General features: G+C 60.7%; 53 protein-coding genes, 2 pseudogenes and 1 riboswitch (2 of these 56 cut by a window edge). Of the genes and pseudogenes, 30 read left to right on the forward strand and 25 right to left on the reverse strand.

From position 1 onward, the window contains the following. Positions 1 to 877, forward strand: the 3' portion of a protein-coding gene (locus tag XH85_RS22640; RefSeq protein ID WP_128933546.1) for a threonine synthase. Its footprint begins 365 nt before the window's first position; 877 of the gene's 1,242 nt are visible here — the last part of the coding sequence; its start codon lies off the left edge, out of view; the stop codon is at positions 875 to 877. A 193-nt stretch (positions 878 to 1,070) separates the two neighbouring features. After that, positions 1,071 to 2,039 (forward strand): tripartite tricarboxylate transporter substrate binding protein BugD, encoded by a 969-nt coding sequence (locus XH85_RS22645; RefSeq protein ID WP_164940611.1) that lies wholly within the window; start codon positions 1,071 to 1,073, stop codon positions 2,037 to 2,039. Positions 2,040 to 2,087: 48 nt separating this feature from the next. On the opposite strand, the gene XH85_RS22650 is transcribed toward XH85_RS22645, so the two are convergent. The 3 genes from XH85_RS22650 to XH85_RS22660 form a co-directional block, all read right to left on the reverse strand. Continuing rightward, on the reverse strand, positions 2,088 to 2,474 hold the full coding sequence (locus XH85_RS22650) for a response regulator transcription factor (protein WP_164940613.1): 387 nt from the start codon (positions 2,472 to 2,474) through the stop codon (positions 2,088 to 2,090). A gap of 95 nt (positions 2,475 to 2,569) precedes the next feature. Beyond that, entirely contained in the window at positions 2,570 to 3,238 is a 669-nt protein-coding gene (locus tag XH85_RS22655; RefSeq protein WP_128933549.1) for a response regulator transcription factor, read from the reverse strand. After that, a complete protein-coding gene (locus XH85_RS22660; protein ID WP_128933550.1) occupies positions 3,235 to 5,220 on the reverse strand; it encodes a PAS domain S-box protein in 1,986 nt (661 codons plus the stop codon). The genes XH85_RS22655 and XH85_RS22660 overlap by 4 nt, the downstream gene beginning before the upstream one ends. 808 nt (positions 5,221 to 6,028) lie before the next feature. On the opposite strand from XH85_RS22660, the gene XH85_RS22670 reads away from it, so the two are divergent. The 3 genes from XH85_RS22670 to XH85_RS22680 are packed head-to-tail and all read left to right on the forward strand — an operon-like array spanning position 6,029 to position 6,956. Continuing rightward, on the forward strand, positions 6,029 to 6,421 hold the full coding sequence (locus tag XH85_RS22670) for a hypothetical protein (protein ID WP_128933552.1): 393 nt from the start codon (positions 6,029 to 6,031) through the stop codon (positions 6,419 to 6,421). Further along, positions 6,418 to 6,606 (forward strand): hypothetical protein, encoded by a 189-nt coding sequence (locus XH85_RS22675; protein ID WP_128933553.1) that lies wholly within the window; start codon positions 6,418 to 6,420, stop codon positions 6,604 to 6,606. The genes XH85_RS22670 and XH85_RS22675 overlap by 4 nt, the downstream gene beginning before the upstream one ends. Next, positions 6,603 to 6,956 (forward strand): hypothetical protein, encoded by a 354-nt coding sequence (locus XH85_RS22680; RefSeq protein ID WP_128933554.1) that lies wholly within the window; start codon positions 6,603 to 6,605, stop codon positions 6,954 to 6,956. Before XH85_RS22675 ends, XH85_RS22680 begins: the two co-directional genes overlap by 4 nt. 82 nt (positions 6,957 to 7,038) lie before the next feature. On the opposite strand, the gene XH85_RS22685 is transcribed toward XH85_RS22680, so the two are convergent. Next, positions 7,039 to 9,228 (reverse strand): transglycosylase SLT domain-containing protein, encoded by a 2,190-nt coding sequence (locus XH85_RS22685; RefSeq protein WP_128933555.1) that lies wholly within the window; start codon positions 9,226 to 9,228, stop codon positions 7,039 to 7,041. A 324-nt stretch (positions 9,229 to 9,552) separates the two neighbouring features. Here XH85_RS22685 and XH85_RS22690 point away from each other — a divergent pair, with 324 nt between their 5' ends. From XH85_RS22690 to XH85_RS22710, 5 genes are all read left to right on the forward strand, one after another. Next, positions 9,553 to 11,289 carry an adenylate/guanylate cyclase domain-containing protein gene (locus XH85_RS22690; protein WP_128933556.1) on the forward strand — a complete coding sequence of 579 codons (1,737 nt, stop codon included), beginning with the start codon at positions 9,553 to 9,555 and terminating at the stop codon, positions 11,287 to 11,289. Between the two features lie 122 nt (positions 11,290 to 11,411). Further along, positions 11,412 to 11,588, forward strand: coding sequence for a hypothetical protein (locus tag XH85_RS45270; protein WP_164934897.1), 177 nt, complete (start codon positions 11,412 to 11,414; stop codon positions 11,586 to 11,588). Between the two features lie 150 nt (positions 11,589 to 11,738). Beyond that, entirely contained in the window at positions 11,739 to 11,948 is a 210-nt protein-coding gene (locus tag XH85_RS22695; protein ID WP_091885589.1) for a hypothetical protein, read from the forward strand. Positions 11,949 to 12,427: 479 nt separating this feature from the next. Continuing rightward, positions 12,428 to 12,642: riboswitch (cobalamin riboswitch) on the forward strand. Between the two features lie 200 nt (positions 12,643 to 12,842). Continuing rightward, entirely contained in the window at positions 12,843 to 14,993 is a 2,151-nt protein-coding gene (locus XH85_RS22705) for a TonB-dependent receptor (protein WP_420837915.1), read from the forward strand. A 61-nt stretch (positions 14,994 to 15,054) separates the two neighbouring features. Next, entirely contained in the window at positions 15,055 to 15,636 is a 582-nt protein-coding gene (locus tag XH85_RS22710) for a hypothetical protein (protein ID WP_128933559.1), read from the forward strand. Between the two features lie 651 nt (positions 15,637 to 16,287). Here XH85_RS22710 and XH85_RS22715 read toward each other — a convergent pair. Next, positions 16,288 to 16,539: a hypothetical protein gene (locus tag XH85_RS22715; RefSeq protein ID WP_245473784.1), complete on the reverse strand. Its 252-nt coding sequence runs from the start codon at positions 16,537 to 16,539 to the stop codon at positions 16,288 to 16,290. A 622-nt stretch (positions 16,540 to 17,161) separates the two neighbouring features. Continuing rightward, positions 17,162 to 17,446, reverse strand: coding sequence for a LuxR C-terminal-related transcriptional regulator (locus tag XH85_RS48080; protein ID WP_128933562.1), 285 nt, complete (start codon positions 17,444 to 17,446; stop codon positions 17,162 to 17,164). 270 nt (positions 17,447 to 17,716) lie between these two features. On the opposite strand from XH85_RS48080, the gene XH85_RS45950 reads away from it, so the two are divergent. Both XH85_RS45950 and XH85_RS22735 read left to right on the forward strand, forming a co-directional pair. Continuing rightward, entirely contained in the window at positions 17,717 to 18,280 is a 564-nt protein-coding gene (locus XH85_RS45950; RefSeq protein WP_128933563.1) for a thermonuclease family protein, read from the forward strand. Between the two features lie 386 nt (positions 18,281 to 18,666). Beyond that, positions 18,667 to 18,858: a CsbD family protein gene (locus XH85_RS22735; protein WP_128933564.1), complete on the forward strand. Its 192-nt coding sequence runs from the start codon at positions 18,667 to 18,669 to the stop codon at positions 18,856 to 18,858. A 96-nt stretch (positions 18,859 to 18,954) separates the two neighbouring features. On the opposite strand, the gene XH85_RS22740 is transcribed toward XH85_RS22735, so the two are convergent. Next, positions 18,955 to 19,314: a hypothetical protein gene (locus XH85_RS22740; protein ID WP_208758051.1), complete on the reverse strand. Its 360-nt coding sequence runs from the start codon at positions 19,312 to 19,314 to the stop codon at positions 18,955 to 18,957. 114 nt (positions 19,315 to 19,428) lie between these two features. Beyond that, positions 19,429 to 19,626, reverse strand: a complete 198-nt coding sequence (locus XH85_RS22745) for a hypothetical protein (RefSeq protein WP_080648101.1) — start codon at positions 19,624 to 19,626, stop codon at positions 19,429 to 19,431. A gap of 466 nt (positions 19,627 to 20,092) precedes the next feature. Between XH85_RS22745 and XH85_RS22750 the strand changes: the two genes are divergently transcribed. The 5 genes from XH85_RS22750 to XH85_RS22770 all read left to right on the forward strand — a co-directional run bounded on the left by XH85_RS22750 (position 20,093) and on the right by XH85_RS22770 (position 22,427). Then, positions 20,093 to 20,341, forward strand: coding sequence for a DUF3551 domain-containing protein (locus XH85_RS22750; protein ID WP_338025671.1), 249 nt, complete (start codon positions 20,093 to 20,095; stop codon positions 20,339 to 20,341). A 338-nt stretch (positions 20,342 to 20,679) separates the two neighbouring features. Further along, complete coding sequence (locus XH85_RS22755; RefSeq protein WP_128937385.1) at positions 20,680 to 21,093, forward strand: hypothetical protein; 414 nt, start codon at positions 20,680 to 20,682, stop codon at positions 21,091 to 21,093. A gap of 18 nt (positions 21,094 to 21,111) precedes the next feature. Then, positions 21,112 to 21,291, forward strand: coding sequence for a hypothetical protein (locus XH85_RS22760; protein ID WP_128933566.1), 180 nt, complete (start codon positions 21,112 to 21,114; stop codon positions 21,289 to 21,291). Between the two features lie 9 nt (positions 21,292 to 21,300). Further along, a complete protein-coding gene (locus XH85_RS22765) occupies positions 21,301 to 21,969 on the forward strand; it encodes an SOS response-associated peptidase (protein WP_128933567.1) in 669 nt (222 codons plus the stop codon). Continuing rightward, positions 21,966 to 22,427: a GNAT family N-acetyltransferase gene (locus tag XH85_RS22770; RefSeq protein WP_128933568.1), complete on the forward strand. Its 462-nt coding sequence runs from the start codon at positions 21,966 to 21,968 to the stop codon at positions 22,425 to 22,427. Before XH85_RS22765 ends, XH85_RS22770 begins: the two co-directional genes overlap by 4 nt. Positions 22,428 to 22,490: 63 nt before the next feature. On the opposite strand, the gene XH85_RS22775 is transcribed toward XH85_RS22770, so the two are convergent. Further along, complete coding sequence (locus XH85_RS22775) at positions 22,491 to 22,709, reverse strand: hypothetical protein (protein WP_128933569.1); 219 nt, start codon at positions 22,707 to 22,709, stop codon at positions 22,491 to 22,493. A 319-nt stretch (positions 22,710 to 23,028) separates the two neighbouring features. Between XH85_RS22775 and XH85_RS22780 the strand changes: the two genes are divergently transcribed. Next, entirely contained in the window at positions 23,029 to 23,241 is a 213-nt protein-coding gene (locus tag XH85_RS22780) for a DUF6894 family protein (RefSeq protein WP_128933570.1), read from the forward strand. A gap of 105 nt (positions 23,242 to 23,346) precedes the next feature. Here XH85_RS22780 and XH85_RS22785 read toward each other — a convergent pair whose 3' ends face one another. Then, positions 23,347 to 23,649, reverse strand: a complete 303-nt coding sequence (locus XH85_RS22785) for a hypothetical protein (protein WP_128933571.1) — start codon at positions 23,647 to 23,649, stop codon at positions 23,347 to 23,349. A 426-nt stretch (positions 23,650 to 24,075) separates the two neighbouring features. On the opposite strand from XH85_RS22785, the gene XH85_RS22790 reads away from it, so the two are divergent. Continuing rightward, on the forward strand, positions 24,076 to 24,273 hold the full coding sequence (locus XH85_RS22790; RefSeq protein ID WP_128933572.1) for a hypothetical protein: 198 nt from the start codon (positions 24,076 to 24,078) through the stop codon (positions 24,271 to 24,273). Positions 24,274 to 24,306: 33 nt separating this feature from the next. Then, positions 24,307 to 24,515, forward strand: a pseudogene (locus tag XH85_RS46795) (PRC-barrel domain containing protein). A 344-nt stretch (positions 24,516 to 24,859) separates the two neighbouring features. On the opposite strand, the gene XH85_RS22800 reads toward XH85_RS46795, so the two are convergent. Further along, positions 24,860 to 25,621 carry a hypothetical protein gene (locus XH85_RS22800; RefSeq protein ID WP_128933573.1) on the reverse strand — a complete coding sequence of 254 codons (762 nt, stop codon included), beginning with the start codon at positions 25,619 to 25,621 and terminating at the stop codon, positions 24,860 to 24,862. Positions 25,622 to 25,700: 79 nt separating this feature from the next. Here XH85_RS22800 and XH85_RS22805 point away from each other — a divergent pair, with 79 nt between their 5' ends. Together XH85_RS22805 and XH85_RS22810 are read left to right on the forward strand one after the other, a co-directional pair. Beyond that, a complete protein-coding gene (locus XH85_RS22805; protein WP_128933574.1) occupies positions 25,701 to 25,907 on the forward strand; it encodes a thermonuclease family protein in 207 nt (68 codons plus the stop codon). Positions 25,908 to 26,517: 610 nt separating this feature from the next. Continuing rightward, the gene (locus XH85_RS22810; protein WP_128933575.1) at positions 26,518 to 27,387 is read left to right on the forward strand and encodes an SDR family oxidoreductase; all 870 of its coding nucleotides are present in this window, start codon (positions 26,518 to 26,520) and stop codon (positions 27,385 to 27,387) included. A gap of 62 nt (positions 27,388 to 27,449) precedes the next feature. Here XH85_RS22810 and XH85_RS22815 read toward each other — a convergent pair whose 3' ends face one another. Both XH85_RS22815 and XH85_RS22820 read right to left on the reverse strand, forming a co-directional pair. After that, a complete protein-coding gene (locus XH85_RS22815; protein WP_128933576.1) occupies positions 27,450 to 27,761 on the reverse strand; it encodes a helix-turn-helix transcriptional regulator in 312 nt (103 codons plus the stop codon). A gap of 110 nt (positions 27,762 to 27,871) precedes the next feature. Beyond that, positions 27,872 to 28,360, reverse strand: coding sequence for a hypothetical protein (locus tag XH85_RS22820; protein ID WP_128933577.1), 489 nt, complete (start codon positions 28,358 to 28,360; stop codon positions 27,872 to 27,874). A gap of 73 nt (positions 28,361 to 28,433) precedes the next feature. Between XH85_RS22820 and XH85_RS48085 the strand changes: the two genes are divergently transcribed. The 6 genes from XH85_RS48085 to XH85_RS22850 all read left to right on the forward strand — a co-directional run bounded on the left by XH85_RS48085 (position 28,434) and on the right by XH85_RS22850 (position 33,212). Beyond that, on the forward strand, positions 28,434 to 28,649 hold the full coding sequence (locus tag XH85_RS48085) for a helix-turn-helix domain-containing protein (RefSeq protein WP_128933578.1): 216 nt from the start codon (positions 28,434 to 28,436) through the stop codon (positions 28,647 to 28,649). A 47-nt stretch (positions 28,650 to 28,696) separates the two neighbouring features. Continuing rightward, entirely contained in the window at positions 28,697 to 29,665 is a 969-nt protein-coding gene (locus XH85_RS22830; protein WP_245473785.1) for a DUF7146 domain-containing protein, read from the forward strand. Beyond that, complete coding sequence (locus XH85_RS22835; protein WP_245473786.1) at positions 29,662 to 31,737, forward strand: hypothetical protein; 2,076 nt, start codon at positions 29,662 to 29,664, stop codon at positions 31,735 to 31,737. Before XH85_RS22830 ends, XH85_RS22835 begins: the two co-directional genes overlap by 4 nt. After that, the gene (locus tag XH85_RS22840; protein WP_164940819.1) at positions 31,734 to 32,219 is read left to right on the forward strand and encodes a hypothetical protein; all 486 of its coding nucleotides are present in this window, start codon (positions 31,734 to 31,736) and stop codon (positions 32,217 to 32,219) included. The genes XH85_RS22835 and XH85_RS22840 overlap by 4 nt, the downstream gene beginning before the upstream one ends. Before the next feature lie 18 nt (positions 32,220 to 32,237). Then, positions 32,238 to 32,765, forward strand: coding sequence for a hypothetical protein (locus tag XH85_RS22845; RefSeq protein WP_128933579.1), 528 nt, complete (start codon positions 32,238 to 32,240; stop codon positions 32,763 to 32,765). Positions 32,766 to 32,990: 225 nt separating this feature from the next. Further along, positions 32,991 to 33,212, forward strand: a complete 222-nt coding sequence (locus XH85_RS22850) for a hypothetical protein (protein ID WP_128933580.1) — start codon at positions 32,991 to 32,993, stop codon at positions 33,210 to 33,212. Here the strand turns inward: XH85_RS22850 and XH85_RS22855 are convergent. From XH85_RS22855 to XH85_RS45275, 7 genes are all read right to left on the reverse strand, one after another. Continuing rightward, entirely contained in the window at positions 33,190 to 33,894 is a 705-nt protein-coding gene (locus XH85_RS22855) for a recombinase family protein (RefSeq protein ID WP_128933581.1), read from the reverse strand. The genes XH85_RS22850 and XH85_RS22855 overlap by 23 nt on opposite strands. Before the next feature lie 265 nt (positions 33,895 to 34,159). Further along, a complete protein-coding gene (locus XH85_RS22860) occupies positions 34,160 to 35,362 on the reverse strand; it encodes a HEPN domain-containing protein (protein WP_128933582.1) in 1,203 nt (400 codons plus the stop codon). Positions 35,363 to 35,387: 25 nt separating this feature from the next. After that, positions 35,388 to 41,282, reverse strand: a complete 5,895-nt coding sequence (locus tag XH85_RS22865; protein WP_128933583.1) for a DEAD/DEAH box helicase — start codon at positions 41,280 to 41,282, stop codon at positions 35,388 to 35,390. Between the two features lie 16 nt (positions 41,283 to 41,298). Then, positions 41,299 to 43,323: a hypothetical protein gene (locus XH85_RS22870; RefSeq protein ID WP_128933584.1), complete on the reverse strand. Its 2,025-nt coding sequence runs from the start codon at positions 43,321 to 43,323 to the stop codon at positions 41,299 to 41,301. Between the two features lie 258 nt (positions 43,324 to 43,581). Continuing rightward, positions 43,582 to 44,442 carry an IS21-like element helper ATPase IstB gene (istB, locus tag XH85_RS22875; RefSeq protein WP_276339393.1) on the reverse strand — a complete coding sequence of 287 codons (861 nt, stop codon included), beginning with the start codon at positions 44,440 to 44,442 and terminating at the stop codon, positions 43,582 to 43,584. Beyond that, complete coding sequence (gene istA, locus XH85_RS22880) at positions 44,442 to 45,746, reverse strand: IS21 family transposase (RefSeq protein WP_128931560.1); 1,305 nt, start codon at positions 45,744 to 45,746, stop codon at positions 44,442 to 44,444. Before istA ends, istB begins: the two co-directional genes overlap by 1 nt. A gap of 15 nt (positions 45,747 to 45,761) precedes the next feature. Next, complete coding sequence (locus XH85_RS45275) at positions 45,762 to 48,230, reverse strand: hypothetical protein (protein WP_164940820.1); 2,469 nt, start codon at positions 48,228 to 48,230, stop codon at positions 45,762 to 45,764. 355 nt (positions 48,231 to 48,585) lie between these two features. Here XH85_RS45275 and XH85_RS22890 point away from each other — a divergent pair, with 355 nt between their 5' ends. Both XH85_RS22890 and XH85_RS48090 read left to right on the forward strand, forming a co-directional pair. After that, a complete protein-coding gene (locus XH85_RS22890) occupies positions 48,586 to 49,806 on the forward strand; it encodes a DNA cytosine methyltransferase (RefSeq protein ID WP_208758052.1) in 1,221 nt (406 codons plus the stop codon). A gap of 47 nt (positions 49,807 to 49,853) precedes the next feature. Beyond that, entirely contained in the window at positions 49,854 to 50,264 is a 411-nt protein-coding gene (locus tag XH85_RS48090) for a very short patch repair endonuclease (protein WP_128933586.1), read from the forward strand. 347 nt (positions 50,265 to 50,611) lie between these two features. On the opposite strand, the gene XH85_RS22900 is transcribed toward XH85_RS48090, so the two are convergent. The 5 genes and pseudogenes from XH85_RS22900 to XH85_RS22925 form a co-directional block, all read right to left on the reverse strand. Continuing rightward, complete coding sequence (locus tag XH85_RS22900; protein ID WP_128933587.1) at positions 50,612 to 50,827, reverse strand: hypothetical protein; 216 nt, start codon at positions 50,825 to 50,827, stop codon at positions 50,612 to 50,614. 714 nt (positions 50,828 to 51,541) lie between these two features. Continuing rightward, positions 51,542 to 53,302: an adenylate/guanylate cyclase domain-containing protein gene (locus XH85_RS22905; RefSeq protein WP_128933588.1), complete on the reverse strand. Its 1,761-nt coding sequence runs from the start codon at positions 53,300 to 53,302 to the stop codon at positions 51,542 to 51,544. Between the two features lie 313 nt (positions 53,303 to 53,615). Then, positions 53,616 to 54,149: a hypothetical protein gene (locus tag XH85_RS22910; RefSeq protein WP_128933589.1), complete on the reverse strand. Its 534-nt coding sequence runs from the start codon at positions 54,147 to 54,149 to the stop codon at positions 53,616 to 53,618. A 404-nt stretch (positions 54,150 to 54,553) separates the two neighbouring features. After that, a complete protein-coding gene (locus XH85_RS22915) occupies positions 54,554 to 55,006 on the reverse strand; it encodes a cupin domain-containing protein (RefSeq protein ID WP_128933590.1) in 453 nt (150 codons plus the stop codon). 1,171 nt (positions 55,007 to 56,177) lie between these two features. Next, positions 56,178 to 56,823 (reverse strand): annotated as a pseudogene (locus tag XH85_RS22925) (outer membrane protein) (it continues 109 nt past the right edge of the window).

Here is a 56,823-nt window from a genome sequence, read left to right on the forward strand (position 1 = left end):
GCGCGGCCTCGTGATGGCGGTGTCGATGGGCAAGGCGCTCGGCATCAAGCACATGGCGATGCCGACCAACGGCAACGCCGGCGCGGCGCTCGCGGCCTATGCGACGTCGTGCGGCATCAAGACTACGATCTTCTGCCCAGCCGACACACCGGAAGTGAATGTCAGCGAGATCGAGCTCCAGGGCGCGACCGTCTATCGCGTCAACGGCTATATCGACGATTGCGGCAAGATCGTAGGCGAGGGGAAAGCAAAAGTCGGCTGGTTCGACACGTCGACGCTGAAGGAGCCGTACCGCATCGAGGGCAAGAAGACGATGGGCCTCGAGCTCGCCGAGCAGCTCGGCTGGGACGTGCCCGACGTGATCTTCTATCCGACCGGTGGCGGCACCGGCCTGATCGGCATGTGGAAGGCGTTCGACGAGCTCGAGAAGATCGGCTTCATCGGCTCGAAGCGTCCGCGCATGGTCGCGGTGCAGGCCTCGGGCTGCGCGCCGATGGTGCGGGCCTATGACGCCGGCACCGAGCATGCGACGCGCTGGGAGGATGCGCACACCATCGCTTCCGGCATTCGCGTTCCGCAGGCGATCGGCGATTTCCTGATCCTGCGCGCAGTGCGACAGAGCAAGGGTTTTGCCATCGCGGTCGACGACGACAAGATATCGTCGGCGCTGAGCGAGGTTGCGCGCGAGGAGGGGCTGCTGCTGTGCCCCGAGGGCGCCGCCACCTACGCCGCCTACAAACAGAGCCTCGCCGACGGCCGCGTCAGCAAGACCGACCGCGTGATGCTGTTCAACTGTGCGACCGGCCTGAAATATCCACTGCCGCCGGTCACCCGCACGCTCGATCGTCACAAGCCGATCGACTACACGCAGTTCTAGAGCATGGTCCGGAAAAGTGTGCTGCAACGGTTTTCCGAAAAGATCATGCTCAAGCGATAACCTAGAGCGCGATGACGATTCATCCTAATCTCATCGCGCTTTAGATTAGCGCGGCAATACGCCACGATTGATCCCTCTTCCCGTACGCGGGCAGAGCGCCAAAAATAATAAAGACATTGCTGGGGAGAGGACCATGAAGGCCGCTTGGGCTGCGCTGATTGCTATTCTCGCTGTTGCAGGCGCCGCGCGCGCCGACGATTTTCCCACGCGTCCCGTCACAATCATCGTGCCATTCGCGGCTGGCGGGCCGTCGGATGCAATGGCGCGGGTGCTTGCGGAACGCATGCGGGTGTCGCTTGGCCAGCCCGTGGTGATCGAGAATGTCACCGGCGCGGGCGGCTCGATCGGCGTCGGCCGCGCCGTGCAGTCACCGCCGGACGGCTACACCATCTCATTCGGCCATCTCGGCACGCACGTTGCCAACGGTGCCGTCTACAAGCTCAAATACGACCTCGTCGCCGACCTCGAGCCGGTGGTGCTGTTGCCGAGCAATCCGATGATCATTGTCAGCAAGAACGCGGTGCCCGCGGCCTCGCTGAAAGAGTTCATTGAGTGGCTAAAGTCACGGCCGTCGCCGCCCACCGCAGGCACCGCCGGCGCGGGCTCCGGCAGCCACATCGCCGGCGTCTATTTCGAGAGCGTCTCCGGCATCAAGCTGCAATACGTGCCGTATCGCGGCACCGCGCCCGCCCTCAACGATCTCATCGCCGGCCAGATCGACCTCATCGTCGACCAGACCTCGAACTCCATCAACCAAGTCCGCGCCGGCACCATTCGCGCCTACGCCATCACCGACGACAAACGCCTGCCGTCGGCGCCGGAGATTCCAACCGCGGCGGAGGCGGGTCTCAAGGGTTTCAACATGACGCTGTGGTCGGGCATGTGGGTGCCGAAAGGGACGCCGAAGGAGATCGTGACCAAGCTCAATGCGGCGGCCGTGGAAGCGCTGAGCGATCCCGGAGTGAAGAAGCAACTCGAAAGCCAGGGCCTGGAGATGACGCCCAAGGATCAGCTCACGCCAGAAGCGCTCGGCACCCGCCAGAAGGCCGAGATCGCAAAATGGTGGCCGATCATCAAGGCGGCCAACATCAAGGTGGATTGAGGCGGCGGTGCTGTTGTCAGCGTGTCGCCTTCGCTGACCGCCGGACAATCACTTCATGGTTTCGCCACCTGCTGCCAGCGCTACCTCCAGGCATTGCATCAGATCCGAGGCGGCGAACGGCTTACCGAGGAAACAACTTGCCCCCGCTTTAAGCGCACGCACACGCACGCTCTCATCCGGAAAAGCAGTGATGAAGATGAATGGCGTCGCCGACCCCTGCGCGCGCATCTGCGTCAGCAGATCGATTCCAGTGACCGACGGCATCTGCACGTCCGCGATCACGCACGAGGTGTCGGTCGAATCGGCCGACCGCAAAAATTCCTCGGCGGAGGCGAATGTGTGGACGATGTATCCGCGGGATTCCAGGAGATTGTTGATCGCGGCCCGCACGTAGGGATCATCATCAAGCACCGAAATGACCGAAGCCACTGACAAGACGTCCGCTCCTCGCTCGGGATTACGCTTGCCGTCGCCACGGCCACACCTAAACGTGCAAGGTGGACCTGCCAGCCACCATTGGAAACTCATACTTAGGTTTGTACGTCGGGCTTGCTGGGTCGAATCCCGAGCGCCTCGCTCATCCTCACGAGGTCGGCCAGCGACTTCGCGCCCATTTTCCGCATGATCTGGCCGCGATAGATCTTGACGGTGATTTCCGCCAAACCGAGCTGGGCGGCCACTTGCTTGTTCATCAGGCCCGACGTTACCAGTGACAAGACGTCCCGCTCCCGCGAGCTGAGTGACTCGAAGCGTGATCTGACGTTCGAGACCGTCTTGTTAAGATCGCGGCGCTTGCGGTCTCGCTCGATCGCGGCCTGGACCGCGTCCAGGATGTCCTGGTCGCGAACCGGCTTGGTCAGGAAGTCGATCGCGCCGCTCTTCATGGCCCGAACAGACATGGGAATATCACCATGACCGGTGATGAAGATGATGGGCGTATGGATATTTGCCTTGGCAAGATCGGTCTGCAGCTCGAGACCGCTTGTTCCGGGCAGGCGGATGTCGAGCACCAGGCAACTGGGGACTTCTGGCGGCTTGGCCTGCAGGAGTTGCGGCGCCGAGCCGAATGCTTCGACCTTGAGGCCGACCGACTCGAACAGATTGGTGAGCGCACGGCGCATGGACGCGTCGTCGTCGACGATGAAGACGATTGGCTGATCGCCGTCCTCCTTGGGCGAAGGCCCCGCGCGCTCGGTCACAATGCGTCCTCTCGATGGAGCGGCAGCGTGATCTGAAAGGTCGCGCCATGCTCCCGGTTCGGTATGGCGGAAAGTCGTCCGCCATGGGCCTCGATAATGGAGCGGCAGATCGACAGGCCCATGCCCATGCCGGAGGACTTCGTGGTAAAGAACGGCATGAACAGGCGGTCCATTGCCTGTTCGCAGATGCCGACGCCGCAGTCGGAGACGCTCACCAGCACCGCGCCATCCTCGTCTGCCGCTGAACGGATCGCCAGCTCGCGCGGGCGATCATGGATGCCTTCCATGGCCTCGATCCCGTTCTTGATCAGGTTGATCAGGACCTGCTGCAATTGAATGCGATCGCCAACGATCCTGGGCAGTGCCGACGACAGCTCCATTCGGACCGACACGGCATGGCTGGCCATCTCGCGCTGAACGAGCGCGACGGCCTCGCGCACGACCACGCTGACGTCGAGCGGAGCCATCTCGATTTCGGAACGCTTGGCGAGCGCCCGAACGTGACGGATCACATCGCTGGCACGCTTGCCGTCCTCGATGATCCACTCCACGGAGCGGCGCGCTGCCTTGAGGTCGGGCGGACTGCGTTGCAGCCAGGCGACGCAGGCGTCGGCGTTTGCGATCACGGCGGCGAGCGGCTGGTTGATTTCATGGGCGATTGAAGCGGTCAGCTCACCCAGTGTCGTGACGCGCGTGACATGGGCGAGCTCGGCTTGGGCCTTGCGCAGCGCGTCTTCGGCCTGATCGGCCCGGATGGCCGCGGTCACGTCGGTGCAGACGCCCCGATAACCCAGAAAGGCCCCGTTGGCGTCGAAAAATGGCTTGCCGCTGGTCCGGACATAGATCGGGTGTCCGTTGCGGTCCTTGCTGCGGTACACGAGATCGCGGAACGGAATGTGGGCGTCGAGCGCCGCCCGATGTTGTCGCCATTTTTCGGGCTCGAGATCAGAGTCCGGAGCAATGTCCCAACGCGTGAGCCCGATCAGGCCTGCGGGGGCGGCGACGGTATCTGAATGTTCCGATACTTGGGTGACGCGATGGTCTGGCCCCGTCTCCCAGAACCAGTCGGAGGCAGTTTCGGCATAGTCGCGAAAGCGCTGCTCGCTGTCACGAAGCCTGCGTTCTGCCTCCTTGGTCGCCGTGATGTCGGTCACCGATCCCACGAACTCCACGTGACCGCCGGCATCTCGCGTCGCCCGGGCGACGGCTCGGACGTACTTGATGGAACCGTCGGGCATCACCAGCCGGTATTCGTGATCATAGTCTTTCCCCTCGCGCGCCGCCCGGCCCGTGGTCTTCTGCACTGCGAGCCGGTCCTCCGGATGGATCCGCTGGAGCATGAACGGGATCTCTGGCTTGGTCCCTTCGTCGCATTGGAAGATGCGATAGGTCTCCTTGGACCAGGTGATCTCGCCGGTTGCGGCCCTCCAGCCGAAACTGCCGGTGTGGCTCAATTCCTGCGCCTGGGCGAGGTAAGCTTCGCTCTGTCGCAGCGCATTCTCCGCTTCTTTGCGCTCAGTGATGTTCTCGCAGGCGACCAGCACGATTGGCCCGCCATTGGCCCGCAGCATGGTCTTGGCGTTCTCGCGCACCCATAGCACCGAGCCATCCTTGCGAACCTTCCGAATCTCCCAGGTGTGTGACTGATCGATGGTCTCAAGGCACAGTGCGACACACGCGCGGACGAAGTCGCGGTCTTCCTCGAAAAAGACATCCAGCACCGATCGGCCGATCAACTCCGCGGCCGTATAGCCCAGCTGCGCCGCGCCGAACGTGTTCACGTTGATCACGGTTCCACTCGGGTCGACCATGAAGTACATGACCGGGTTGTGCTCGAAGACTTGCTGCCACTGCTTGACCGCCTCCAGCAGACCGGCGTCACCGGTCTCAGTGCGCGGCTTGGGGGTGACAACTTGCTTGACGCAGCCGGCGAGGAATTGCGCGGCTGACTTCCCGAACGTGGCTGCCCGGCCCGGCTTCATCGCAGACGCTCCCGGCGCTCTCTGCGTGAACGCAAGTAGAGCACGTTGCCGCCGGAGGAGCAATTCCGGCCAAAGTCGGATGGCGACTGCGACATTGGCCTTGGAATTGGCTGCTCGCCGCCCTGTTCGCCGCAGCGCATCAAGCACGTCGTGCTGGGCAAGTTTTTCACGGTTGCCGTGCAGCTTGTGCGTCGTTCGCCGTCTCGTTGAACATGGGCCATCGCGAGAGTCCCGGGCGACTACGGGACAAACCTAAGTATAGCTCCTCCATTCCTAGTCATGTCGGCCAATTACCTCCGTACAATTGAGCGTCTTGTTCTGGGGGGACTAGTCTCACGGCCAATCGGGAGTGTCGACCAGCCAATCGCAGTGTTCGCACGAGAACCGGGTCTGAAGCGTATAGCCCCGGGCGCTTTCACCGACACGGGCAGGCGACCAGCGACGAGGCAGCTGCATTTCTCGACACGCAGCCGCGATCTCCGCAACTCACGACCCGCGTGAATTCGAAGGAAACCAATAGGCAAGAGCGCAAGCAGCCGAAAGAGGGAGAGAACAATGTGCGATACGTCGCAACTTCCTGAGCGTCGCCTATCCGAGTCCGAACGTTGCCCTTCGATCAAGGGCTGTGCGGTGTGTGGCGGCAAGTTTGGTCTGATCCGCTACTATTCCTGGCGCACTGCGCTCTGCTCCAAGAAATGCGTTGATCGCTTCCGCACACGCCGCGAACGCGACCGCCGGTGGCTGTTTCGGGCGCAGGTCGCGTGAGGACTGAATTGGAGAGCTGACATCTAATCCGGGAGCCCGTGCGTTGAACCGTTCATGCAAGCTCTTGTGCGCGATGGTTCTCCTCGGCGCCGCCGCGACGGCCCAGGCGCAGGAGGCGGGACATGGCACCGTTCATCGCCAGCACCCACCCCAGGACCAGGCGCTGCACGAAAAATTCTATTCGACCTGGCACATGCCGGACAATCCGAGCCTCAGTTGCTGCAGCAACGCGGACTGCTATCCGACAGATATCAAGTACATCGACGGCCGGCTCTATGCACGGCGCAGGGAGGACGGGAGATTCATTCTGATCCCACCGCAAAAAGTGGAGCGAAACAGGGATAATCCGGACGGCCGAAACCATCTTTGCGCTCCACCGCCCGCACTGTCTCCGATGGACAGCGTTTACTGCTTCGCTTTGGGAGGTGCCACATGAGATTCGCGTTCGTCCTCGTGAACGGTCGGACCCCGTTCCGGCAAACCTGGTGCATGCAGTGCTGCGAGCCGATCGGCGGCAGCTATCTCCGCGAGATCGCGACCCGTCTGCCTTACTGCGACTATCAGTGTTACGCATTGTTCTGCGAGGCGCTCGCGAAAGATCGCGTGAGGGCGGCTTCATGAAATTCGTGGTGGTCAATCACGAGCCCCCGTTGCGCGCCGCCACGTGCAGCGCATGCTCGCGGTCAATCGGGACCGGCTATGTCCGGCATGTGCGGACACAACGCTGTTACTGTGACACCGATTGCTACCGTCGCGGCGAACTCGCCACGTTCTTCATGCAATGGTCGATGCCCGGGCGCACAGAACCGGCCGCGGGTAACGTCGAGCTCGCCGCTGGCAACATGATCGAGATGTTGGCGGTCCTGAGTGCCGTCTCGTGCTGGAGCTGCACGATACACGCCTGGACCTTCGCAAGAGCGTTGACCGGCGCATATTTGGGCGGTGGCGATCTGATCGATGGAAGGAGGTGACACCTGGCTGCGCGACTATACGCGCGTGGAAGCCGCAGCACCGTGACCCCGCAGGCGCCGCGTCCAGCCCCGGCGGCGTTGACTAGGGAGCGGGTGCTGCGGCCGCCACGGGTGCAGTTGCGCTGACCTCGTGCCTGACGACGCGCTGGTCGCTCTTGCCGGCGATCATGCTGCTGTCTTCGAACCGCGCACGGTAGACGAGGACGTTCTCGATCACCCGCTGGACGTAGTTGCGCGTCTCCGACAGCGGGATGCGCTCCACCCAGTCGACCGGATCGACCTTGGGATCTCTGGGATCGCCACGCGCCTGCACCCATTCGCGCACACGGCCGCGGCCGGCATTGTAGCCGGCGAAGGTCATGATCTGGTTGCCGCGATATTCCGACAAGAGCGCGCTGAGCTCGGCCGCGCCCATCTGGGTATTGTAGACGGGATCGGAGACCATCCTGTCCCAGTCATAGGTCAGGCCGAAGCGTTTGGCGGTGTCGCGGCCCGCTTCCGGCGTCACCTGCATCAGCCCGACCGCATTGGCAGGCGACTTGTCGCGCTGGTCGAACGAGCTTTCGGTGCGCGCCACCGAATAGATCACGCTGGTCTCGATCGCGGGTGCGACCTGCTTGTGCTCGGGAATGCCGATGGTGGGAAAGGCATAATGGTCGAGTGCAAGCCCGCGCGCCAGGGCCGACTTGCCGACCTCCAGCATCACGCGTGCGTCATTGCGCTGTCCGGCGAGCGCGGCGAGCGCTTCGAGCGCCGCGGCGTCGGTGCTCTCCTTGGCAAAATCCTCGGCATAATAGAACACGACGTCGCGCTCGCCGATATCGTATAGCATGTTGGCTGCGCGCACGCGCTCGTCCGCCAACTGCGTGTCGGCGGCGGCCAGCACGGGCGAGGGCGCGCGCAGCTCGATCCGGTCCAGGCCGAGCTTTGCGCGGGCGAGCTGACCGTAATAGGCGGTCTGATAGCGCGCCGCCGCCCGATAGCTCATGCGCGCGTCGGCTGTAGCACCCATCGCCTCGGCGGCGCGGCCGCGCCAGTAATGGGCGCGCGACAGCGCGATCGGATTGGCCGATCCCTCGTCGATCGCGGCGAAGTGCACCATCGCCGTCCTGGGATCGTCGAGATAGCGCAGCGCGATCCAGCCGCACATGAAGTGGTAGTCGACGCGGTAGACTTCTTTCTCCGGCACCGCGGCCGTGCGCACTACGTCATAGGCGGTCTTGAACTTGCCCTGGTCGAGCAGCTTGCGCGCCAGCAGGCGGCGCTCGCGCCACCAGGCATCGGTGTCCTGCGCGGCCATCGTGTCGGGTCGGGCGGCGAGGATCACCTCGGCTGCGTCGTCGATGCGGTCGTTCTGAAGATGCCACTGGGCGCGGCACAGCACATAGCCGAGATCGCGCCGCGCCTCGGTCGAGACGTCCTCGAGATAGTCCTTGGCCTTGCTCGCTTTGCCGGTGACGGCGGCGCAGGCCTTCACGATCGCGAGCGCATCCTCGCCGAGACGTTTGGCCGCGCGCCTTGCGCCTGCATAGTCCTTGGCGCCGAGGCGCTTGTCCATGCGCGCGCGGTGATCGTCAGCGGACAGAAGATCGCTGAACGCCGCGTAGGAGTCTTCTTCGCTCCGCTCGGACAATTCGTCCGTGCGCCAGGCCTCGCGCACGAGACGCGCGGCCCTGTCGGCCTCGCCTTCAGAGAGCAGTACGCGGGCCAGCGCGAACTTGCCCTTGGCGCTGGTCGGCCGGTCCATGGTGAATTTGTGCACAATGGCCGCGTCACTCTTCTCCTGCCACAGCCGCGCCTCGGCGCGGCGGCGGAGCAGAGCGCTGCTCGGCCAGTCCGGATTGGCGGCGAGGAAGGCGGCGTAGCGCTTGAAATTCGCCGTGCTCTCGGAGTGGCGCAGCATGAACCAGTCCGCAAGCCTCTGTCCGGCGGGGTCAGTGATGCGGTCGCGCGCGGCGCCCGCATCTTCGGTCTTGCCCTTGCGCGCGAGGTCGATCGCATCCTTCAGCGCGGCGAGATCGCCTGTCAGCGGCGGCGGTGCCGGCTTGTCCGAGGGCTCGTCGACCGCTTTCTTCGGCTTGCGCTTGGCCTCGGCGTGCTTGCCGTGCCGCGCTTTGCCGGCCGAGGCATGGCGCTGCTTGCCGGCTTTCGCCTCATGCGTCTTCTTCGGCGCGGATGATTTATGATTGCTCTTCGCCGCCAACTCGGTGGGAAGGAGGGCCATCGTGGCCACGGCAACGACACACGCGAGCGAGCGTAGGCACTGGTTCATTCCATGGTCCCCCTGCGAAACCACTACAAACCAAGGTCCGCGACGACATGCGGCTTGAGAATCAAGAGACGACACCAAACGATGTCATGACATCGTTTCGCATTCCTCACGCTCTCGCAACAATGCGGCAAAATACGGATGGGAACTCGGGAACTTCCGAAATAGCGGAAAAGGCAGCATGTTTAACCTTTGTTAACGATTGGGCTCGCGCGACGGTTGCGTACGGTTCACGGCGTCAGAAAGGCGAGATTGCGCGTGTTCCCACCGCTAAATCCGGTGTATTGAGTTCCCTCGCTTCATCCTTTCAGCCTTTGCCCTGCACCTATGCCGATTTTCAACCAGTCGATCCGGCGCAAGATCGTCGGCATCGCCCTCGGATTGATCGTCCTGATGCTGGTCACCTCGATCCTGTCGATGGTGATGTCGAGCAAGGTCGGCGTCCTCCTGGACGAGCTGACCAACCGCTACATCCCGGCCTACGGCCATCTGGCGCGCGCCAACATCCGCTCGCTGGAGCGGGCGCTGGCGCTGCGGCGCATGGTCATGACCAAGATGCAGTCGCCGTCGGACGAGGAGGCCTACGCGGCGCGGGTGCGCGAGTTCGAGCAGACCGACCGCAGGATCGAAGAGGAGGCCGAGAGCGCACGCACGCTCATCAACGCCATCATCAACGATCCCAGGACACCGTCCGACAATGCCGCGCTGGCGCGGATCGAGCTCCGCATCGAGACCGCCGTCACTGAGCTGCGCCGCGATCTGACCGAGGACCACGCAAAGCTGGCCAAGCAGGTCGATGCCAGACAGATGGCGGAGGCCCGCGGCACGCTGGAGCACATCGACGTGCTGCGCGACCAGTTCAATCAGAAGATCGATGCGATCCGCGCCGACATGCTGGCGCAGGTTTTCTTCAGCACGTCGCAGGTGATTAGCCATCAGCACCAGGCGATCATCGTATCGGGCATCGTGACCTTGCTCGCAGCGATCGTTGGATTTGCCTTTGCGCTCCTGGTGAGTAGCGGCATCACGCGCCCGGTGCGGCTGCTGCTCGCCGGCACCCGCGAGGTCGAGGCGGGCCGGTTCGACAAGCCCATTACCGTCTCCACCCAGGATGAGATCGGCGAGCTTGCCGCGGCCTTCAACCGCATGATCGAGCAGCTCCGCCACAACGAGCGCATCCGTGAGACCTTCGGCCGCTACATCGACCCGAAAGTGGTGCAGGGCCTGATTGACCGGCCGGAGGTCGCCATCGACGGCCAGCGCCGGGTCATGACCATCATGTTCTGCGACATGAGCGGCTTCACCTCGATGAGCGAGGGCGTGACCCCGCGCGGCCTCGTCAAGGTGATGAACCACTATTTCACGGTGATGTCCGGCCCCATCCGCAGCAATCGCGGCATCATCGACAAATATATCGGCGATGCCATCATGTGCTATTGGGGCCCGCCCTTCATCGAGGAGGACGAGCAGGCGATGCTCGCCGGCCTTGCCGCCATCGAGATGGCCGATCAGGTGCCCGCGCTCCAGAAGCAGCTGCCGGATCTGCTCGGCATCCGCGCCATGCCGGCGCCGTGCGATCTGCGCATCGGCATCGCCACCGGCGAGGTCCTGACCGGCAGCATCGGCTCCGAGCTGATGATGAGCTTTACCGTGATGGGCGACGCCGTGAACCTCGCCTCGCGGCTGGAGGCCGCCAACAAGGCCTACGGCACCCGCGTCCTGGTCTCGCAAGCAACGGCGGATGCGATCGGCTCACTGCTCGAACTGCGTGAGATTGATCGCGTCGCGGTCGCGGGGCAGCGCGCACCGCAGGCCGTCTTCGAGGTGATGGGCAAGGCCGGCGCACTCACCGATGCGCAAGCGCGCCTGCGCACGCACTATGCCGAAGGCCTTGCCGCCTATCGCGCCGGGCACTTCGACGACGCCCGCGCCGCCTTCAACGCCGCGCTCGAAGCGGTCCCCGGCGACGGTCCCTCGCGCACGCTGCTCGGCCGCATCGCGCAGTTCGAGGTTAACCCGCCGGACGTGGGTTGGGACGGCGCCTGGCGGTTGGAGCAGAAATAGCATTGCCTGCCGTCCGGCGTCGCCGACTGGAAAAAACGATTCTACTCCATAACGATGTTCGCCGTGACCTATTTCCCGGGCTTAGGCTCGACGTCCCTGAGGCGTCAGATGGGGACACGCCGATGACACACCTTGAGGACAGGCTCGAACGGTTCGAGACGCTCTCCGCCGAGTGCGAGCTGATTGCCAAGCTCGCCACCGACAGCACCAAGCGCGAGTTCTATCTGAAGCTCGCCGAGCAGTACCGCCAGCTGGCGGTGGATATGCGGCAGGCGATCGCGACCAGCGCTGCTGCTTGAGGCCGACTGCAATCCGTTCTTAACATTTGGCGCGCATTCTCAGGCGCATGCGGGCGTCGCTGATTGGCGATGGCTCGTAGTGGGAAGGCCGGGGTTCGTTGCAATGCAGCGCCTCGCGAGTGTCACTTGCCATGTTTGACGGGCAATCCCATGCGTCTCGTTGCAGTGATCATATTCGCGCTCATGACGGCTGCCTGCGATCAGGAGCAGGACATCACCGGCTCGACGTCGACCTGCCCGATGCGAAACTACAGCTACAATCCTCGCGACATGAACCAGTGCGTCAGCGCCTGCAAGTCATGCGATCACGGCACCACGGTCACCTGCACGACCTCCTGCACCCTCAAGGGGGCTCGCTGAGTTCTTGATGCTTGTGGCCAAAATCGCCGGCGCGCCAAAAGACAGGAGGCCGTCGGCGGTGCCCAGGCACCGGAACGATTCACTTGGATTAATCATTGAAGGAGGCGGGCAGGACGCGTGGAGTCCGATTGAATGGGTATGCTCGATCCCGGCCGGTTCCTAGTGTCGTGCTCGCATTGCGACGCATGGCCGATGGCTGCCAACGTCAAACGTTCAAGCTGGTCGGCATTCCCGCGTGAGGTCCGTTTCGTGTGTCGGCGCTGCCGCCGCGAGGAGACCGCGATTGTCTCTGCCTCCGGCGAACTGACGCCGATCAAGCGCATCGATGTTCCGCCACGCGACGTCGCCATCGCTTGGGCGCAGGCCCAGCGCCCGCGAGGGCGGACGTAGCTGCCGGGCCTCTGCTTGCGGGACGCACCGGCAGCGGCGAGTGGTCGCTGCCAGATGCAACCAGCCGATTGACTCCCGGGCTGCACGACTCGTAAAAGATCCGCGACGGTTCTCCTCACGGAGATCAAAAGGGAACGTGGTGCGAGATTTTCCCAACGCCGGGATCTTCTCAATGCCATGGCTGCCCCCGCAACTGTAAGCGGCGAATCTCTCGTCCTATGCCACTGGGAATCTCGGTCCTGGGAAGGCGACGGAGAGGTAACGACCCGCGAGCCAGGAGACCTGCCGTCAGCCGTGGTCACACGCGAAGATGTCGGTCGGGGAGTACAGACATTAGCTTCACCGGAGCGATTGATCGCTCCGTCGTGAAACCTCGTTCGCTGTGACGTGCCACTGATGTCCTGCCGAGGTTTTGTTCGCATGTCTTCCGTTTCCGCCGCAATCCGGTGCCGTCGCACGGCCTGGCTGGCGTCCAGCTTCATCATTCCCGTTCTTGTCCTCAATATGAGGGGCGTCCGCGCCCAGACTGCCGCCGAGCAGTTGCCGCCGGTCGAAGTGACCAGGGCCGACGATCAGAACCGCACGCGTGCCAGGGCGAGCAGCGATGGCGACATGGGGAGACGCCGTGCGACGCCGAACGGCGCGCCGACAGGGACCGGCTCGGCCGGCTTTGGCGGTGAGGCGGCCAGCAACAATGGAGGCATCGTCGGCGCCGCCACGACCGTCATCACGGCCGCGGACATCGCCCATTCGCCGTCGCAGACGCTTGCCGAGATCATCTCGACGCAAGTACCGGGCGCCCAGATCACGACGTTCTATGGCGGTCCGATCGGCGCCAAGACCGGTGTCGACCTGCGCGGCTTCGGCGCGTTCGCAACCGCCAACACGCTGGTGCTGGTCAACGGACGGCGGCTGAACGACATCGACATGGCGCAGGTGGACCTTGCCACCATCCCGCTCAATTCCATCGAGCGCATCGAGATCACGCGCGGCAATTCCGGTGCGGTGCTCTATGGGGACAACGCGGTCGGCGGCGTCATCAACATCGTCACCAAGAACGGCGTCGGCGGACCACCCATGGCCGCGGGCATCGAGGCCGGCTTCGGCTCGTTCAACACCAGGCTCGCCAACGTCTCGACGTGGCTCAATTCCGGTCCGTGGTCGACCTCGTTTTACGGCAACACCGTCAAGACCGATGGCTATCGTGACAACAATCGTTATTCCCAGGAGAACGGCGTCGGCAATCTGAACTACACGACGCCGGGGTTGACTGCGTTCCTGACCGTGACCGGCGACAATCAGGAGCTGCGACTGCCGGGCGGCCGCACCGTCGATCCCTCGATCGGCCTCGACGAGCTCGCGACCAACCGGAAGGGGACCAGCACGCCCTTCAACTATGCCAACCAGCAAGGTTTTGGCGCGACAGCGGGCTTCACAAAAACCCTGGTGAACGACGTCGATCTCATCGTCGACGGCGGCCTGCGCGACAAGAGGCAGCAGAGTGCTTTCTTCTCCAGTCCGACGCCCGTGCCCGCCTTTTTCACCTCGACCTATGTCGACGCTGATCTGACGACATGGTCGATCACGCCGCGGCTCAGCGTGAAGAGCCTCCTGCTCGGAATGCCGTCCCAGCTCTTGACCGGCATCGACTATTACGATGCGAGCTTTCAGCAGAACCGCGGCGCCGGCCAGGGTCTCGCCGCCTGGCACAATTACGACCTCAGGCAGCAGACCGTTGCGGGCTATTTTCAGCACACATTGGGTGTGACGCCTACGACCGACGTTTCCTATGGCGCGCGGGTGCAGACCATCAGTCTGTCGGCACGTGACAATTTTGATCCGGCAGCTCCGTTCAACGCCGACATCGGCGCGCTCCCGCTCAGGAGCGACGAGACCCAATATGCGCTGCACCTCGGTGCCGAGCATCGCCTCAACGACATGGTCTCGCTGTTCGGCCGCGCCGCGCGGGCGTTTCGCACGCCTGACGTCGACGAGCGGGTGTCGTCAGGACCCTCATTCGATCCCTTCTTCAATCCACTGCCGCAAACGTTCCTGCTCAAGACCCAGACCTCGCAGGATGTCGAGGCTGGGCTGCGTATCAAGGGAGGCGGTCTTCAGATGCAGAGCAGTCTCTATCTGATGGACCTCACCAACGAGATCCATTTCAATCCAATCCTGTTCTACAATACCAATCTCGATCCGACCCGCCGTTACGGCTCGGAGACCAGTGTCTCCTATCGCGTCAACGACGCGCTGCTCTTGCGCGCCGGCATGGCTTATACGAGGGCTGTCTTCCGAGAGGGCGTCTGGGCCGGCAATGATGTGCCGCTGGTCTCGCGCTACACCGCGAGTGTGGGTGTCACTTGGAACATCTGGCAGAACTATGTGGTGCTCGACGCCACCGCGCGGTTCTGGAGCGAGCGTCGCATGGACAACGACCAGGCCGGCACTCAGAAGCCGATTCCTGCCAATGGCACGATCGACCTCAAGCTCAGTGGTCAATATGAGCGGTACTTCTGGTCGCTCAGCGTCAACAATTTGCTGAACGCGCTCTACTACGACTATGCAGTCGCAAGCACCTTTACCGACGGTCGCTTCAGCGCCTATCCGCTGCCCGGCCGCAGCTATCTGCTCAAAGCCGGCGCAACGTTCTGACGTCGATAGGGCTGTCACACGTCCCCAAATGCACTAGAATTCGAATAGAAGGAGATCACTTATGGCTCTCAGCATCCAGCCGTCTCACGCCGACAGTCTGCGGCTTCATCCGGTGACGCCGCGCCTTGCGCCGATGTTCTGCTTTGGGCTGCTCGCGGCGTCATGCGCGCTCGCGAGCTTCGCGCTCGCCTGTGCAACACCGTTCGCGGCCTTTGCCGTCGTCGCGGCCGCGATGCTGCCGCTGCGGCCGGCGCTGCTCGTCGTCACCGGCGCCTGGCTCGTCAACCAGACCATCGGCTTCGGCGCGCTGCACTATCCCATCGACGGCAGCACCGTCGCCTGGGGTTTTGCGATCGGCGCGGCCGCGCTGCTGGCGACCGCCGTTTCGTCTGCGGTGCTGCGCATGCTGCCGCAGGGCCGCACGCCGCTGGCGCTGGCCGTCACGCTCGTCGCCGCCTATGCGGCCTATGAGCTCGCGCTGCTCGCCGCGACGCCGTTCCTGGGCGGAGAGGGCGCCTTCACCGCAGCCATCGTGACGCGCCTCGGGCTGACCAGCGCCGCCTGGCTCACCGGTCTCGTCGCCGCCTGCGAGATTGTCCGTCTGCTCGATCCGTTCGGGCGCAAGGGAGCGATGTCGGCCTGAGCGCCGCTGCGTTCGACGTCGTGGCGCCATCGGGGCCACAGGATCTTGCTGTGTCGCCGGACTGTCAACCCGCCCGCGCAAAAAGATTCCGCTTTACCGAAATTCGGAATTGACGTATAATCGCCCATCCCGGCTCACCCTTGAGGGGCGATCATGTGTCGTGATGATCGCGGAGCCGGGGAGCGGTGGACGCGGCAGCGTCGGGCGCGAAAGCTGCGGGCAGGACGGATTGCTCTCCGTGAGCCCTAAGGCTTCGCGCGGACGGACGGCGCTGTCAGGTTCGTCGCGTCAGCATTTCGATGGCAACGTGCACAACGCCGTCGAACCCTGCGGTGCCAACGAACCGCGCGTACGGCAAAACCGTGTGGTCCTTTCCGCAAGCAGCTTTTCTGGTCTGTTGAGGGCGGCTTAAGCCCCTGAAAATAAAATAGTTTCCTGGCCGCAACTGGAGGGCGAGAGATCTGCCGGAAAGAGGCTGGGCCCTATTAGGCCCTATTTCACTGTATGCGCTGGCTGGGGACCAATAGTCCTGCCGCCCCCGGGACGCCGTGCGGCCTTCCTACGGCCCATGATGCTGCCGCGCCCGTCGCTTGCTGCTGTCGCGTTTCGCTGCCTGCCGTGACCATCGAAAAAGTAGGGGTGGTGCCGACCTTATTTCGGAAGGCATTCCACGTTGTAGGCGATGATGATTTGCGTAGGGTCAGCTTTGCCGATAGCCTTCAGGTCTTCTAGGCCGCTGCGCAGCTTGGCTCCGGCGTCCCTTAAACTTCCTTCCAGCGCCGTTTTGGCCGCCCTGCATCGTTCTTCGTTCGAGAATTCCTGAAACACCACGGTGGGAAGGAGCCGCCAGTCCGCCCTGTCGTTGGTGGCGGCTGGGCTGACGGAGTAAGAAAAGACGTACATCAGGACCCACATCGCCGTGATTTTCCGAAGAGTGCAGCGCGCGGCGGGGGCAACGCGCCGCAATGGCAGTTTGTGTCCAATCCGCCGCCGGTATCGTTGATCTACGTCAACGCTGCCCGCAGTGAGGCCACCAGTCTCGTTCGCTCACGAACTCCAAGTTCGGAGATGAACGATGCTCAAATACATTCTCGCCGGTCTAGCAGCATTTGTTCTGCTCACTGCAACTCTCATCCCCGATGATGCGTATGCGCGCCGTGGCGGAGGCGGCGGCTTCCGTGGCGGTGGAGGTGGCTTTCACGGCGGCGGCATGCGTGCCGGTGGCTTCCGAGGCAGTGGGATGCACGCCGGACGAATTGCGCGACCAGCGCATCCGATAGCGGGGCGTCCGATCGCGGGGCGTCCGGGCCGCCCGATCGCAGGGCGCCCCGGCCGTCCGGTAGCGGGGTATCCGGGTTATGGTCGCGGTTACTATCGCCCTGGTTGGGGGTATGGCGCTGCGGCGGTTGGCGCAGCCGCTGCGGCGGGTGCCTACGGCTATTACAACTCCGGCTGCTACTATGACAGCTACGGACAATACATTTGTCCGGGGCAATATCCTTACCGGTATTGATGCAGGCGAAGTTTAGGACGGCGGTCCGTAGCTGCCGTCCTCCTTACACTTTTGCCAGAGAGCCGCCTCGTCAGCGGCCGCAGTGAATTTGTAAGATGGCCAAAATGCCCACCGCGCGGCAGCTTCTGCAATCTCAGACGGGGAATTGAGCTGTAGTTTTTGCAGCAGTCGCTTTCGCTGTTCGCCAACTTGATCTGCTCTTCCGCCGATCTGAGCCGCAATAGATCTGTCAGAGCAGCCACGGGCGATACGCCGCAAGAGGCGCTTCTCGCGGGGGCTCAGTATCGGTGCCTTCATCGGGCGAAGATTGCGATTGCGGCTAACAGGACGGGGATCAAGCCGCCTACGATGACGCAGATGCGATAGGTAAGGTCGTCTGCCATGGCACGTACCTCAGCTTTAATGCGTGGCAGGAACCATACATCTTACGCCGACTGACCGCCATGCTGCAGTATCGATCGCGGGATAATGGTGTACCCTCCAGCGGCGGCAACGATTAACAAATGAATGGCGGAACACCCACTTCAAATCTAGTACCGTCTTGTCTTTTCTTCATTGGAAGGCGACGTGGATACTTACATCATTATCTTCGCAGCGCTGGCGGTCTTTATATGCCTCCGCCTTTACAGTGTCCTCGGACAGCGCACCGAGAGCGAGGACAACGCCTTCCTTAACCGTCTCTCCGTGATCGCAGTCCTTTTAGCCGTGGTGCTCTACGTCGCCGGCGAAGTCCCAGCACGGCACTGGGCGAACGCCCATGCCGTGCCTCCCATGACAACCATCAGCGGCCCCGCCCGCGTGATCGACGGCGACACCGTCGTCGTCGCGGGCACGCCAATACGCCTAAAAGGCGTCGATGCCGCCGAGCTGGGGACAGCGCGCGGCGAAAACGCCCGGCGGGTGATGGTCACGCTCGTCACCGGGACGCTGACCTGCCGCTTGACCGGCGAAAAAACCTACAGCCGTGAGGTCGGCTATTGCACCACCGCCGACGGCGCCGACATCAATCGAGCGATCATCGCCCAAGGTGCCGCTCTGGCGTGTCCGCGCTACGACACCCGTTACGTGTCTTTCGAGCAGGAGGCCGCGTTGGCGGCGCAACCACGGTCGTCCTATTGCGTAAAGCGCTAGGCGATAGAAATCCCGACCGCTGCCGGGCCTTACTTGCCGTTCTGCTTGATCGCCCACAACCCGTAGGCTTCGTCCTTGTAGGGATCACCTTCGGTTGGCGGCGGGATCAGCTTCGACTAGCAGCAATCGTTGGTCGGCATGTTAGCTTGGAGCGATTACTCCGGATGAGCCGGGCCGGGAGGTCGTACGCAAGTGGGTTCTCTTGTGGCGACGTGACGACTAGCCTCGCCCATTGCACCTTCCGCTTTGAACGGACATCGTCAGACCGCCTGGGCATGTCGCAAACGGGCCAGAAGCGGGCATCATAGCTATCGGCGCACGTTCTCTAGGAACCTGTCTGCTACGCTTTCGTTGTGCCGTCTTAAGAACGGCAAAGGAACACGATCATGGACCGGGAACATGTGAAGGGCGCCGCCGACAAGGCAAAAGGCGCGATCAAAGAGGGTGCTGGCAAGCTTACTCGAGACAAGGACCTCGAAGCCGAAGGCAAGATGGATAAGGCTAAGGGATCGGCCCACAAGGCTGCAGGAGATGTGAAGGACGCAGCGCGGGACGCCGCTGACGCCCTCAAGAAATAAGAAGAAGAAAAGTCTGGAACTAGCCGCCTCGGGGCGGCCTTTTCTTTTCTGTCATGAAAAAGCGAACAGTCCGTAATTTACGTACACGCAATAGCACTACTTCGGCACTTTATTGATGGAATGCCTGCGTATGACTGGCTTCCTGAAGCCAAAATATGAACAGAGCAAGAAGAGGGCAAAATGGACGATTGAGCGGGCACCACTGATCTGGGGTGTTTCGACAAAGCCGGTCCCTAGAAGAGGCACCGAAACATCGGCAAGATAGAGATAAAACAAAATGCCCGATGACACAAAGAACGCGCCCGCCAGGAACTTCCGAAAGTCGCTGCTTCGCCACGCGAAGTAGAGGCTCCCAACAGCCACGATGATGGCTGCAGCTATGTAGAGAGCAATGATCATGGCTTCCTCCTGTTGCCGCCTTTCGATATCGGCCGACTGGCTGGAGCGGCGGGTCATCAGGGACGGCGCATGGATTGCCAAGGTAGTGCTAGATCAAAACTGATCCTGCACCGGCGATAGGCGGGGTGCTTCGCGTTCTTCACCCACTCAAAGGGTACTAAGGCGAACGGCTCAGGCCGAACGGCGGGAATTTCCATGCGGATGGTGCTTGAAGAAGAGATCAAGCTTCACAGGTTCGCCGGTATCTCGCCAGAACAATCTTTTGCCCATGCTGCCCGCCACCGCCAGGCGATGGTGGCCCCCGAGCAGAATATGGTCATCCGTTGCTATGGCGATGACCTCGCCGGTTTCATCAACGATAACTTTCATGCGGCGCCTCCGTCCGTCAGCGCAGCGCGATGATACGCAAAAAGTAAACCTTATGTCGGTCCCCGCGTTCCAACCGTGTGAAGATCACGGCTTGCGTAAGCCACTCCGCGCACCGCATTTCTGTGCGAGTTGGTACAAAACGAAAGCGCGAAATCAAAAACTGCAAATATCCTCACACTGCGCGGTCGCGCGTACCCCGCAGTTCTCACGCTCCCCAAAGGACCCGAGAAAACCGATGGGCGGTGCCACACAAAAGAAAGGCCGCCTGCGTTGCCACAAGCAGCCCAAGTCCAGGGAGGAAACGCCCCAAGGAGGGCAGCGGTAGCGGGGCGCTACCGCACACCCTAGCTAGGAGATCGCGATCGACGGCTCAATTGAACGTAGGGAAACGTCGGGCACCCAAAGGGGGCACGGACCTATACGAAGGCTTATGGCAAAGCCGACCACTGAGGAGGGGACGATGCGAATGCTACGTTGGATAATCCTAGGCAGCGCGGTGATCCTAGTGGTTACCTCGGCTAAAGCTCAAATGTATGATCCCAGATATCCAGTCTGTCTTCAGGTTTGGCAGTGGGGTGGTAGCTACTACTTTGACTGCTCCTATACGACATGGGATCAGTGCCGAGCGAATGCGGTTGGCCGTGCAGCGATGTGCTTGGTCAACCCTTATTGGCCCCGAGCGCACCCGAGATCATCCGGCGGCCGCTTTTACTAAATGGTGGTGAGGACCGTCATTGGATATGCGCGGAGGCGAAAGCGCAGAGTACCTCCGATGCGATTTGTCGCACGGGACCGTCCTTCTGATGAATTAACATTAGGGAAGAGGCCGGGCTGACGGAGGTCAGCGCTATGGGGTACTTTGAAGCACTAGCCATCGTCGTTGTTTTTGTTCTGGTGGGAGTGGTCGTGACCACGCTCGTGCAAACCCGGAGACGATAGCAGCTTGATGCGCCGCTTTTTGGGAGCGTTGTCGCGTCCGTTGTACCCGGCACGTTATCCACCGCAAGCTGTAGCGGCTTGTCTGTCCATCATGGTCCGGCGATCTTTCTCGCCATGGGCACCAAATCGCGCGAGACCATTTACGGCGCTTCGGTCCGGGCGGCGGCAGAGCGCGCGACGGAAGCGCGCAAGCAAGCCGACCGGCTCGCGTGCGAGGCGTGGAATAAGCGCATGCTCGGCTTTCGCGGACCGGCGCAGCCGTCTCCGACGCTGGGCGATGCGCTCAATGCCGGTTACCTCTATTTGGAAGTCCGCTGCCTCGGCTGCGACACCAACCAGACGGTCGCGCTCGACATCGTGCGGCGACCGAAGTCAACGCCGGTTCACGAGCTGGAGCGCTACATGCGGTGCAAAGACTGCTCGCAGGTGGGCGGCTATCCGTACAAGCGCAGCCATTTGGTGGCGCTTCGGCGCACCAAGATTTCGGCGAGCGATCCGCCATCAACGTGGTGGCCGGGTGAGAGGTGAAATGATGGTGAGGGAGCGATGATGAACGAGAGCCGCTACTACGTGGTGCGATCAGAGGGCACGAAATACGGCATAGGCTTTGGCAGCGCGCTCGCTATCGCCATCAGCTACACCACCAACAAGTCGATCCTCTGGGCGATCATTCACGGCATTCTGGGCTGGCTGTACGTGATCTACTTCGCACTGTTCTGGTCGTAGCCGTCGCCGATGTGCAACCTCTACTCCATCACAACGAACCAAGAGGCCATCCAGCGCCTCTTCCGGGTAATCAATCGCTACGTCGGCAACCTCGCGCCGATGCCGGGCGTGTTTCCGGATTATCCCGCGCCAGTGATCCGCAACACCGACACCGGCAGCGAGCTGGCCATGATGCGATGGGGCATGCCGCCGCCGCCGCGCACCGGCGGGCCGCCGGTCACCAACATCCGCAACACGTCGTCGCCGCACTGGCGCGGCTGGCTCAAGCCGGAAAGCCGCTGCCTTGTCCCGGCCAACAGCTTCGCCGAGTACGCGCCGGAGCCGAACCCTGAGACCAAGAAAAAAGACGTGGTGTGGTTCGCGCTCAACGATGACCGGCCGCTCTTCGCCTTCGCTGGCATCTGGACCACGTTCAACGGTGATCGCGGCACGAAGTCCAAGCCGGTGCCGGGACCGCATCAGGTCTTTGGCTTCCTGACGACCGCGCCGAACGCGGTGGTCGAGCCGATCCATCCGAAGGCCATGCCCGTGATCCTGACCACCAACGAAGATCGAGATGTCTGGATGCGTGCGCCGTGGGACGAGGCGAAGGCGTTGCAGCGCCCATTGCCGGATGACGCGCTCAGGGTCGTCATGCGTGGGGCGGACAAGGAAGATCGGGCGGCGGCGCAAGGATGACCGACGTTCAGACCTTCATTGTGGAGCCCGGCACGCGTGAGTTGGCAATCTGCACGCGCTGGCGCGTAAATGCCTTTTCAGTGCTACAAGCCTCCTTCGAGCAGGAATTGCTGTCGCTGGAGCTATTTGCTTCCGATCACACACATGGTGTAGCGCTGATCGCTAAGGTCGATGGCGAGGCGGTCGGAACGTGTCTTCTGGTCGAGGCGGAGATCGAACCTAACCATGATGTGTCGCCATGGCTTGCGGGCCTGTTCGTGGTCCCCGAGCATCGGCGAAAGGGCGCGGGCGCTGTATTGGTTCGAGCGATCGAGGACCAAGCACGACAGCGAGAATTTTTGCGGCTATACCTCTACACCACAGAGGCTGTCGGGTTCTATGCGAAGCTCGGGTGGTCAGTCCTTGATCGCACCAGCTGGAAGGGCTTAGACACAGCTCTAATGGTCCGCGATCTGTAAATGTCGCGAGGGGAGCCGCTGCATTGGGCTTTGCCGATTGGCGCGATCGGCGTGATGCGTGCGCTATGTCGAGATGAAAAGCCGGTGCCGACGCGGCGTAAGAAGCCCGCGAAGAAATATCGCATCGCAAGATGAAGATGTGGGAACCTCGACGATCGGTATTTTTTGATTGATGAGGAACATTTGCTGCCGCGAACGAATTCGCGGCAAATGGAAGACCTTCTCAGACGAACTGACGCGGCGATATGCAGCAGCCGCGGGATCAGAAGCGAGGTTCGCCATGGCCTCTCCGAGGCTCGGATCGCGGTGGGCGCAGGTCCAACCGATAGTGCAATGGGCGCACGCAGAGAATTAATGCGCGAAAAAAACCCGCACCAATGGAATTGAACTACAGGAATTTGGCACGCATCTGCGAGCAACAAGCCGCCCTCTGCGCTGATCCGAGAGCGCGCGAGGAGCTGAAAGCGATGGCACGGGAATATCGCGTCTCGGCTGAGTGGCAGGAACGGCAACAAACGGCAGAGGCGAGAGAAGAAGAGGTGGCGTCATGACACATAGACAGCCGTTAGGGGTTGCGTCCCGTCCTTCAACGTTGCTGAGCATGCCCCGATATTTCTTCCACATCGAAGGCGAGAAGCCCCACCACGATGAGGTGGGCAAGGAGCTTGCCGACGATGGGGTGGCTTGGGCGCAGGCGGTCAGGATGCTGAGGCACACCGAAAACGGAATGCAGCCGGGCGACAACTGGACCCTGCGAGTGTTCAACGGCGAGAAGCCGATCTATGTGATCGCTGTGGTCTCACGGAGGTACTGAGAACGCGATGCCCTGAGCGCGCCTGGCGCGGTAATATGAGCGGCCCGCCCGCATTCACCTCGCCCATTCTAGACGCGTATCAATGCATTTGAGTTACGCGGGCGTTTAGCCGCTAGACCGCATCAAAAACGGATCGACGGACACAGCTAATCGGTCCGCAATTTGCGTGGCGGCTGGCATGGACTGCTTTAACGGATCGACGGACACAGCTAATCGGTCCGCAATTTGCGAGGCGGCTGGCATGGACTGCTTTAACGGATCGACGGACACAGCTAATCGGTCCGCAATTTGCGAGGCGGCTGGCATGGACTGCTTTTCGAGAGGTAGCGAGCCGAGAGAATTCATGGCCAGCCCAGTGCAAGTGGCAAGAACAGCTATCGTGATCGCGGCGAGATATTCGGTCCTCATGGCGATCATCCCTCCCTTCATCGCCCCCTGATATTAACCGGGCACTCTCAGAAATGGTTCCGAGTGTTGTTCGTGCGTCAATTGGGCTCGTGGTCTAAGCGTTGACGCCACACTCTGAGTTCCCTCGTCCGAATGGAACCCATCGCGTCGCGATCAGAGATCGAAGGAACGAAAGCACCTGCGAGGCTTTAGAAGAGCATGAGACCGCCGCTCGCCGGTACTAACACGGCGCAGATCGCGGGATAGCCAAAGGTCGCGGCCAGCGACCCGCTATACTCAATACAAGCGCTCGCGCAGATAGCCAAAAGCGACGGTCTCCGGTTCTATTTCGAAATCGCCAGTTGTGCCCCCGATCGGTTGCGGGGGGAAGGCACTGAGCCGATGTCGGCCTTCCGGCGGCTTTTTTACCGAACCGGAGGTTCTGTTATGCGCAACCGCATCGACATTGACGACATACACAGCCGGGCCATCGTTCGAGTGATCGGCAAGGAACTGCGCGCGTCGCTGGAACCAGAGCCGGAACTACCGGCGAAACTCAGAATGAAAATCGATCGGCTCCGCGAATTGGAGCGCTCACCGTCAATCGTTCCCGATGCGGAGCATTGGAAGACACCTCGCCATTGAGCCGCGGATGGCTCGGCCGAACATGGACGAGCAATGCCATCGGTGAAACGCCATGCGTTAATGATTTTGAACGAGTACGGTGAGGCGCAATCCGAGTTAATCGGTAAAGCCGTCGTCCTTACCGACGGAAAGGCAGGTAGGGTCGAGAACGTTGGGCTGGATGAGTTGCACGGGCTTCGCATTTCGATCAAGGCCATGATGGAAGATGGCCGGTCTCAACCATCAAGCTTGTGGAGAGCTAGATCTTCGCATCCGCTGCGCGCTCTTTTCAGAACACTACGAGCAGGATGAAGAACCCGATCTCAATCAGGAAAACGCCCCCCGCGATGGCGAGTACGAGGTACAGATCGCCCGACAATGGAAGCCGCATGGCGTGCCTCGCGTCTCTGCGAAGCCCCAAGATCAATTGCTGAAACCCAGCGTGAGTTTCGGCTCCGGTGCCGACTTCCGATCGCGGGGCCCGCGGTTCCGATGAGTGGCCTAGGCTTGCTAAGGTGCTTTGGGAAAGGCGAAATTTCGCGGGAACGCGGGACGCTGGCCTTTCAGGATATCCGCACCTTGCGTTTTCGAGCTTTGCATCCGGGGTTTATGCTGCGAAATCCGTAGGACCGACGGGCGATGCGCGAGCGCGCTCGGTCAAGACGCGGCGCGGCCCGCCGAAGAGACCGAAGCGGCAGCTTAGGAGCATTGCTCCGGTCCCGCTTTCGCCGACTGCCGCACGAAGCCGTGCGGCGAAACCCTGTTGATCATGCTGCGATCGTCCGAAGCTCGATGCCCAGTACCGCGCTCGGTGTTGCGTCGGGCCGGTGCTCGATGGCATCGCCCTGCGTCTGCGCGTGCCAGACGAGCGCGGCTTCCTCACGCTCGACACGAAGGCGGTCGCGCCCGATTCGGCAAGCCTAACCTCGCGGTCGCTGGCCGAGAGTGCCTGTGTATCGTCGGCTTCCGCGTCAATCAGGCCGTCAAGCGCCTTGAGGAGCGCGGGTCGGTGCAGCCATGCGAACAGCGCAAGCAGGTCGGGCACTTCGCCCTGTGCACCTCCGATGATCGGTGAACCGTCCTTGCCAATGGCGACCAGCGGCAGGCGCGTCTCGATGCGTGGCCAGCCGACATCAGCGAAGTGCTCCACAAGCGCGGACACGTCGGGCGTGCCTCTGTTGGCGAGACTGTCCAGGTATTCCCTTAGACGAGCCTTACAGTCGCTCGATGGGAACGGAGCGGAGCGGATGCGGTGCGCGTCGGCATCCAGTTCGCGAAGTCGGAGCCTCAGCCGCTCGACCGCATCAGGGAGCCGCTCGTCGCGCTTATTGACCGCGCTGGCCTCGATCGGCGCCGCCTCGACCAGCACGGTGCCGGGCGGTCTGCCGCGCCGAAGCCAATCTTCACAAGACCGGAGGAGGCTGGCGGTGGCGTGCGCCGATGGGGGCGTGGACCTCGCCGACTGGATGGTGCGTCAGGGCCTGGCGCTCGATTGGCCGCAATACAGCAAGCGCGCTTATGCCGAGGCGCGGCATGAGGCGGAGCGGCACGAGCGCGGTGTCTGGCAAGGCAGCTTCGTACAGCCGTGGCGCTATCGCACGTGTTTGCGACGGCGGGGCAAGCGACCGGCCGCGTGCTCGGACGAGGCGGGCTGAGGGCTATGAGGCCTGTTTAGCGGGTCGCTGAGGGGCCGTCCGCCCTGCACCCGAACTGCCTCGTTCGCGATTGGTCGCGCGTGCGGGCAGTGGCGAGATTTCCGGTTGCCCCACTAGCGCGGTACTCAATTGAGCGTCTGATCGACTGATGTCCGCTCAACTGTCAACAGCGGCGGAAGTGCGGACATGGCCCGAGGTCGCAGAAGGCCAAACCCGGAAGTGACAGCTTAATTCTCCGAGTTCATTGATGTGACGAATATTGCAAGTCGCAAAAAATAGGAAAGGGAGGATGAGAGTGCAAGGACAACCGAATAGGTGAACGGCTAAACTAGGGCAAATAAAGGAATCTCTACGACTGCGATAGACAGCGGCCTGTCGATTTCCGCTATGCGCTGTTAGCGACCGGGGCCGTGAGCGGCGCAATAGGTCGCGATCGGCCAATCGCGGACGTGACCAGTCTCATTCGATCACCTGGTCGGCACGCTTTTGGGGCCCTTGTAGGAGGGGAAGGGGAGGGGATAGTCTTGATTTCCCGCTGTTGTGGTACCTATACCCCACTCCGCAAGGGGGGTACCCAACTACTCGGTGCGTCCCTTACAGGAGTCCTCCGATGTCATCCCTCAAAGGCAAGACGCTGTTTATCTCCGGCGCGAGCCGCGGCATTGGGCTTGCGATCGCACTGCGCGCGGCACGCGACGGCGCCAACGTCGCGATCGCCGCGAAGACCGCGGAGCCACACCCGAAGCTCAAGGGTACCATCTTTACCGCCGCCGACGAGGTGTGCGCGGTCGGCGGAAAGGCGCTGCCAGTCATCTGTGATATTCGCGACGAGGCCCAGGTGGTCGCGGCCGTTGATAAGACCGTCGCCGAATTTGGGGGCATCGATATCTGCGTCAACAATGCCAGCGCCATTAGCCTGACCAACTCGCAAGCAACCGACATGAAGCGGTTCGACCTCATGATGGGCATCAATACGCGCGGCACTTTCATGGTGTCGAAATATTGTATCCCGCATCTGAAAAAGGCGGAAAACCCGCACATCCTGATGTTGTCGCCGCCGCTCGACATGAAGGCAAAATGGTTCGAGCGATCTACAGCCTATACCATGGCGAAGTTCGGCATGAGCATGTGTGTGCTTGGACTATCGGCCGAGCTGAAGAGTGCGGGCGTCGCAGTCAATGCGTTATGGCCGCGTACTGCGATCGCTACTGCGGCAGTCGCCAATCTCTTGGGGGGCGATGCCATGATGCGCTCGAGCCGCACGCCCGAGATCATGGGAGATGCGGCTTATATCATCCTTACCAAGGTATCGCGCGAGTTCACCGGGCAGTTCTGTATCGATGACAAGCTGCTCTATGCCAGCGGAGTGCGTGATTTCGACCGCTATCGCGTAGATGCCTCTGTCCCGCTGGCGTTGGACATATTTGTACCCGACGACGACGTGCCGCCGCCCGGCGTCATGGCAGTGCCGCTTGGCTAGACCGCCGCGGTTGCCACCGCATCAACGTCGGCTCAGGGCCGAAAGGCGGACATCCCCAATCCTCAGCGCGTGTCCAGTTTACCCCCAACAGCAACAACCGCACGCACGCGCCGCCCTTTGCCCCGAGCCCGATGTGGATCGAATTCATCGACCGCGTTCTGCCATGCCACGATCTCGTCCTCGTACCAGACGCGCCGGTTCGGGCTGATGTAAGTGCACTTCGGAAACCGGCCTGCCTTCTCCATGCGATAAAGCGTGGTGCGGCTCACCGGGACGATCTCGAGCACCTGGGCCTCGTTGAGCATGCGGCGAGGAGTTGACCTGTGCGCCGCATCAACGCCCGGCTCGGTGAGTGTTTGCTTTGCTGCGGTCATCACGAACTTCCCTTAAAGCTCGGTCTGCAATTCCGGGGGCAGGTCTTTCGTCATTTGCTGGGGCGAGGCGTTTTCTGAGATTAGTCCCCAGTCATGCGAATGGTGATCGTCTACGTCTTTGTCTCTTTGTTGCTTCGCATCAACTCGCGGAAACGGCTGATGTCGAACTTGTCAGATTGCAAACCAAGTGGTCGAACTCTACGGCGGTAGTTTCGGGCGATAGCGCGTCCGATAACCTCCGGTGGATCTTCGGGGCCTGCCTGCTGCTCGCGTGTTCCCAACGCTATCAGTGGCCTCGCAGCAAGGTCGGAGGGGGTGATCGGATAGCTCATCACCTGGTCGGCGATTGCAGCCATGAACGCAGACCGCGCCCTTTCGTCGCCCCACCACGTTGTGCCGAGGTCGCGCATGGTCTCGTGCGCCAGAAACAGGATCGCGTAGATCAGATCGAGCGTGTGACCGTCACCTTGGATGTCGAAAGACATCTCAAGACGCTGGCGGATTTCTTCGGCAATCGACCTCAGATTGAGAGAGCTGGAGTCGTCAAGTTTTGCACGAAGATCGTCACCGAGGGTGATTTTGAACTGCTGCTGCTTCACGATGTAGCCCTTGATATGATTAAATATAGCCCTACAATACTTGAAAGTAAGGGGCAACTGGATCATACTCAAAATGACTGGTTCAGAAAGCACGAAGGCCCAGCGCGTCCTCGACGAGCGTTGGGATGGTCGGTCCACTTTCACGGTTGAAGAAGCTGGATGTGAAATCTTGGGCCTCTCGAAGTGCAGTGCCTATGCAGCCGCCAACTCTGGCGAGTTGCCTGCAATTCGAGTCGGACGTCGTTGGATCGTCCCGCGGCATTCGCTGGAAAGAATGTTGAGCGGCTAGTTGAGCGAGCAAGGGGAACATCATCGCGCGCTAGGTGGAGAGCGCATGTGATTTCTATTGAGCAAATTGCGGCGGCCTGCGGCGGTGCCAAACGGACGGCTAGCGGATTCATGTGTCGCTGTCCCGCGCACGAAGAGAGGGTCGGCAGCCTGTCTCTTGGATACGGCCGCGACGGGATCGTACTTGTCTATTGCTTCGGTGGTTGCGATCAGAAATCGATTATCGATGCGCTCAAACGCCTCGGCCTCTGGCCGGGGACGTATCTCGCTGGAGCGCGGGAGTCTGATGTTGTCAAAGCGGCGGTATCGAAAGATGCCGGCATCTGCGGTTCCGCTTCCCCGGCAGCAAGGGTTTGGAACAACTCAAGCTGCGCAAAGGGCTCGCTCGTCGAGATCTATCTGCGGCGGCGTGGTGTAACGGTCTCGATTCCCTCTTCCATTCGTTTTCACCACGGGTTGCGGCACCCGGAGGGGGCGCGCTGGCCCGCCATGGTGTCATTGGTGACCGGGGCATTGGACAACAAGCCGATCGCCGTCCACCGCACGTTCGTCTCGCGCGATGGCACCTCGAAGGCACCTGTTGAACCCACCAAAATGATGTTGGGACCTTGTAGTGGGGGGATCGTTCGCCTCGGCGGTCAGGGCGGCGTTCTGCTGGTCGGCGAGGGAATCGAAACCTGCCTCTCGGCGATGCAGGCGACGGGACATCGGACGTGGGCGGCGCTTTCGACCTCCGGGCTGCGGAGGCTCGCTCTCCCGGATAACGAGCGGGACATTATCGTTCTCGCGGACGCCGATCAGCCTGGTGAGTTGGCGGCCAGCGAAGCCGCGCGCCGTTGGGCGCGGGAGAGGCGTCGGGTCCGCATCGCGCGCCCCCCTGCGGGGATGGATTTCAATGACATGCTCATCGCGTGCCGCCCCAAGAGCGCTTTGATCAGTTTCAGCCCGGGCCGGGGGCCGACGAGCGTGCCGCAAAGCGCCTCGGGCGGATCGAGCTATGGGGGCGACCTGACATGACGGTAAACACCGAGAGCTGCGAGCACGGGCTCCCGCGGTGTTTCTGCCGGCGTTGCGGGGAAAATGATCGCTGCGTGCCGGCCGAATCTTCGCATCACGTCGACGAGATCGATGTCGCTCATGAGCCTGCTGAACGTAGCATATTGAAAGCGATTGCCGCCGCCGAGGAGGTACGCGACCCCCTGGACGGGTTGCTCGAGCAGACAGCCCACGATTCCGGCGCGCCCTTCACGCCGGATGTCGTAGCGGCCCTTGCCACCCTGAAAAAGGACGACCTCGCGGCATTCGGAGTGCTGCGTGCCGGACTTAAGAGTGCAGGTTGTAGGATCACAACGCTCGACCGGGCCATCGCGGACGAGAGCGGAGTTGCTGCCGGGGCGAGGCCGACGCAGGCTAACATTCTGATCGAGCTCGCGCAGAGCGCCGAATTGTTTCATGCGCCCGACGGAACCAGCTTCGCAGATCTGGACATTAATAGCCACCGCGAGACCTGGCGGATCCGCTCCACGGGCTTCCGTCGTTGGCTCACGCGCCGCTTCTTTGAGGAGGTAGGAGGCGCGCCGAGCTCGGAGGCACTGAATTCAGCGCTGAACTTGATTGAGGCGAGGGCACAGTTCGACGCGCCGGAGCGGCGCGTCCACAACCGCGTCGGCGGACTTGACGGTAAGCTCTATCTCGACCTCGGCGACGGAATGTGGCGGGCGGTGGAGATCGATTCCGCCGGCTGGCGGGTCATCAACAATCCCCCGGTACGGTTTCGTCGCGCGGCCGGGATGCAGCCGTTGCCGGCGCCGGTGGCCGGCGGATCAGTTGAAGCGCTGCGGCGCTTCCTCAATGTGGACTCGGACAAGGACTTCGTCCTGGTGGTCGCCTGGGCGCTGGCCTGCTTGCGCGATTGTGGCCCTTACCCGGTGATTGCTCTGGCAGGCGAGCAGGGCTCGGCCAAGTCCACCTTTTCGGCGATCCTCCGGTCGCTGCTTGACCCCAACACGGCGCCCCTGCGCGCACTGCCGCGCGAGGATCGCGACCTCTTTATTGCCGCCAGCAACAGCCACGTGCTGGTCTTTGATAACGTCTCGGGTTTGCCGCCGTGGATCTCCGACACGCTTTGCCGGCTGGCGACCGGCGGTGGTTTTGCCGTCCGCCAGCTCTACACTGATCATGACGAGGTGCTGTTCGACGCGACCCGCCCAGTAATCCTCAACGGCATCGAGGAAATCGTCACCAGGCCCGACCTTGCCGACCGCGCCTTGTTCTTGACGCTGCAGCCAATCCCCGAAGAGCATCGCCGCCCAGAGCGGGAATTATGGGCTGCGTTCGAGGCGGAACGTCCCAAGATTCTTGGAGTGCTGCTCGATGCTGTGGTCGAGGGCCTCAAGCGGTTGCCTGAGACACATCTCCAGAGGCTGCCGCGAATGGCCGATTTCGCGCTTTGGGCCACGGCGTGCGAGACGGCATTGTGGCCGCAAGGCACCTTCTGGTCGGCCTACTATGGCAACCTCGACGATGTGGTGGAGGGCGTGCTCGACGCTGACCCGGTCGCCACCGCTGTGCGTGCCATGATGACAATGCGGACTGTGTGGACGGGGACGGCCTCTGACCTTCTGGGCGTTCTCGCAGAGGCGGTGAGTGAACGAGTTGCCAAGTCGAAGTCTTGGCCTGATGGCGCTCGGGCACTGGCGGGCAGGCTGCGCCGGGCTGCGACCTTTCTGCGCAAGGTGGGTATCGATATCGTCTTCCAGAAGGAACAGAACCGGACACGAACCCGCACCATCACCATTACGAGGACGCAGTTTCCCTCAGCGCCAGAAAAGCCGGGGGCAGCAGCGTCCGCAGCGTCCGCATCGTCCGACAATTCGGGAAAAACCGGTGCTGGCAACGACTTCGCGGTTCGGTCAGCGCGGACGCAAAACGGGGATGCGGACGATATTAGCCGGCGCGAGGATCAGATCGTCCGCGACAACTCCTTGGAAAACAACGCCGTGGACGCTGCGGACGGTGCGGACGCAACTTCCCCCCTCCAATCTGGGACCGAGAAAACAGGGGCGCCGGGCTGGAGTAGGCGGCTATGAGCGCCCTCGAAGCTCTCAGGGCGGCGGGCGCCGCCGGCATCAAGCTCGTGCTCGACGGAGACGATCTCGTTTTGACGGCCGCCAAGGCCCCCCCGGACACGGTGCTCAGCGAACTGTCCCGGCATAAGCCCGAGATCGTGTCGCTGCTGCGGCCCGGCCGTGACGACTGGTCGGGCGCGGATTGGTTGGCCTTCTTCGACGAGCGGGCGGGAATTGTCGAATACGATGGTGGCCTGCAACGGGCGGCCGCCGAGGCCCGCGCCTTTGAATGCTGCGTGGTGGAATGGCTGGACCGCAATCCTGTCCGGTCATCCCCGGACTGCTGTCTCCATTGTGGCGGCAGCGAGAGTGCAATCGACCCACTGTTGCCGTACGGGACGACCGATCACGCCTGGCTGCATTCGCGCTGCTGGGAAGCGTGGCACGCGAACCGGAATGCCCAGGCTGTTGCCTTCCTATCACCGATCCTCAGAGCTGCCTGATGGGCAAGCGAGGTAACAATGCCAACCGCCACCCCACATGTTTTGATAGAAATGCCAGACGAGCCTGACTGCCGCTTTTTTGCGGCTTGGCTTACCCAGGCGGCAGAAGCTCAGGGTCTCTGGTCGAAGGCACTGGAGGACCCTGAATTCTCAGATCGCGTCGGGATTCTTCATGTCATCGTCGTTCCCGATCTCGCAATCAGGGCACTCGCAATCTTCGAGGAACTCGGACGCGGGCGGCATGTCGCAGCGCTAGCTCTTTACCCAGAGGACGATTATGGCGAGTTCAGTGTGGAGTTTGGATTGCTGGTACAACTCGGGTTGTTCGTCCACGTTGATGAGAGCTACCGGATGGCCGTGCCAGAATCGATCGCGCTCGAGAAGGTGAAGCAGGCAGCTTTAGACGTAGTAGCTACTGCGGAGGACCAGGACGGCATCGAACTAGTCCAGCCGGAGCGCCTGTTGCATACGCTGTCGAAGACGGAAGCGGAAGATGGGCGATCAATACGGCTCGCCATGCGCCGATTCAGACTCATAACTGGTTGATATCGATCTCGCAGGTCCGAAAGGCTCTTGGCCAGTAGTTTCGCCGATGAATCATGAGTAGACTCAGATCGATAGTGAAGCGGATACGGGCTCACAAGGGGACACAAATGGAGGCCATCTATGGGACGGCCAATCGGCAGTATGAATAGGGAAAAGCCCTTCAATGACGCGCTCCGGATCGCGCTTCGGAGCCGGCCCTTGGCATTGCGGAGGATCGCGGACCAATTGCTCGACCGGGCTGAGCAGGGCAATCTCGCCTACATTCACGAGCTCGTCGATCGTTTGGATGGAAAACCTGCCCAGCTCATTGATCGGCGCGACGTGCCGCTCGAAGAACTGAGCGATGCCGAGCTTTATCGGATTGCTGCGGGTGAGGAGTCGCGAACCGGCGCGCCGAAGATGCTGCTGATCCCACCGGCAAAAGTCAGGTCAGACGATCCGGCCTGAGCCCGTCCAGGTCGCCACCTGAGAAGTGCAGGCGACTAAGTAGCCTGATCACCTGAGTGGCTTGCCACTTGCCTCCTCGCGTAGTCGCAATCCCGCGTTCATTCAGGATCACCGAAATGCGCTTGGCGGGGAGGTTGCGTAGCGGCTCGATAATGGGGCGGAAGTGCTCCGCGTGCAGGTCCGCTTCCGCTCTGCGGGCTTCTCCGATTGCAGCATTGCCGAGCATCTGCCCGCGAGCCTTGGCGGCCGCGAGCGCTTCCCTCGTGCGCTGAGCAATCCGCTCACGCTCTTTCTCCGCGACGGCAGCGTGGATGTGGAGCATGAAGGGATCAACGTCCGGCCCGAGCTCGGTGACGATGAATGGGATGCGCTGCACCATCAATCCGCTGATGAAATGGACGTCGCGGCTCAATCGATCCAGTTTGGCGATGATGATCGGGGCCGCGCCGGTCTTGCCGCCTCGACCAACCTTGCGGGCGAACTTCATGGCCGCTGCGAGCTCAGGCCGACGTTCCAGAGCGTCAGCGCCCTTCCCAGTCTCCACCTCGCGGTATTCGGCTTCGATGTTGTAGCCGTGCTGCGCACAGAAGGCTTTGATCGCAGCTTGCTGGGCTTCCAGGCCGAGACCGCTGCGACCTTGCTTAGGTTTTGAAACGCGGATGTAGGAAATGGCGGGCCGCATAGAATATTTGTCCTCTCGAGAGTTACAGATGATCGTGCGTCAATGTGTAAACGTAACTCAATCTAGCGGACCAATACGCAATTCGGAATCCACTTTCTTCGGGGAGTGCAATTCATCGAACATCGCAATGAGACGTAGTCGGACTCGCGCGAGTCTCGTCGCCCATGCTCTTCAAGGCCTACCTAAGAGTTTTCTAGTCAGGGGAGGGGGAGGGGAAAAACTTGCGGAAAAGCATGCTTGTGCGAATGAGCGGCAGGGGATGGGGCTAAGGATGTTCCGCCAAAGTAAGTAGCTCCTTTCGCAGAACGCGCCGCGTCAGGTCTCGCATAGTATCTATGTCGAAGCTCGGAGGCGCATCCTCACCGTTATGTACGTAATTTGATCTCACCTTGTAGAGTTCGGAGATGCGCTTTCTGTTGTTTTCTCGCTCGACTGAAGAACCGGCGAGCCAATATGCAACTGAGTCTTGGAGCCTTGCACTTAAATCATCCTTTTGCCGCTTGTCCAAAAGCAAGCCCTCCATTGTGATTGCCAAAAACATAGCAGCCTCTCCGACGTTCCACCCCCCGTAGGAGCGAAGATACATTCGACAGGCATGCCGGGCCGCCACCGCCGCCGGGCTCACATCAGCCATCGCGCGGACGAAAACTCTCAAATTTGTCTCAAGTCGACTTTGGGGGCCTCTGGCAGCATCGATCTCGTTGCCTGGAACCGGCGCACGCAATCCAACCAAATGCTTCGAGGTCTGCACCGAGATCAAATCCAAATACTCTCCGGAATTGATCCGATGTCTGGAGCCAATAGAGAGGCTGCAGGTGGCCCCTGGGAGGGTTCTGTAATGCAATAAGCCAATAACCTCCATGACAGCCATCGTCGATACAAGGAAAAGATCTATGTTCCTCCTAGCAATGTCATACCGGTGCGCATGCACACAGCCTTCAATCCATAGAAACTCCTCGGCCCGGTCCTCGACTTGTAGTTCTGGATGCAATTTCACCAGAAGGAGGTCCGAATAACTTGATGATAGGCGAAATTCCAAATCGCCGGCTTGCGACGCGCAATCAATACTAGGCCGTGAAGAGAAACGCTGAGGCGAATAACAAAGCGGGGCTTGAAAGAAAAATTTGTTCAAGCTCCTCATCGCAACGATACCTTGGGCGATCTCATTAGCAGGTAGGGTCCCATCGTCGGGAACGATACCGTCTACTCCACCAATACGCTGTAACGCGTCCGCATCTGCACAAACAAATCGCCGGGCTTCTTGCTTGGATTCGAAGGCGCCGTCTTTTCGAAGCAAGTCCGCGAGGCGCTCGAAATATTCCCGAATCCGCCCCGCATCTTTTTGGTCGACGCTTGGATCGCAGCCCTCCGCTAAGCGTTCGTCGGCCGCATCTTCTAGGTCGTAGAGCGCACATATCTGGCGCTCAATCTCCTCCACAGTGAATTGGAATCCCTGCTCACTGCTCAAAGCTCAATCTCCTCTGGCCGATCAGTCACGGAAGGTCGGGTGTTCGATTGCGCGCGTGCTCAATCGCCTTCACTGGTCGGCGCGCAATATCGAAAGTATCGACAAAATACACATTGTCGGCTGGTGCGGCATTGATCGTATCGCGCAAGGGGCCGTTCGTGATCGAGATAGTGTCGAGCCTCCAGAACGGATGTACTAGTACGAAGGCCTCCGTGCCTCCTGCAAAGGGTTGGGTCAGGACCGGCAAACCCAACGGCTCGCAATGTATCACGCGGCGATTATTCGGGTTCAATCGACGAACCTCCTCGGCAGCTTCTGCCGCCAACCGCGGCCAATCGGCGAGCTCCGGATAGTTTTCAAAGCGGCCGTCTAGTCCCGCTTGAAAGGTGGAGTCCAGCATTCCGCGGAGGAAACCGATGCCCAGGCGCCAATCAAGGAGACCGTGGTAAGCACGGTTGTTGTACCGCTGGAGGCAGCGGTAACACGCTCTGGCGCAGGATTCCGGATGATCCCCCTCGAAGAATGCTTTAACAAGCCTGTCCTTGGGATCATTCACCAAAGAGTCGATTAGTCGACGAATCAAGGGATGGATTCCTCCATCGGAGCCCGCAAGGCGCCTTGAAAAGCCTGCGCCGTTCACCAAGAAATCGGCAATTTGTAGCATCGGAAGCCCGTTTCTGAGCCGTGGCTCAAGGGCCTCGAACTCCTCTGGCCCAATATCCATTTCAAGAGCAGCGCGCTGGACAATCAACTGCGTAGCCGAGATGGCCGCCGCTCGCACACTGATCGCGTGAGGCTCACGACTTCCTACTCGATCGAACGAGAGCCTCGATGGCACCGATCGCATAAGAAGGTATAGGGAGTCCGTCTTCTTTCGCGACATCAAGCGAACCGTTTCCGGCTCCGCAGGGACGTTGTTGGCATCCGTCGCCCGCTCCCAACGTTTCAGATCGCTCGCCACATCCACCAAGATTGCTTGATCAGTTAGGCGACCTAACCAAGCCGCGGGACTTTCCTGAATCTTGAAATTTTTCTGTACGACCCCAACAATCGGGAATCCTTCCGGTTCACCACTGTCACCGATTGGACCTCGATTTCGACGAATGATGGCGGCTTCCGCGCCAGTGCTGTAGGCCATGTTCGATTCTGCGACGGGCGTAGACTCAAGCTCTTCGATTTCGCTGGAGGTCTCACGTCTAACCGCGCGAATTGGCGCCTCGTCCTGGTCTACTGGGACCGGTTCGAACGACGTTCTGAATGCAGCCGGGATATGGTAGAGTTCGAAGTCCGATGGCGAGATCGTTTCCTTGCAGTCCCCACAGGATTTCGCTTCGAAGACGCGGGTAGGAGACGTATTGGTAGCCCCACAGTTCGAACAGATACCGATATAGGTAGTGTCCTCCCACCAGGGGGCACCTCGGCCAGATAGCGCGCGCGCGCGGTTTTGTGTGTCGATTTGGATGCGCCCCAGTTTGGGCGTGAACCCAATCGATGTATGTTTGCGTTTGTCACGAATGAGGGAGCTTCCTGGCGCGAACTCGTAGATCGCAAGATCCATTTCTCGATCTATCGTGTCCCAGTCCGGTTCTCCCAGCTCGTTGGGTTCCACACCGACATAGAGGTCGCGAACGCGGGTGGGCATTCCGTACATCGGAAGAAGACCCTGTTCGGCCAGGAAGCTCGCTAGGCCTCCTTGGTCGCGTTGTCCAGCCTCGGTTCTACTCCTGATTTCCTTCATCAACTTCTCGACTGTGGTTTCCCGAACGAGGGCTAACTCCCGGCCAGGGAGGCCAAGTCCAAGCACGCGGGCACAGCTTGTTCGTATCGCGTCTGTTGCTTGCAGAGTCTTGGCCAACGCTGGGTCCCATTCCGACCCAATCGCGTAGAATATTGCCGCCGGCAGGAATTCGCCATGTATGTCGGGCTTACCATCGTCACCAGGCCATCTGGGCCCCGCGGTTTTGCGCAATTCCGCGAAGGCCGCAGTGAGCCAAACCTTTCGCAACAGGCGAAGTGGGATTGCTAGATGATCTGTCGTCAAGAATGGCGGCGGCGGCGGATCTCCCGTGATCGACTCCGGGTGCGCGAAGTAGTGCAAGTCATGACTCCGACCGCGGCATAATGTTGCTGCTAGGGAAAATGCTTGCCCGCGACGGCCGGCACGGCCGACGCGCTGCTGATAGTTGAAACGCTGCGGCGGCATGTTGGCCTGATAAACCGCTTGCAGCGCGCCAATGTCGATACCGACCTCCATGGTGGTGGTAACCGATAACATGTCGATTTCCTTGGCTCTACGGTCTAAGGCAGCATCGTAGTTTCCTGCCTCATCAACGAAGATCCCGCGAAAGCGACGTAGGCGTTCGGCTGGCGACTGAGTCTGCCCTGTCAGTTCTTCGCATCGAAGGCGGAAGGCACCAAACCCTTCCGCCGTGCTCCGCTCAACGCGCTTTGCAAGCACATTGCGGTTGCGCAGCTCACTTACCGGCCCGTTAGCGGTCGTCGGAAGGAAGTGCTGACATCGCGTGCAAACGCCGGTGCCGCGGTGCAAGTGAGCACGGGAACAGTTCGTGCATTCGTAGTAGGGATGATCAGGCCCGACGAGGCGGATAAATAGCCCCTCTGGTTCGATGAACCCGTTTCTATGTCCCAGAGCCGTCAATTTCGTTAGCACTTCATCGAGCTCGGAACGACCCGAGCCGGAGCTTGCCTCAGCAAATTCCAATACGCGAGTGCTTCCAATCGATTGTGCGATCGGCCACTCCTTCTTTTTGTCGTTTCGCTCGACCCATTTGTTGCCAAGTACGCGATAGGCGTCGGCGAATACTCGTAGGTAGGCATCGAAACGATCCGCTTGCTCGCCATGTTTGGAAAATAGGCTCGGGTAACCCAATCCGGTCTCTTCGAGCGCAAAGTACGTCTTCGAGAAAAGCACATCATCGACCAGCGGCCTCTGTTCCCGAGCCACTGATAGTCTCGCTTCACCAAGTGTAATGGGATCACCTTGAGTGATCCAATCGATGCGGTCTCCATTTTCAACGAAAAGATTCTGCCATTCGAATTGAGATGAGGGCTGGCCCTGGCTAGGAATCTTTCCGATACCGACTTCGTCGGTCGGGTGCATTCCAATTTCTACCATCTTCGACAGCAAGGGGCTCGCCTCTCGTCTGAGCGGCTCACCTGCGGCGGGCGCTCGCTCGACTACAGAAGCTAGCGGGATGCGATCCGGATCGCCTCGGCGCCTCACCTCTCTTAGCCTTTGGCTGAGCCGAGAGAATTCGGCATCATCCTCTCTGGCGGCCGCTTCGGCCATCTTCTTTTTGAGTTCATCCTCTGAGTCGACTGGTCTTGACGCGATCTCCTCCAGCGCCTCAAGCAGCATCTGCCGTCGGCTGTCTTGGTGATGTCGGCGTTCGATATCGAGCGCTGCCCTCGAAGCGTCCTGCCTGCTATCGGAAAAAACCACGGCCTTGGCCTCGTCTCCGCCGGCATGCAGTAATTCGAATACTTCGGTCGCGACGAGCTGAGAGCTCTTTGCGAAACCAGCTCGAAAATTTCGAATAGGAGACTGCCGGAATTTGGAGCTGCGACCTGCATAGTCGGCGCCACAGGCTGGACAACAATTGGGACCGGCAGAACCTGGACGTCGCAGTTCGCGTCCGCCATTCCTTCGCGGTAGTTTGAAGATCCGTCCTTCTATCCGACCAGCTCCTATCGTGCCGGCATCACTGACCAAGCCATTGCGCGTGTCCATGATGGCTTCTGGCCAGCTTTCGTCTGTATTGTCTCCTTGTTTGACCGAGCGCCGTGAAGGCCAGAACAGGGCGAAATCTTCGTAGCTTAGATCTTCGAAATTACCGTCCGCACCGGCTTCCGGCAAAGACTCCAAATCCGGCGATGCCGGAAGGAGCTCAACGAGAATCCCGAGGTTCGCTGGATGCTCGCCACGTCTGCCGCCAACGAATTCCTCCCCGCATGCCTCGCAATACACGAGCTCGAACACCCTGCGCAGTTCATCGCCTTCCCGGGTATAGGTTGTTCCGCGCTCGACCGTCACGCCTTCGAATTCGACGTGACCCTCGGGTCTACCGACCGGAGTGGCGAATAGACCCTCTATGGAGCGAATGAACACGTGTTCGCGAAAGCTGGTCAGGCCATCCCTAATCTTCGTCGAATAGAGGGATTCGATCCGCTCACCCAGACCGCGCAGCAGGGTCAGCCCTCGCAACGCAAGCAGCTCTGCCTCGGACGACGAACCAAAAATCCGTCGCGCGAGGATGTCTGTTGCTGTCGCGCGCAATTGTTCGCGATCGTTCTGGCGACACGCTGCCGCCAATACTGCAGCCGCAGCCTCGACGCCGCTCTTGGCAACTTGAGACGGATTAACGAGTTGTTCCGTTGGCGAGAGAACCTTGGTACATTCGAGAATAGCTGCATCGAGTGCATCGCCGCGAGCGACGCGACCCACATAGCCGCCAGCGGGGGCTAGCACTTTCACTAGCTGCCGGAATGCTGAGCCATCCAGCGGAAGCGCCACTTGAACGGGATCGGTTTCGGGCTCGCCCGGCACGATGCATTCGAACCAAGCGTCTTTCGATGTCGCGCCCTCAGAATCTCGCCCAGTGTAAGTGCCAAGCGGGCCGAAGAAATCATAGAGGTATTTGAGACTTCGCTCTCGACCTTCTCCTTCTAAGGGTAACGAGGCGCTCGATGCCAATATCCGCAGCTTATGCCGCGTCTCTGGGCGATCCAAGCCGAGCCTGTGCAGTACCACCCTGATGAGCCCTGCCACCTCCGTTCCTGCGGAGCCCCGAATAAGATGGAGCTCATCGAGTACCAGGAAAAAATAGGCATGCTCGTCCCGTTCCAACCATGCTCGCGTTTCATCAAACATTCTCTGTTCGGCGTCTCGCGTCAGCATCGCGCCGAGCATTGAAACGTTCGTAACGAGAAGATCGGGCGGTGTCTTCTGCATATCCCAGCGTGCAACGAGCTCCGCTCCGTCAACCGAGGGAAACAGGTAGCGTGTCGGCTCATCCTCGGGATGTGCCGTGTCGTGCCGACGTGCTTTTTGTTGATCGTCAGCATAGGCGCTCATGGCGTCAGCGACGCGCTTTACTCGCCGCGCGGCGGCCTCCTTTTCTTTTTGTACGTGGGAGCGGCGAGGATGCTGAAGATGGCCCGCTACCGGCGTTGCGCTAGTATATCGCCCGAAGAAAATCCGGTTTCCGGCGAATCTACGATCCATCACCTCCTGTGCTTCAGGAGAATCGAAGGTCTTTCGCAGGCGCGTCAATTGATCCTCGACGAGAGCGTTCATTGGATAGAGGATAAGGGCGCGGAGCGCCTTGGGCCTGGCTTGATGCTCATGCTGCCGGTGCAACTGGAAATTTGTCGGGGTATCCTTCCACCATGAGCCAGCAAGATAGCCGGGTAGGGGTGCAGGCCAGCGAACGGCTTCATTCGCTAAGGCCGCTAGGATAGGCAGCATGAAGGATTCAGTTTTTCCGGATCCCGTACCAGAGGTGACGATCCCAGGAGTGCCTTGCCGGACACCGCGGGCGAGCATATCTACCTGATGTTGGTATGGTTTGAATTTGTGCCGCCTTAGAAGCTCGTCGTCTCCCGGTTCTCCGGGAAAAAGACCTGAGACTGCGAGCTCGGCAAAGGCGCGGCGTCCTTCTCGAGAAAGGCATTCAAGCGGATTGGGCTTGGGCATGTCGATAAAATCGGCTAGCGCATTGGCCGCAGCCTTATAGCGCGAAACAGGCTCCAAGAACGGCTGCGTAGCCAACGTTCCTGGTGACCTCAGAAGCTCCTGCCGTCTGCGTGTTAGAGCTGATCGACGAATCCGGAAGGCGGTGTCCAGATAGGAGATGTAAAGCTCGCGAATTCGCTCGAAGCCACCCAAAGGATCTAGCATCTTAAGCCCCCAAAGTTCATTCTTGGTGGCTGAGCAGTTCGCGCAGCCAATTAGCGCCCTTGCTCAGGCGCGAAGAGATTTCAGCGTCTGCCCCGCTAGCGTCCGCGAAGGCGGACAGCCAAGACTTGGTGTCTATCTCGGTTGCGACAGCGAGAGAGGAGCGATAAATCGACGCCAGCCGTCGAAGGCGAACACCGTCCGTGTTGTCTTCGAATTCCGTCAAAATGCCTAAGATGTCGTCGCTAATCGGCAAAGGCATGGAGGCTGCATCGAAGCACGCGGGCGAAGGTTCGCGTCCCGATGCGCGAGCGAGAATGTAGGGCGTTAATCGCGCATTAGGGGCCGGTGTGAGCGCGACGACCGATTGGTCCATGTCTTGCCATATGCGACCTTTGTCCAGTAACGAGGGGCCAATCGAGGCAAAGACAAGTAGATTGGAGGGGCGTCGAGAGTCCTTCAACAAGTCGACCAGTGTCGGCAACCATAGGTCAACGGGCGTCCGATGAAGACCTTCCAGCAACACCACGCGGAAACGACGTGGATCGTAACGGGCAGCAGCCCAAGCGCGTCCGAATGCGGCCGGTCGGGAATTTGAGGGCTGTCGCCACAGGTCATCAACGCACAGGATCGCTGGATCCAGAATGTGGCGGACCACCTCGCCCCCACTAATTGCACCCGCATAGCACCTGACCAACTCCGCCGCTCGATCCTCGGGAAATACTACAAGTTCGCCCGAACGAGCTGCGACGTCGACCAGCAGCAGATCTGTCAGGTCGTAACCGCAGCGAAAGGAGCTATTGCGCAATATTTGACTGAACTTAGTCCACTCGTGAAAAGGTCTTTGAGTGAAGTCTGGCTTGGTCCAAGGTGCGCCAGGCGCAGCCAGGAGTCCGAATTCTTGTGCTGGTTCTTTCAGTCGCGCCCCGATCCTAGCCGCGAGCATGCCGACGGTTTCCTCCGTGCTGAGCGCGGCGTCGCTAAGCTGTGAAAGTACCATCGACAACTCGTCTTTGAGTGCCTGACGCGCTCCTTCGGCGTCGGACATGGCTTGCTGAACTTCCTTGCGTTCACGGTCGGCTCTTGCGGAGAGTTCGGCGACCTCGGAGGCTAGGCGATCGCGTTCGGCGGACAATGGCTCCATTTCTTTGTCGAGCTCTTGGAGTATCCGGTCCTCTAGCTCATCTCTGAGTTTCGTTTCTATTTCCTCACGTCGCGAGGCAAGCTGAACCTCTACTGGACGCAGCGCACAAATCGCGTCCAAGAGTTCGTCGGTGAGCTGCACGTTGTGAGCGAGGTCTGATGCGAACGATTGAAGGCGCTCACGAAACGAATTCCATTCCGCGCCTGCGGTTGGAAGTAGATTGGCTCGAGTAAGATACGCTACGAATTGAGAGATTTGAGCACGTGTCAGCGAACTATCGGCTTGCGGAGCTGCCCTGCGAAGACGCTTGAGTACAGCTTCCAAAAAATCCGAGTCCCTGCACCAGTTGAGAGCGCCAGCGGGGGCGCCGATGGTAATCCCGGGGACGGCGATCCATCGGCCTCCGATACGATCGCCTTCGAAAAGTCGTGCGTCGAATACGTAGGCGCTAAGCGTTTCCAATCCATCAATGTTGGCTACCCAACGACCTAGCGTGGGATGCCGCTCCATCTTCACCACCACGCATATGCCATCCTTAAGAGCCGCTATGATGCTATCGGTAGCCGGTATCAGGGATTGCACACCTCGTTCGACCAATGCGCGACGAGCTTCCTCTGGTGCAACAAGTCGAAAATCCAATACCTCAGTGACCGGCCGCGGATCGACCGCTACGTATCGATCGGGTCCGGAGTCGATACGTGGATTTGGCTCGACGCCGAATGTCAAAGGATCTCCCTCTCGGAAGCTATTCAAACGCGGCGCGAATACTCTGCCTTCGGTTGGTAGGGCCTTAGTCCAGTCGGCATACACGCGCCAGCGCCCCTCAAGTGCTTGAGCCACGGGGTCGATCCGCGTGTAGGGTTTTGGATCATAGGCCGGGTGGCCAAGATACAATGTCATCAGTTTTCGCTCGCGGTCTGTGGCACGAACCAGGATGGTCGCCGACCAAGTCGGCGCTGCTCGGCCACGTATTGATAAAATGGTTTGTGCTTTGGCTCGGAATTGATGGAGATCGCCGCCCCAAACGCTCGCCCAACCCAACGCGCCCCTTCAGCATCCGAAGGATACACATATATCCAACTGCCATCTGGGCGCAGTGTCAAACGCCATCCGGAACTGCCCCCTTTGCGTCATGAAGAACTGCCCCCACCGTCTGGGTTATGATCTCGGTTGAAGGTTGTTTCCGACGGTGACGGGCCGGAGGGAGGCGGAGCCGACCGGAGGGCCGTCACCGGCGGGCGGCGGCTGGATGAGGCCGCTCTTGCGCTTGGCGCGGAGCCGGTAACTGTCGCCGCGGATCGTCAGCACGTGGCTGTGGTGCAAGAGCCGGTCGAGGATCGCGGTGGCGACCACGGGATCGGCGAACACGGTGCCCCATTCGGCAACACTGCGGTTCGAGGTAATCAGCATGGCGCCAGTTTCGTAGCGCCGGCTGACAAGTTGGAAGAACAGATGTGCCGCGTCAGGTTCCAGCGGCAGGTAGCCGAGCTCGTCGACGATCAGTAGCTTTGGCTTCGACAGCGCGAGCAGTTTCTCGTCCAGACGCCGTTCGCCATGCGCCTTGGCAAGGCCCGCGACCAGCGTCGTCGCCGTGGTGAACTGCACCGTGTACCCGGCCAGGATCGCCTCTCGCCCGAGCGCGATCGACAGATGCGTCTTACCGACGCCCGGCGGTCCGAGCAGCAGCACGTTCTCGCCGTTGGCGATCCAACGTGACGCGGCCAGGTCGCGGATCTGCTTCGGATCGATCGACTGCTGCGCCTCGAAGTCGAAGCCCGCCAGTTCCTTCACGGCAGGGAAGTGTGCGAGCTTCAGCGCCATCTCGATGCGGCGATGATCCTTGCGAGCGATCTCGCGCTCGCACAGCAGGATCAGCGTCTCACGCGCCGACAGGTTCGCGCGCGCCGCCTCGTCGAGCAGGCTGTCGAGCTGATCGCGGATGCCGGAGAGCTGCAATCGCGCCAGCATGGCATCGAGCGGATCGGCCGTTGCTTCCATTATCTTCTTTGCCCGCGCCATCAGAAGCTTCCTCCGACCACGGCTTCGTATTCGGCAAGAGGGCGTAACAACGACGGTGGTGGAGACGGCGCCAGCACCGCCGCGATCTCCGCCCGGCGGACCGCGCCATCGCAACCAGCAACACCATCGAGATGAGCGGAGTCGACGATCCGCAGCCGGCGTCCCTCCGATTGCTTGTGGAGCGCAACCTGGTGCAATCCATGGCGGATCCGCACTTCGCCGGCCGCGATCGTCACCGCCACGCGCTCGCCAATCAGGCGCCACGGCACTGAGTAGCTGTTCGTGTCGATCTCGACGGCGCAATCATTGCCGACGACGCGGGTCAGTTCACGCAAGGATCCGAACGATGGCTGCCCGCCGAGCGGCTTCAACCGATGTATCTCGTCACGCGCGAAGCGAATGATCGGCGCCTCGCCGGTCGTGCCGTGGATACGAACGTTCGCAACCTCACGCTCCCACCTGTCGAGATGCGCCTCGAATGCTTCCCAGCTTGGGAAGGAATGACCGGCGATCGCGTTCTTCTTCACGTAGCCGACGCCGTTCTCCGTCTTGCCCTTCGTGCGCGCCCGATATGGCGCGCAAGCGCGAGGACGGAAGCCCCAATGTTTTGCGAAGGCTATCAGCTTGTCGTTAAACTGAACCGACCGGCTCACCGCGTCGTGGCGCACGACAAGCGCCCGAGGATTGTCCATCAGCACTTCCTCCGGCACACCGCTGAAGGTCGTGAATGCACTCTCGAGCCCGGCGAACCAATGCTCCTGCCTCTCGGCCCGGAACGCACGCACATGGAGCCGTCGCGAATGCCCGAGCGTTGCCACGAACACGAATGCCTTGACTTTCGCCCCTCCGATCTCGACCAGGCGCTCCCCGAAGTCGATCTGCAGCTGCCGGCCCGGCGGCGTCTCAAACCGCGTCGTCGCCAGCGCCTCCGCCTTCAGCGCCTGGCGATAGGGCTGCACGGCGCGTTGCAGCGTCCGCCGGCTGACGATCACGCCTTTCTCGGCCAACAGGTCCTGGCGCACCACGTCGGCATTGCCGCGATGCCGAATGAGCCTCTCGCGCAGCCAACCCTCAAGGCCGTCGAGACGCTTCGGCCGCTCAGGCGACTTGAACGGCTTCACCCCGCCCGCCGCCACGTAGTCCTTCACCGTGTGATGGCTGCAGCCCAGCTGCCGCGCAATCCGCTTCACACCCCACCCGCACGCCCTCAGGCGCAACATCTCCGCCACGTCATCCGGCGTCTTCATCACCTGCCCCCGTGGATCACTCCACGTCGAGCCTTCAGTGATTCGTTCCTGCTTCATTCACTCTCTCCTCAGCTATCCGAGGAGGGGGCAATTCCTCGTGACGCTGAGGGGGCAGTTTTCCATGGCGCGCGACAGACGCAGCACTGGACCGGATGCTCGTAAGCTGCGGATTGCTAGCGTCCGCGCTATAGGCATCGGCAAATGACCGCCCCTGAAGCGCCGAACGAACGTTTTCGAAGTCCAATCAAAAAGAGATTCTTTGCGTCTACGATACGCTTCGAGAACAGCGAGCGTCCGTGAAGTGGTCAGGAATGCCTTGTCATTATCGATGATCCGATAGAGGTCGCGATCGTCTCCGCGTTCTCGGACCAGCCGTTCAAGCCGAACGCTTCCTTCCGAGACGGCGATCTTGTCTGGCGCTAAAAAGAGACCAAGGTCGAACCGCCAAATTCCCTTCAATAACCGACCTTGGCCTGTTCTGGATTCGACGGGCCAGCAGGCAGGAGCAGCGTCCACGTGTGGCCGCCTGTGTTGCTGAATTGTCCAGGCGAGATCATTGGAAAGAGCTCGAATGTCGCCTTGCACGATCACGGTCGGGGGAGCCCACGCGGATACACCAGCGCGGACGATGACCTGACTCCCTGTGGCAGCCGCGGCGTCGCCAAGGCGGCGGCGTGCGGCCGTTCCAAGTGCCCCTCGAACAACCGCCATATGTGGGGTCACGACCTCGAAATAGGGGCTACGCAATCGCCAGATGCGCGCGCGCCAGGATGTTGAAACCACCGGTTCCAACCAGTCGCCTTCAGCCAAACTGCGGAGGAAATCCCATTCGAAATGAGGTGTCGGCAGCACGCTCTGTAGCATTTTGATGAGTACATTTTCGGCCCAGCCGCGCGGTGGGCTTGCATAAACAGCCTCCAAAATGTCCCACAATAGTTCGTCGACCGGCTCTTCGCTGAGCGCCTCTGTGCGACGAAATTCCTCGTGCATTTCGCCGGTAACGAGCAACTCACGTTCGGATTCGAAAGTTGAATTCTCCGCTGGAAATTCCCAACGTTCCGGAACTTCTTCTTCGAAGCAGATGACCTGTTCTGTCTCCAATGCCGACTCAATCGCCCGCACACGCCAGCGTCCGGCAATCGGTTTCTCGGCAAGCAGGCTCCAAGTCGGCGCACGACCGGAGAGTGTGAGCGATCCAGTCGTCACTCCAATACTTTCAAGGGAAACGGTGCTGCCTTGAGAGGCGGTCAACGTCGGTAGAAAGGCGGGACGCCCCAGCCAAGTTGAGTGACCAGTCTTCACTCCATCGGCAAAGGACAGATCAACGAGCCGCAATCCGGTGGCCGGCGCGAGCCCAAGGCGACGTCGAAGCCCCGTCAAGGCATGCGGATCTAGCTTCCCTGATACGAGCCATCCTGCCTCAAGGGAACGCCAGGTCGTATCCAATGGCCAGCTAGCCGCTAAACTTTCTGCTCGCGCAAGTATCACCACAGTACAGTCCATGGGCAGGTCGCTGTCCCCCATTGACCAAGTGGCGCCGGGCGCTTCGCTAAGCATTAGCACTCCTTGACGGAGCGCCTCGGCTATCTCGGTGGGGAGGGTTACTGCACGGAGATCTGCTAACTGCTGGATGGAGCCCTCCCAAGCAGGCTGCTCACCGAGTACTGCCCGTCCCCGAAACAATGCAAGACTGACTTCGTCCTGTTCGTAGCCGCCGAATCGAACGTCCAGGCGCCAGCGCAGGCTTCGGGGATCACCTTCTTCGTCGGCGAGACGGACCTCAATGCTCTGGACGAGTCGCCAAAATCTGTGGCCGAAGAGCATGCGACGGCGAGCGCGGATACTCGTGGCGAAATCGTCGAGCGCGACCGCTACCGCATTCGGTAGAAGGTGGGAGTAGTTAGACCGAGCGAGCTCCTGGACAAGCCGTTCGGGCGTGCGGCGCGTAGCGGGTGAAAGCCTTCTCAGGATCTGTGTAAGGGCACTGCGATCGCGCCAGGACGGGAAAGCGATGCGCACCGCATGCCCGATTAGCGTCGCGTGGCCGGGGTCGGGCAGAACAATGCGACGGAATGGTTCCCCGGCAGCTCGCTTTCGGTCGCACCACCTAGCCACCGACCTCCATAACTCATTCACTCCGTCCACGGCGTGGAACGGGCCATCCGCGTCCAACAATTCGCCGAGTCGAATGCGGAAATTATGAGTACTACCTGCACCAGTGTCGGTGGCCGAAACCAGACAGGTCAGAACTAGAAACCGAAAGTAGGTAGGAACGTCTGCATCACGTGCGGGCGGTCCATAATCTCCCGACAGCCAGCCTTCGATGCTGGAGCGGCTGAAATGCGCGACGAAGGCTTGCTGTGCCTCATGATCTCCAATCCCCTCGATCCCTGAGGCAGTTGCAATCTCAGCGGGAGTGGCATCGAGAAAGGAAAGGGGCGCTCCGCCGGACGGCCCGTCGGACCTCAGATAGTGAACTACGAGACGGTGCTCCCACTCCGCAGGAGACAATGTCCCATCTAGGGCGTGCGCAGCAGACAAGCTTGAACGTCTCCCCCCGGGCGAGAACGCCCTTACCGCGCTTCGCTGATTCAATTACCATTTTGTTAGCTTTGGATGGAGACGCTGGCAATCCTGGGAAACCACGCCAACGGAGCTTTGGGACCGTAAAAAAGTCCAATGCGGCTCCAATAGAAGTGCGCACTGGGATACCTACTGGCGCCTTTGGGCGTCGCAAATAGGGGGCGATGATAGCCGCCGGATCGCAATGCGGAGCCCAGCCCCAACCGAACATCAACCGGGGATAGTAATGGCCTTTCGATTTTTGCTCGAGTAGATTCTTCACTTGTGCTATGTCCTCTGACGACGGCCGACAAAATTACTGAGGAAGAAGAGATTGCTGAAACGGACACCCTTCGAAATCAACGAGAAGGGAACGCAGCTAATACGAAGTGAGACGAGTGGAGATCGGTCCAAGCGAACCAAGCACTCGGTAGTGGGTGTTTTCGCTGGGATCGGGGGAATAGAGCAGGGTTTCCGACGCGAGGGGCATGAGAGCATCCTGCTCTGCGAGGCTGATGTTCGTGCGCGCCAAGTCCTCGGGCGCCGATTCGCCAACGTGCGTGTGTCCGAGGACGTGAGAGACCTCAAGTCGTTGCCGGAATGCGGAATCGTCGCTGCAGGTTTCCCTTGCCAAGATCTGAGCCAGGCCGGACGCACGCGCGGGATTCAGGGACCTAACTCCGGCCTCATCGATGTATTGCTCAAACTTCTAAAGAACTCGCGCCCAGGACCACGATGGCTTGTTCTTGAGAACGTTCCCTTCATGCTGAGTCTCGATCGAGGACGCGCAATCGAAAGGATCGTTTCCAAACTCGAAGGCATGGGTTTTGCTTGGGCTTACCGCACGGTGGACGCACGAGCCTTCGGCCTACCGCAGCGACGACGTAGGGTGGTGATTCTGGCGTCCCGTCAGGCCGATCCCCGCGCCGCTCTCCTCGGTGATGATGCAGGTGTTCCCGAGCCGAGCGCTCGTGGAGCGCATGCCTGCGGTTTCTACTGGACGGAGGGGAATACTGGGCTTGGCTGGGCGATAAATGCGATACCTCCGCTGAAGGGCGGGTCCGGCGTTCACATTCCCTCGCCACCAGCGATTTGGTTTCCCCGGCGACGGTTCGTCGCTGTTCCCACGATCGAAGCGGCCGAGCGTCTGCAGGGCTTCGAGGCCGGATGGACAGGCCTGGAAGGGGAGGAGCCGAAATATGCCCGGGAGCGCTGGCGTTTGGTTGGTAACGCCGTGAGCGTCCCGTTCGCTCAATGGATTGCTGGACGATTGGATGTCGCCGAGATTTACGATGAAGGGAATGATGATGGTCTCCGAACAACCCGGGGCTGGCCTTCCGCCGGCTGGGGTTTCGAAGGTCGGCGCGGATGTTCAGCGGTGTCTGAGTGGCCCGTTTCCAAACCCGCAGAGCACTTGGCCCGGTTCCTTGGCAGCGGTATCGTTCCGCTTTCTAGGAAAGCCGCCTCGGGTTTTCTCTCCCGGCTTGAGCGAAGCAACTTGCGCTCCGAGGAGGCCTTTCGACGTGACTTACGACATCATATCTCGCAGCAATGACGAGCCCACTATTCATTGACCCGGTCTCGCCGGTTACCACCAAGCGAATGTCCGTAACACGGGGGCGCAGCAACGCGCGTGAACGATTGATCCGATCGGAGCTTCACAAGCGCGGATTGCGATTCCGATTGCACCAGCGTCTGCTGAAGACGAAGCGACGTACCGTCGACATTGTCTTTCCTAGAGCGCAGGTGGCCGTTTTTGTCGACGGCTGCTTCTGGCATGGGTGTCCACTCCACCGCACCTGGCCAAAGAACAATGCTAAATGGTGGCGGGAAAAGATCGAAACGAATATCGCACGCGACCGAGATACCGATCGGCAGCTTCTTGCGCTTGGTTGGACCGTTGTTCGTATCTGGGAGCATGAGCAAGTTAGCGAAGTGGTCGACCAAATTGAACGCGTCGTTCGGTCGGGCATTTCCGCCCTCAGGCGGCACCGAGGCGCTCATCGGACCTAGTGGCGGCTAAGGGACGAGCCGCCGGTTCCGCTCTTTCACCACCTCGCGTTCGTAGATCCCAGACCGAAACGATGAACAAGCCGTGTCTTACGCTAATGCTCATCCGCCGCTTCTTGGACTTTTTCTGCGAGCCGCTTAACCAACTCGGGATGTGCTTCTGGCGGCAATCCGGCCTGCTCCATATCGGCTATCGGGGGTGGACCGGAAATCGCGCGCACGCGCCGCCACGGCTCTAAACAGGCGTGGCCGAGGGCAGACGCTATTCAAGGCATGGTTGATCCATACCAAGCGATAGAGGGCGGGATGACAGGCTCCCTTCGGCTTAAAATCGCAACCTCAACCGAATTTCATTGCTGAGCCCGCTTTTCCGTCAGCATGACCACATCGACCACGCGGAAAGATGCCGGAGGGTCGTAGATTAGCCTGAGGTGCGACGGCCGGGTGGTGAAGTCTGGCGCAACATCGAAGTCGCCGGACTCAAGTGCTGCGATCAAGAGTCTTACCGCGTCACGGTCACTCAGTTCGGTATGCCGCAGCGCATCGACCAGCGTCTCAAGCGTCATCCCTTCCTGCAGGAGCAGGCGGGCGGCAGGGTCTAGATGGACCTGCCGCAGCGCACCCAACAATTGAGGCGACCGACTGCGGGTCGTCCATCGCTCGTCATAGCGGGAAAACAGCAGCGATCGTGAGCACAACCGCAGCTCGCCAAACGCTAGTTACCACGACACGGATGACGCCCAAATTGCAGAGTTACCGATTCGATGTGGCCAGCGTTCGTCGGACTGTCCAGCGATCCCAGCACTCACACTCTTGAGCGACTGAGGTGCAAGGCGCTTGGTCTAGCCACAGATCGTTAGGAACGCTCTTTGGGTGCAGTTGGTATCCGCGCCCGCGTGTATCATGGGAGGCCCCAGGGCATGGCGTATTACGTCACCTTGATCCCGAACTATTGACCCACACGCGCCGCTGCCTTTTGGCGTTTGCTCGGCGGCGCGTTTGGCGCGGCGGACAGGCGGTTGCTCCACTTCCTGTTCGCCGCGTATCTGTCGAGTGTAGCCCCTCGCAGGAGCGGACTGTGTCCGCTTAAGGTCCAACAGCGGCGCAAAAGCTGACATTTTATAACTGCCGCTTTGGGCCAATTGGGCGACATTCTGTCGCTCATCCGACGACTTCTCCGTCCGGTGTAAAGGTTAGATGCGCAGACATCGCATGTGGCCACCGAATAACCGAAGTCTCGAAAGCAACGGTCAAGTTAACGTTTCCTTCCTTCAGCGGTATCATTCGGGGAGCCCGGCTCGCCGCAATCCTTCTTCGTATCGCGAGATGTCTTCGGCACGCCGATAAGGTCCCAGCACGTTTTTGAGATTGGAAACCCGCAGTGTAGGATTGAGTTGGCGCAGGCGCACGACCGCCTTCTGCGCTTGATCGAGCCTTCCCGACATCGCATTGCTCGCAGCGCCAATACGAAGTAGAGGTTGAGAGTTTGGATTGTCCTGCAACGCCATTGCCGCCCACGATGCCGCTTCGTCATAGCGACTTAGGAAAAAATGTGCATGCGCAGTCCCAGCTCGCATCGGTGCACCCCACGGATCAAGTGGGCTTAGGCGTATGGCACGCTTGAAGCGCTCGATCGCTAGCTCGTATTCGCCGAGCCAGTTCTTTACCCAGCCACCGCAATCCCACGCCTCGGCCACATTGGAATTGAGCGCAAGCGCGCGATCGATTAAGGCGGCGCCTCGATCGAGATCGCGAACAACATATGCCAATGCCCATCCGCTATCAGCGAGCGCGATTGCATCATCCCTACCTAGCTCAACCGCCCGCTGAGCGAGCCTCGATACCTCGGCCACCTCCTCCGGTGTGAGTGAAATCCAGCCAAAGGCCTTGGCATTGGCATAGCAAAAGGCGGCACGAGCGTAGGCTGTCGCAAAGTAGGGGTCCAGCTCGATCGCGCTGTTGAATAGGTGCAGTGCCTCGCTGCACGCTTGCTGACTAGCATCCTGATAGGACTTAGCTAAACCGCGCAAGTAGTGATCATAGGCGTCAAGACGCTCGGTTGCCTTGCGTGTGGCACGCTCTATCTCGGCTCTCTCCACCGCCGGCGCGATTGCTCCGACAATGCTCTCCGTCACCTGGTCCTGCAGATCGAAAATGTCGCCGAGCCCACCATCAAACCGGTTCGCCCAAAGATGCGCGCCAGTAGCGGTATCGATAAGCTGTCCCGTGATGCGCACCCGGTTTGCCGCCCTGCGAACGCTTCCTTCCAACACATAGCGAACTCCAAGCTCACGCCCGACTACCTTCACGTCGACGGCGCGACCCTTGTACGCGAAGCTGGAATTGCGGGCGATGACAAACAGCGCCTTGAAATGAGATAGCGCCGTGATGATGTCCTCGACCATTCCATCGGCAAGGTAGTCCTGTTCGGGATCCCCGCTCATGTTGGTGAAAGGTAATACCGCAATCGACGGTTTGTCCGGAAGCGCCAGTGCGGGGCTTGCCGATTGCGTCCGCAGCTCTGTAGCTGGTGCTGGCACTCGGAATACGTGGACCGGTCGAGCGATGTTCTTGAGCTGCCGCTCGCCGAGATCCTCAAAGACCAGATCTAGCTTGTCGCGTACTTGATCGTGCACGACTCTGCTCACGCAAATCCCATTGGCTTCGGCGAGGGCTTCGAGCCGTGCCGCAACATTGACACCATCGCCGTAAATATCGTCGCCGTCGATGATAATGTCCCCGAGATTGACGCCGACGCGGAACTCGATGCGATGGTCCGCCGGGACGTCCTCATTGCGACCCTGCATAGCGCGCTGTACCTCGACGGCGCATTCGACGGCTTCGATCACGCTCGAGAATTCGATCAGGAGGCCATCGCCTGTTGTCTTGACGATGCGGCCCTGGTGCTCGGCAATGTTCGGCGCGATCAGTTCTCGTTGATGCGTCTTGAGCGCCGCCAAGGTCTCGGCTTCGTCGACACCCATCAGCCGGCTGTAGCCGACAACGTCGGCGGCGACGATAGCGGCGAGCTTCCGGGCCATGCCCACACCCGTTCAGGTTCGAGGGCTAGAGCCAGTCTACCCGAATAGGCGCCGATGGTCATCAGGTCCGTAGCGTTTCCGTAATTCCGTTATGGGTCAAAGGCTGCCCTCGTTAGCCAGCATGATCTTGGTCGGGTCACCTGTATGAAGCGGACATCCCCGCGCTCTGGGCTGAGGTCAGCGACGGGGCCAGGAACGGACATACTCAGGCAAACGCAGCCGCAAGACTTCTCGTTCGAAATGCAAAGGCCTCGCTCGGTTTCGGCCGCAGCGGGGCCGGTCTAGAGGCTCTCATGCAAGTGCGGCCAAATGTTCATTTGGTCGGGTCAGGTCGCGAACTTCCGACGGTAGCCGGAATTTTGTACTCGCCGCGGAGTTCATCCCATAGGGCGGTGTCGCTGACTAGCACGACGTGGTACTCACCGCGGCCCGTGATCCCTGTATATTTTCCCGTGCCGCCAGTGAACTCGAAGGTGCCGCGGAACTCTTTCGGCTTCGCGTCTTTCAGGACGTACTTGGCAAAGACCTTGGATCCGTCGGCCTCTGTGAAGGTCTTATGGCCGCCGCTGGAATTGCCAGCGTCCGTTAGATCAACGACCTGGTAGCGGGCTTTGTCGAGGAAGGGCTTGCCATCGGCATTGAACACAGCGCCGTCGTATTCGGTGACCGACACCGTGTGGTCAGCCTTGTCTTCCAGCTTCACGCTCTTACTGGACAGGGTGACCAGAACGGCTCGACCGAACCATTGGCCCGCTTCTTCTGCGAAGGCCGGGACAGCGGCCGCCGGGACTGCCAAAGCAAGCACAACACAACCGCACATCCACGATGAATTGAGATGATACCTCATGGTGTTCCTCCCAGATGGGTTGCAGGTTACAAATTTGGTTGGAGCAAGTATCTCCATCATCGATTTCCACGATGGCAATCATACCCTGCTTCGAAGGAGGCCTTGCGCAGAACGATGTATGGATGATGCGTCTATTAGACGCGTAGTCCTGCACGTTTCCGTTCAGATCGCGGCGCTGCCAAAAGATGCGCGACTCACGCGCTGCAGCATGTCTATTCGATCACCTCATCGGCGCGGATAAGTAATGAGGGCGGCACGGTGAGGCCGCTCGCACTCTCCCACTACGCGAGACGATGTCCGCGTCGTCAGTCGAGGTTCGCGGGAGACAGGTCCGGTCTACCCCTGACAGCGGGCCCGACTCCGGGACACGAGTAGTTGGTTGCGCCGCCCCTTGGCGCTTTTTTTTACTTCTTGCGCGGGTCGTCGGCCGGGTTGATGAACTCGATGCCCCCTGGCCCGGTGAACACAATTTGGACGATCGTCTCCTCGTTTGTCGTCCAAACATAATGGGGATGCTTCGCTGTCAGCGCGAATACGGAACCCGCCTTCAACAACTCCCCTTGCGAGGGGTCGAACTTTTCCCCCATGGCATTCCCGAAGCTGCCACTCATCACAGTGACGACCTCGGCGTAAGGATGTGTGTGCGGGGCAACTTTATAGTTCGGGGGGAATTTCACGCGTTGGACGATTGTCTCGGCTTTGGTCGGGTCACCGACCAAGATCACAGTTTGCACATCTTTGAAGACCGGATGCTCCGTCCATGTTAGCCCATCGGGCTTGACTACTTTCATCGCGTTTTGGGCCATCGCAGGACCTGCGAACAGGATCAATGTCGCGACGACAAAAGACTTTTTCATCCTAACCTCCCAATTAGCGAAGCTGGACAGCGTAAATTTTACGGCAAAATACAGAATCGGGCACCAGGCCATTAGGGGGTAGCTTGAACGGTCCATCGCCCACCAAGTCCGAATTGGGTCAAAATGCGAAGAACTCAGGCTGAGCACATCAAGTCCGCTACGGTCCACTGACCCGACTTCACTGATCAGAGAGGTCGTCGAGACTTTCGTGCCTAAGCGAGCGCCACTTGCTGTTTGCCCCGGTAAATGGGGTAGGAGCCGTTTACCAGGCTTTACGCAAGCCTGCGCGTCCTCCATAGGCCCCCGCCGACAGCGCACAGGCGGCGCTCCCACGTAATCAAACTGCAAAATCGCCCGGGCGAAATATCCGCGAGGGGGGCGGTCGCGCGTCCCCGCGCCTAAGGGCGCGGCGCTGCGTGCGGCAATCATGACCCCCGGCTACACTGGCTGCTCTCTAGCGCGTCGATGCCCCAAAGGCGGATGCGGGTGCCGTAGAGTTCTATCGCGTCGCCATCGATGATGCTGGCTTGGCCGATCAGGTCAGCAGACGCGGCCACCTCGATCAGCCCGCAAGGAGCAGCGACACGATTTTGACCATTCGCCGTAACATCGGGAGGCCAGTGCTCGGCTTCCTCCACTCCATGGCGGAGGAGTGAGTGGTATAGGTCCTCGACGTAGCGGCGGGCCTCTATGCTGCCAACGCAGCGCAAGCTCGGGATTGGTCATCCATCGATAATGCAATCGGCGAAAGCTTCCGAGCTATCTTTGCCAGTTCTTCCAGTGTCAGTGCTACCCCATCTACGCCGTCGTGCGATCTTCCTTGTCCGGCCCCGCAATACGATCCCGAGCGCATCGTCCGGCAATGGGCGCTGCAATGCCTTCGCCTCGTCCCATGGCGCGCGCATCCAAACATCGCGCTCCTCGTCGGTGGTCAGTATGACCGGCATGGCTTTGGGGTGGATCGGCGCGACCACGGCGTTGGCATTTGTGGTCAAGAACCCGTAGACCAAGTGTGGTCCGGGGATTGGCTTGGACTTGGTACCCCGATCGCCCTTGAACTCGGTCCGCATGCCGGGCAACAGCGGCCGGTCATCGTTCTCAGCGAGAACCGGGCCGCATGTCTCCGGCTAGCGTCGGCATGGCGACCGATGGCTTGTGTTTGTAACGCAAGTCAGTATTTCGCGACGACCGGGCCGCCCCAGCGGTAGTTCACACGGACCAAACCGATGTCGACGTCCTGACCAATACGGGCGGTTGCAGCAACAGCGCCCGCAGCGTCCACGAAGTTCACGTCTCTATCGCCCATAAACAGGTGGTCGTATTCAACGCCGACGGACCAGTTCGGGGCGAAGCTAAATTCGAGGCCGGCCCCCACCGCACCACCCCAGCGGGTTTCGCTTCCGCTGACGATAGTCAGCCCGGTCGGAATATCGAAAGCTCTGTATTTGTCGCTGACGACCGCTGCACCGCCTTTCACGTAGAGCAGCACGTTATTCCAGGCATAGCCAACTTGACCTGTGAACAGGCCGAACGCATCGATCTTGGTTTCATTCTGGATGTCCGGGGCGGCGAGGTTGGCGTTGGACCCCTTGAAATCAGCCCAGTTGCCCTGCGCCTCCACCCCGAACACCCAGCCCGCCGTCTGCCAGCGGTAGCCGATCTGACCGCCGACCGTGCCCCGGTTGCATCGTGGCACCCCAAGGGGACGGGCGGAGCAATGGGCACGCCACCGACATTGATCAGATCCCAGCACTTATGGGCGGAGCCGCCGCCGCCATTGAGGCCGGCGTAGAAGCCGCTCCAGTCGTAGATCGGGG

Source organism: Bradyrhizobium zhanjiangense (assembly GCF_004114935.1).
GTDB classification, from domain to species: Bacteria; Pseudomonadota; Alphaproteobacteria; order Rhizobiales; family Xanthobacteraceae; genus Bradyrhizobium; species Bradyrhizobium zhanjiangense.

Excerpts from the sequence above, each read along its gene's own strand:
- XH85_RS22835 (WP_245473786.1), top strand. The coding sequence starts at position 29,662 with ATGACGGTAAACACCGAGAGCTGCGAGCACGGGCTCCCGCGGTGTTTC.
- XH85_RS22750 (WP_338025671.1), top strand. The coding sequence starts at position 20,093 with ATGCTACGTTGGATAATCCTAGGCAGCGCGGTGATCCTAGTGGTTACC.
- XH85_RS22900 (WP_128933587.1), bottom strand. The coding sequence starts at position 50,827 with ATGACGCTTGAGACGCTGGTCGATGCGCTGCGGCATACCGAACTGAGT.
- XH85_RS22780 (WP_128933570.1), top strand. The coding sequence starts at position 23,029 with ATGCCCCGATATTTCTTCCACATCGAAGGCGAGAAGCCCCACCACGAT.
- XH85_RS22910 (WP_128933589.1), bottom strand. The coding sequence starts at position 54,149 with ATGAGGTATCATCTCAATTCATCGTGGATGTGCGGTTGTGTTGTGCTT.
- XH85_RS22745 (WP_080648101.1), bottom strand. The coding sequence starts at position 19,626 with ATGAAAGTTATCGTTGATGAAACCGGCGAGGTCATCGCCATAGCAACG.
- XH85_RS22845 (WP_128933579.1), top strand. The coding sequence starts at position 32,238 with ATGCCAACCGCCACCCCACATGTTTTGATAGAAATGCCAGACGAGCCT.
- XH85_RS22855 (WP_128933581.1), bottom strand. The coding sequence starts at position 33,894 with ATGCGGCCCGCCATTTCCTACATCCGCGTTTCAAAACCTAAGCAAGGT.
- XH85_RS22675 (WP_128933553.1), top strand. The coding sequence starts at position 6,418 with ATGAGATTCGCGTTCGTCCTCGTGAACGGTCGGACCCCGTTCCGGCAA.
- XH85_RS22785 (WP_128933571.1), bottom strand. The coding sequence starts at position 23,649 with ATGAGGACCGAATATCTCGCCGCGATCACGATAGCTGTTCTTGCCACT.
- XH85_RS22775 (WP_128933569.1), bottom strand. The coding sequence starts at position 22,709 with ATGGCGAACCTCGCTTCTGATCCCGCGGCTGCTGCATATCGCCGCGTC.
- XH85_RS22760 (WP_128933566.1), top strand. The coding sequence starts at position 21,112 with ATGATGAACGAGAGCCGCTACTACGTGGTGCGATCAGAGGGCACGAAA.
- XH85_RS22705 (WP_420837915.1), top strand. The coding sequence starts at position 12,843 with ATGAGGGGCGTCCGCGCCCAGACTGCCGCCGAGCAGTTGCCGCCGGTC.
- XH85_RS22660 (WP_128933550.1), bottom strand. The coding sequence starts at position 5,220 with ATGAAGCCGGGCCGGGCAGCCACGTTCGGGAAGTCAGCCGCGCAATTC.
- XH85_RS22710 (WP_128933559.1), top strand. The coding sequence starts at position 15,055 with ATGGCTCTCAGCATCCAGCCGTCTCACGCCGACAGTCTGCGGCTTCAT.
- istA (WP_128931560.1), bottom strand. The coding sequence starts at position 45,746 with ATGAAGCAGGAACGAATCACTGAAGGCTCGACGTGGAGTGATCCACGG.
- XH85_RS22840 (WP_164940819.1), top strand. The coding sequence starts at position 31,734 with ATGAGCGCCCTCGAAGCTCTCAGGGCGGCGGGCGCCGCCGGCATCAAG.
- XH85_RS22695 (WP_091885589.1), top strand. The coding sequence starts at position 11,739 with ATGCGTCTCGTTGCAGTGATCATATTCGCGCTCATGACGGCTGCCTGC.
- XH85_RS22765 (WP_128933567.1), top strand. The coding sequence starts at position 21,301 with ATGTGCAACCTCTACTCCATCACAACGAACCAAGAGGCCATCCAGCGC.
- XH85_RS22685 (WP_128933555.1), bottom strand. The coding sequence starts at position 9,228 with ATGAACCAGTGCCTACGCTCGCTCGCGTGTGTCGTTGCCGTGGCCACG.
- XH85_RS22715 (WP_245473784.1), bottom strand. The coding sequence starts at position 16,539 with ATGTACGTCTTTTCTTACTCCGTCAGCCCAGCCGCCACCAACGACAGG.
- XH85_RS22915 (WP_128933590.1), bottom strand. The coding sequence starts at position 55,006 with ATGAAAAAGTCTTTTGTCGTCGCGACATTGATCCTGTTCGCAGGTCCT.
- XH85_RS22770 (WP_128933568.1), top strand. The coding sequence starts at position 21,966 with ATGACCGACGTTCAGACCTTCATTGTGGAGCCCGGCACGCGTGAGTTG.
- XH85_RS22645 (WP_164940611.1), top strand. The coding sequence starts at position 1,071 with ATGAAGGCCGCTTGGGCTGCGCTGATTGCTATTCTCGCTGTTGCAGGC.
- XH85_RS22740 (WP_208758051.1), bottom strand. The coding sequence starts at position 19,314 with ATGACCCGCCGCTCCAGCCAGTCGGCCGATATCGAAAGGCGGCAACAG.
- XH85_RS22810 (WP_128933575.1), top strand. The coding sequence starts at position 26,518 with ATGTCATCCCTCAAAGGCAAGACGCTGTTTATCTCCGGCGCGAGCCGC.
- XH85_RS22790 (WP_128933572.1), top strand. The coding sequence starts at position 24,076 with ATGCGCAACCGCATCGACATTGACGACATACACAGCCGGGCCATCGTT.
- XH85_RS22870 (WP_128933584.1), bottom strand. The coding sequence starts at position 43,323 with ATGACATTGTATCTTGGCCACCCGGCCTATGATCCAAAACCCTACACG.
- XH85_RS22905 (WP_128933588.1), bottom strand. The coding sequence starts at position 53,302 with ATGGCCCGGAAGCTCGCCGCTATCGTCGCCGCCGACGTTGTCGGCTAC.
- XH85_RS22680 (WP_128933554.1), top strand. The coding sequence starts at position 6,603 with ATGAAATTCGTGGTGGTCAATCACGAGCCCCCGTTGCGCGCCGCCACG.
- XH85_RS22815 (WP_128933576.1), bottom strand. The coding sequence starts at position 27,761 with ATGACCGCAGCAAAGCAAACACTCACCGAGCCGGGCGTTGATGCGGCG.
- XH85_RS22735 (WP_128933564.1), top strand. The coding sequence starts at position 18,667 with ATGGACCGGGAACATGTGAAGGGCGCCGCCGACAAGGCAAAAGGCGCG.
- XH85_RS22755 (WP_128937385.1), top strand. The coding sequence starts at position 20,680 with ATGGGCACCAAATCGCGCGAGACCATTTACGGCGCTTCGGTCCGGGCG.
- XH85_RS48090 (WP_128933586.1), top strand. The coding sequence starts at position 49,854 with ATGTCCGTAACACGGGGGCGCAGCAACGCGCGTGAACGATTGATCCGA.
- XH85_RS48080 (WP_128933562.1), bottom strand. The coding sequence starts at position 17,446 with ATGAAGGCACCGATACTGAGCCCCCGCGAGAAGCGCCTCTTGCGGCGT.
- XH85_RS45270 (WP_164934897.1), top strand. The coding sequence starts at position 11,412 with ATGACACACCTTGAGGACAGGCTCGAACGGTTCGAGACGCTCTCCGCC.
- XH85_RS48085 (WP_128933578.1), top strand. The coding sequence starts at position 28,434 with ATGACTGGTTCAGAAAGCACGAAGGCCCAGCGCGTCCTCGACGAGCGT.
- XH85_RS22690 (WP_128933556.1), top strand. The coding sequence starts at position 9,553 with ATGCCGATTTTCAACCAGTCGATCCGGCGCAAGATCGTCGGCATCGCC.
- istB (WP_276339393.1), bottom strand. The coding sequence starts at position 44,442 with ATGGCGCGGGCAAAGAAGATAATGGAAGCAACGGCCGATCCGCTCGAT.
- XH85_RS22865 (WP_128933583.1), bottom strand. The coding sequence starts at position 41,282 with ATGCTAGATCCTTTGGGTGGCTTCGAGCGAATTCGCGAGCTTTACATC.